The organism is Frankia sp. R82, assembly GCF_023716925.1.
Classification (GTDB): Bacteria; Actinomycetota; Actinomycetes; order Frankiales; family Frankiaceae; genus Frankia.
In genome coordinates this window covers 34,227-78,724 of record NZ_JAMQQG010000046.1, presented here as the reverse complement: position 1 = coordinate 78,724, position 44,498 = coordinate 34,227, and the positions used below count along the sequence as shown (strand labels likewise).

Annotated in this window: 32 protein-coding genes and 1 pseudogene; 13 read left to right on the top strand and 20 right to left on the bottom strand. The window is 70.7% G+C overall.

Going from position 1 to position 44,498, the window contains the following annotated elements:
* The 3 genes from ND747_RS12150 to ND747_RS12140 all read right to left on the bottom strand — a co-directional run.
* The coding region (locus ND747_RS12150) for a hypothetical protein (protein WP_251733627.1) at nucleotides 1–1,134 on the bottom strand (1,134 nt) is incomplete at its 3' end.
* Nucleotides 1,135–1,142: 8 nt separating this feature from the next.
* Nucleotides 1,143–4,322 (bottom strand): tubulin-like doman-containing protein, encoded by a 3,180-nt coding sequence (locus ND747_RS12145; protein ID WP_251733626.1) that lies wholly within the window; start codon nucleotides 4,320–4,322, stop codon nucleotides 1,143–1,145.
* Nucleotides 4,323–4,473: 151 nt separating this feature from the next.
* Nucleotides 4,474–7,242 carry a vWA domain-containing protein gene (locus tag ND747_RS12140; protein WP_251733625.1) on the bottom strand — a complete coding sequence of 923 codons (2,769 nt, stop codon included), beginning with the start codon at nucleotides 7,240–7,242 and terminating at the stop codon, nucleotides 4,474–4,476.
* Between the two features lie 714 nt (nucleotides 7,243–7,956).
* Here ND747_RS12140 and ND747_RS12135 point away from each other — a divergent pair.
* The gene (locus tag ND747_RS12135; RefSeq protein ID WP_251733624.1) at nucleotides 7,957–8,193 is read left to right on the top strand and encodes a DUF6457 domain-containing protein; all 237 of its coding nucleotides are present in this window, start codon (nucleotides 7,957–7,959) and stop codon (nucleotides 8,191–8,193) included.
* A gap of 29 nt (nucleotides 8,194–8,222) precedes the next feature.
* On the opposite strand, the gene ND747_RS12130 is transcribed toward ND747_RS12135, so the two are convergent.
* A complete protein-coding gene (locus ND747_RS12130) occupies nucleotides 8,223–9,053 on the bottom strand; it encodes an alpha/beta fold hydrolase (protein WP_251733623.1) in 831 nt (276 codons plus the stop codon).
* 475 nt (nucleotides 9,054–9,528) lie between these two features.
* Here ND747_RS12130 and ND747_RS12125 point away from each other — a divergent pair, with 475 nt between their 5' ends.
* Nucleotides 9,529–11,973 (top strand): UvrD-helicase domain-containing protein, encoded by a 2,445-nt coding sequence (locus ND747_RS12125; RefSeq protein ID WP_308204609.1) that lies wholly within the window; start codon nucleotides 9,529–9,531, stop codon nucleotides 11,971–11,973.
* Nucleotides 11,974–12,062: 89 nt separating this feature from the next.
* Complete coding sequence (locus tag ND747_RS12120) at nucleotides 12,063–12,467, top strand: PPOX class F420-dependent oxidoreductase (RefSeq protein ID WP_251733622.1); 405 nt, start codon at nucleotides 12,063–12,065, stop codon at nucleotides 12,465–12,467.
* 31 nt (nucleotides 12,468–12,498) lie between these two features.
* On the opposite strand, the gene ND747_RS12115 is transcribed toward ND747_RS12120, so the two are convergent.
* From ND747_RS12115 to ND747_RS12075, 9 genes are all read right to left on the bottom strand, one after another.
* On the bottom strand, nucleotides 12,499–13,527 hold the full coding sequence (locus ND747_RS12115) for an amidohydrolase (RefSeq protein ID WP_251733621.1): 1,029 nt from the start codon (nucleotides 13,525–13,527) through the stop codon (nucleotides 12,499–12,501).
* Nucleotides 13,528–13,653: 126 nt separating this feature from the next.
* On the bottom strand, nucleotides 13,654–14,859 hold the full coding sequence (locus ND747_RS12110) for a cytochrome P450 (protein WP_251733620.1): 1,206 nt from the start codon (nucleotides 14,857–14,859) through the stop codon (nucleotides 13,654–13,656).
* A gap of 152 nt (nucleotides 14,860–15,011) precedes the next feature.
* Complete coding sequence (locus tag ND747_RS12105; RefSeq protein ID WP_251733619.1) at nucleotides 15,012–16,193, bottom strand: transporter substrate-binding domain-containing protein; 1,182 nt, start codon at nucleotides 16,191–16,193, stop codon at nucleotides 15,012–15,014.
* A 592-nt stretch (nucleotides 16,194–16,785) separates the two neighbouring features.
* Nucleotides 16,786–17,733: a YihY/virulence factor BrkB family protein gene (locus tag ND747_RS12100; RefSeq protein ID WP_251733630.1), complete on the bottom strand. Its 948-nt coding sequence runs from the start codon at nucleotides 17,731–17,733 to the stop codon at nucleotides 16,786–16,788.
* 272 nt (nucleotides 17,734–18,005) lie between these two features.
* On the bottom strand, nucleotides 18,006–19,022 hold the full coding sequence (locus ND747_RS12095; protein WP_251733618.1) for an alpha/beta hydrolase: 1,017 nt from the start codon (nucleotides 19,020–19,022) through the stop codon (nucleotides 18,006–18,008).
* Between the two features lie 75 nt (nucleotides 19,023–19,097).
* Nucleotides 19,098–20,816 (bottom strand): TerD family protein, encoded by a 1,719-nt coding sequence (locus ND747_RS12090; RefSeq protein WP_251733617.1) that lies wholly within the window; start codon nucleotides 20,814–20,816, stop codon nucleotides 19,098–19,100.
* Nucleotides 20,816–21,352 carry a hypothetical protein gene (locus tag ND747_RS12085; protein WP_251733616.1) on the bottom strand — a complete coding sequence of 179 codons (537 nt, stop codon included), beginning with the start codon at nucleotides 21,350–21,352 and terminating at the stop codon, nucleotides 20,816–20,818. The genes ND747_RS12090 and ND747_RS12085 overlap by 1 nt, the downstream gene beginning before the upstream one ends.
* Nucleotides 21,353–21,367: 15 nt before the next feature.
* Nucleotides 21,368–22,606, bottom strand: coding sequence for a toxic anion resistance protein (locus ND747_RS12080; RefSeq protein WP_251733615.1), 1,239 nt, complete (start codon nucleotides 22,604–22,606; stop codon nucleotides 21,368–21,370).
* Between the two features lie 301 nt (nucleotides 22,607–22,907).
* Nucleotides 22,908–23,846: an oxidoreductase gene (locus tag ND747_RS12075; RefSeq protein WP_251733614.1), complete on the bottom strand. Its 939-nt coding sequence runs from the start codon at nucleotides 23,844–23,846 to the stop codon at nucleotides 22,908–22,910.
* Between the two features lie 294 nt (nucleotides 23,847–24,140).
* Here ND747_RS12075 and ND747_RS12070 point away from each other — a divergent pair, with 294 nt between their 5' ends.
* The 5 genes from ND747_RS12070 (at nucleotide 24,141) to ND747_RS12050 (ending at nucleotide 29,713) form a co-directional block, all read left to right on the top strand.
* Complete coding sequence (locus tag ND747_RS12070) at nucleotides 24,141–25,718, top strand: CATRA conflict system CASPASE/TPR repeat-associated protein (protein ID WP_251733629.1); 1,578 nt, start codon at nucleotides 24,141–24,143, stop codon at nucleotides 25,716–25,718.
* 111 nt (nucleotides 25,719–25,829) lie between these two features.
* A complete protein-coding gene (locus ND747_RS12065; protein WP_251733613.1) occupies nucleotides 25,830–26,780 on the top strand; it encodes a caspase family protein in 951 nt (316 codons plus the stop codon).
* The gene (locus tag ND747_RS12060) at nucleotides 26,777–27,271 is read left to right on the top strand and encodes a hypothetical protein (protein WP_251733612.1); all 495 of its coding nucleotides are present in this window, start codon (nucleotides 26,777–26,779) and stop codon (nucleotides 27,269–27,271) included. Before ND747_RS12065 ends, ND747_RS12060 begins: the two co-directional genes overlap by 4 nt.
* Nucleotides 27,272–27,320: 49 nt before the next feature.
* Nucleotides 27,321–27,827 carry a CATRA system-associated protein gene (locus tag ND747_RS12055; protein ID WP_251733611.1) on the top strand — a complete coding sequence of 169 codons (507 nt, stop codon included), beginning with the start codon at nucleotides 27,321–27,323 and terminating at the stop codon, nucleotides 27,825–27,827.
* A 335-nt stretch (nucleotides 27,828–28,162) separates the two neighbouring features.
* Complete coding sequence (locus ND747_RS12050; RefSeq protein WP_251733610.1) at nucleotides 28,163–29,713, top strand: MFS transporter; 1,551 nt, start codon at nucleotides 28,163–28,165, stop codon at nucleotides 29,711–29,713.
* Between the two features lie 33 nt (nucleotides 29,714–29,746).
* Here ND747_RS12050 and ND747_RS12045 read toward each other — a convergent pair whose 3' ends face one another.
* Nucleotides 29,747–30,523, bottom strand: coding sequence for an SDR family NAD(P)-dependent oxidoreductase (locus tag ND747_RS12045; RefSeq protein WP_251733609.1), 777 nt, complete (start codon nucleotides 30,521–30,523; stop codon nucleotides 29,747–29,749).
* A gap of 152 nt (nucleotides 30,524–30,675) precedes the next feature.
* Here ND747_RS12045 and ND747_RS12040 point away from each other — a divergent pair, with 152 nt between their 5' ends.
* Entirely contained in the window at nucleotides 30,676–31,113 is a 438-nt protein-coding gene (locus ND747_RS12040; RefSeq protein WP_251733608.1) for a PPOX class F420-dependent oxidoreductase, read from the top strand.
* A 13-nt stretch (nucleotides 31,114–31,126) separates the two neighbouring features.
* On the opposite strand, the gene ND747_RS12035 is transcribed toward ND747_RS12040, so the two are convergent.
* Nucleotides 31,127–32,356, bottom strand: a complete 1,230-nt coding sequence (locus tag ND747_RS12035; protein WP_251733607.1) for an ABC transporter substrate-binding protein — start codon at nucleotides 32,354–32,356, stop codon at nucleotides 31,127–31,129.
* 1,016 nt (nucleotides 32,357–33,372) lie between these two features.
* Between ND747_RS12035 and ND747_RS12030 the strand changes: the two genes are divergently transcribed.
* Complete coding sequence (locus tag ND747_RS12030; protein ID WP_251733606.1) at nucleotides 33,373–35,640, top strand: efflux RND transporter permease subunit; 2,268 nt, start codon at nucleotides 33,373–33,375, stop codon at nucleotides 35,638–35,640.
* Nucleotides 35,641–35,770: 130 nt separating this feature from the next.
* Here the strand turns inward: ND747_RS12030 and ND747_RS12025 are convergent, their stop codons facing one another.
* Entirely contained in the window at nucleotides 35,771–37,276 is a 1,506-nt protein-coding gene (locus ND747_RS12025; protein ID WP_251733605.1) for an aldehyde dehydrogenase family protein, read from the bottom strand.
* A 113-nt stretch (nucleotides 37,277–37,389) separates the two neighbouring features.
* Between ND747_RS12025 and ND747_RS12020 the strand changes: the two genes are divergently transcribed.
* Complete coding sequence (locus ND747_RS12020) at nucleotides 37,390–37,539, top strand: hypothetical protein (RefSeq protein ID WP_251733604.1); 150 nt, start codon at nucleotides 37,390–37,392, stop codon at nucleotides 37,537–37,539.
* 161 nt (nucleotides 37,540–37,700) lie between these two features.
* Here ND747_RS12020 and ctaD read toward each other — a convergent pair whose 3' ends face one another.
* On the bottom strand, nucleotides 37,701–39,416 hold the full coding sequence (gene ctaD, locus ND747_RS12015) for a cytochrome c oxidase subunit I (protein WP_251733603.1): 1,716 nt from the start codon (nucleotides 39,414–39,416) through the stop codon (nucleotides 37,701–37,703).
* Nucleotides 39,417–40,379: 963 nt separating this feature from the next.
* Between ctaD and ND747_RS12010 the strand changes: the two genes are divergently transcribed.
* On the top strand, nucleotides 40,380–41,375 hold the full coding sequence (locus ND747_RS12010) for an SHOCT domain-containing protein (RefSeq protein WP_251733602.1): 996 nt from the start codon (nucleotides 40,380–40,382) through the stop codon (nucleotides 41,373–41,375).
* Between the two features lie 313 nt (nucleotides 41,376–41,688).
* Here ND747_RS12010 and ND747_RS12005 read toward each other — a convergent pair whose 3' ends face one another.
* The gene (locus tag ND747_RS12005; protein WP_251733601.1) at nucleotides 41,689–42,051 is read right to left on the bottom strand and encodes an MmcQ/YjbR family DNA-binding protein; all 363 of its coding nucleotides are present in this window, start codon (nucleotides 42,049–42,051) and stop codon (nucleotides 41,689–41,691) included.
* Between the two features lie 298 nt (nucleotides 42,052–42,349).
* Here ND747_RS12005 and ND747_RS12000 point away from each other — a divergent pair.
* Nucleotides 42,350–42,472: pseudogene (locus ND747_RS12000) on the top strand (SDR family NAD(P)-dependent oxidoreductase); the annotation flags it as partial.
* Between the two features lie 47 nt (nucleotides 42,473–42,519).
* On the opposite strand, the gene ND747_RS11995 reads toward ND747_RS12000, so the two are convergent.
* Nucleotides 42,520–43,272 (bottom strand): MBL fold metallo-hydrolase, encoded by a 753-nt coding sequence (locus ND747_RS11995; RefSeq protein ID WP_251733600.1) that lies wholly within the window; start codon nucleotides 43,270–43,272, stop codon nucleotides 42,520–42,522.
* A gap of 304 nt (nucleotides 43,273–43,576) precedes the next feature.
* Nucleotides 43,577–43,993: a hypothetical protein gene (locus ND747_RS11990; RefSeq protein WP_251733599.1), complete on the bottom strand. Its 417-nt coding sequence runs from the start codon at nucleotides 43,991–43,993 to the stop codon at nucleotides 43,577–43,579.
* Between the last annotated feature and the right edge of the window lie 505 nt (nucleotides 43,994–44,498).

Below are 44,498 nucleotides of genomic sequence, written 5' to 3'. Positions count from 1 at the left end.
GGCCAGCGCCGTGCGCACCTCCGCGGCCGCCGCCGCCGGGACGGGCACCATCTGCACACCGAGCAGCGCCAGGGTGTGTCGCTGCTGCGGGCCGACGCCGTCGTGGCCGCCCAGCTCGCGCAGCGCCGTGTGCAGGCCCTCGGCAAGGGTCCCCAGGTGGGCGCCGGCCTGGGTGAGTTCCGTCCAGACCAGCGACCCGACGGGTACGAGCCCCTCACCGGCCACCGAGCGGCGGGCGGCGAACGGCTCCTCGCGCAGGGCGGCGACCAGCGCGGTGGCCTCGTCAAGGTGCCGGCGGGCGGCGAGGGCGGCCGCCGGCAGCTGGCCGTTCGGGTTGATGATCGAGCCGATGCCGGCGACATCGGTGGTGGCCGAGCCGGTCAGGAGCCGGTCGATCCGGACGGCCTCCTCCGGCACCACCGGCCTCGCCCCACCACCGTGGGCCGCATCCGGGGCGCCGGGCAGGCCGCCGGGCAGGCCGCCGCCGGGCAGACCGGTGCCAGGCAGACCGGTGCCGCCGGGGCCGGGCGGGATGCCGTTGTCCTCCAGGGTGAAATGGCCGAAGGCATGCCCGGCGGCCTGGTCGAGGACGTCCCGGCTCACCCGGCCGAGCAGCAGATGGATCGCCGGCGCGGCGACCTGGTGGGCGCAGCGCAGCACCTCGTCGCGCACCCGGCTGAAGACACTGGGAATGCCCAACGCCTGCAACAGCGCCGCGAGGTTCGGCTGGGCGTCCTCGTCGGGGCCGAGCACCCGCCCGGCCCGGCCGGGACTCCACCGCACTCCGCGCAGGTCGCCAGCCCACAACACGGGCAGTTCGGGGACGGCCGGCAGGTAGAGCCGCTCGGGGTTCGGGCGCGGGCCCAGTCCCAGCACCAACAGCTGCGACGCCGAGGCGGACACCCGCACGAGCAGCTCCCGGTACTCCTCGAGGCAGTCCACCTCGGTGACGACCAGGATCCGGCTGGTGTCCACGTCACGTCGGCCCGACTGGCTGGCGTACTCCCGCTGCAGGGTGCCGATCGGGGTGGACAGCACCCGGCGCGGGTCGTCCCGCAGGTCGATGACGACCACCAGCGCCGCGTCGTCATCCTCGCGCCCGCCGTAGCCGGCGCCGGCTACGGGAGGCATCATGGCGGGCGTCATCGCTCGTCCGCCCACTCGACCTCGGCCGTGTACTCGTAGAGGTCACGCAGGTTCCCGCGGATCGCGCCCTCCTCGGTGAACGGTCGGTCCAGCGCGGCGGGCACGGTGGTCGACCAGAACTCGAGGGTCTGGTCGAGCCGGCTGCGGCTGGCCGGTGGCAGTCCGGTGCGGAACTTCTCGATCCGGGCGACCTCCGACCCGGCCAGGTCGACGAAGATCCGGAACACCGCCGCGGGCGGTACCGGTTCGTGGGTGAGTCCGTCCGGGCGGATCATCCGCAGGCTGCGGGTGAACGCCCGGCGCGCCTCGTCGTCATCCTCGACGATCGCCTGCTCGTAGACCCGCAGCAGCGACCCCCACGACGAGGTCTGCCCGATCCGGTGCAGCGGCAGGTACATCGACTGCGCCTCGTCGTACTCGACCGCGCTGACCTGGATCGACTCCGGCGACTCCAGCGACCCGGTGACCCGCACCCGTCCGTTCCACATCGCGCACAGCAACCGGTGCAGGATCGTGGTGCGGTTGTCCTCGGTCATCGCGAGCCAGCCGTAGTTGTAGCTCAGCCGCTGCCGCCAGCGCAGATAGTCGGCCGGGTCGTTGTGGGTGACCGCCTGCGACCAGAACCGCAGCAGCTCCCGGACCTCCCGCACCTCGTTGACGGCCATCGAACTGCGAAAGAGCACCACGACGATCGAGTCAGGCTGTCCGGGCCGGAAGTCGGGGGTCACGCCCTGCCCGGTGGGCAACGCCAGTTCGTCGCGCAGACAGGCCTCGACCTCGCCGGCGCCGGCGTGCTTGACCGCCGGGTGCGCGATCAGGATCTTCAGGCGGCCGGAGCCGTCGGGGCTGAACCCGCCGGGCAGCAACGCGCGCAGCTGGTCGAGGAACTGGCGCAGGTCCAGCGGGTCGACGTCGGGTGCGGCGCTGCTGGCGGCCCGGGCCAGCAGTCGGCCCATCGACGGCAGCAACGGCACCCCACCGCCCTCCGCCTCGGCGAACAGCGACCGGACCTCCTGCTTGAGCCGGTCGCGCAGGATGGCCACCGCCCGCTGCGGCGCGGCCCGTTCGGTGATCTCCTCGAAGGCCCGCTGCCAGTCGGAGCCGTGCAGCAGCAGCCGCAGCACGTCCGCCTCGGTGGCACCCTCGGGCAGCCCGCCACGCTGCAGGAACGCCCGCAGCACCGTGCGGTAGAACACCTCGAGGTTGCCGCCGGCGGGCAGCAGTTGACGGATGCCGGTCCGGTCCTGGCTGAGTGCGATCGTGCGGCGGTCGAACTCGTCCGGTTCCGCGCGGGCGAACACGGTGAGGGCGTCGGCGAAGTCGTCCACATGGCCGACGGCGACGTTCATCTTCTGCTGCCAGACCCGGGTCTGGCGGCCCCACGCCTCGTGCCACAGCCGCCAGGTGTTCCACCGGTGCCAGTGCTGCAGGGTGGCGATGGCCTGCTGCACCGGCGGGTCACCCCACTTCGCCTTGCCGGGGAACCGGTTGCGGATGTCGGGCAGTACGGGGGCCGCGGCGCTGACCTGCGGCCGGTTCGGTACCTGCGGTGGGGTGTTCTTACGCGCGTCGAGCAGGCCGAGCAGGCCGCTGCGGTCCGGCGGGTCGAGCAGCTCCGGATGCCCGCGGATGATCCGGCGCAGATGGAGGACGTCCACCTCGTCGAGCATCGTCCGGGCGGCCTGCACCGGCTGGAACCGCTGCCCGGCGATCTCCTGGGCCTGCCCGGTGAGCTGCGTGGCCTGGGCCCGCAGGACGGCGCCGATGTTGTCGGAGTAGTCGGTCAGCGAGCGTTTGATCTCCGCGGCGCCGTCGGTGACCCGCGGCGTGCCGACCGGCAGGTCCGGCCGGTCGAGGATCTCGTCGAGGTTCGCCGCCCGCGCCATCTTTCCGATCAGCGGGATGTTGCGCTCCCCGCCCGGCGTCGGGCTCTCCAGCAAGGGAACGGCCCGCGCCAGCAGCCGGCCGGCGACGAGCTCGGCGAGCGCGTCCCCGGGCACGGTCAGCGACGCGACCAGCGCCGTGGACACGCCGCGATGTCCGATGCCGGAGTCGGCGGCGGTGTGCCGTTCGGCCGCACTGTTGATGAACGAGTCGGCGAACGACTGGAACGACTGACCGACCACGGCCGCCTGCTCGGCCTGCTGCTCGGAGGTGATCAGCGACAGCACCAGCGACGAGATCGAACGGTGGATGTCGTCCTTGTCCATCCCCGGGGTGCGGCTGAACAGGAAGCCGGTCTGTACCGTGCCCGACGCGATCTGGATCTTGCGGCCCGGGTAGGCGACGTCGATCGGACGGCCGATGTTGTCCGAATGGCCCAGCACCCGCCTGGCCTTGCGGGCGTTCTGGTCGTCCACCAGGCGGAACAGGTCGAGCAGGGCACGCCCGGCGTTGAGCTGCGCCGAGCGGCCCCCGCCGCGGCCCTCGTCGAAGGCGCTCGGCATGAGCACCAGCGGGTAGATCTGCGCGCCGATGCGGGCCCGGTCGAACGCGTCCGCGATGAGATGCAGGTAGTCGTAGAAGATGCCGGTGCCGGTACCGCCGGCCACCGAGAAGGCGACGAACACGTCGCACGACCGGTTCGACCGCCCGCCGAGCACGCCGAGTTCGGCACCGGCCCGGCTGACGGCGTCGATCGCGTCGCGCAGCGGCTGCTGGCCCGGGCCGATGTCCTCACGCACCGTCTCGAACAGCGCCGCCCGGCCCACCGTCGGCAGCTGCCCCGCTCCCTTGGTGATCGGCGCGACCAGCGGCTCGTCCAGGATCGGCGGCAGCCACGACTGGACGAACTGCCCGGCGGTCATCCGCAGGTTCGCCGCGACCTCCGCGTAGGTCTGGAACTTCGGCACCAGCCCGCGGACCAGCTGGGCGTTGCGGGCCGCCGCCTGGTGGTGCATCGGCGCGGGGACGGTCGCACCGTGGATGCGGTCGAGCTCGGCCTCGTTGAGGTCCGCGTAGACGAACTGCAGGCAGCCGGGCAGCTGGTAGGGCAGATAGCCGGAGTTGCCGTGGGTGCCCATCCGCTCGGCGAACGCCGTACCGTCCGGCCCGCACAGCGACTCGCGCAGCCGCCGCTCGAGTTCGGTGCCGATCGCGCAGCCGGTGCCCCCCAGTCCCACGAAGACCAGTGGCTGGTAGATGTTCAGCCCGAAGGCGGTGTCGCGTGTCGGCATACGTATCCCGATCCGTGTTCTGCGCTGGGTCGTGCCCGGTGTCCGGCGGTCGGTCCTGCCCGGGGTCCTGCCCGGCCCTGCCCGGTGGCGTGGGTCGGGCCGGGTGTGTGCGGTCGCGTTCGGTGGGTCGGTCGTGGATGGGTGCGGGTGCTCAGAACTGCGTGTTGTTCCAGTCGTCGGCCGGCCACGGGTTCGCCGGCGGTTGCCCGGGTGGCTGTGCCGGCCGCTGGCCGGGCTGGCCGGGCTGAAGGGTGGGTGCCTCGGACATCGCCCGGTAGTCGTCCGCCCGCGCACCCGTCCCGGCAGGTGTGCCGGGACCGGCGCCGCCTGGCGGAGCCGACCCGGCCGGGGTGCCGTACGGATCGCCGCCGTACGGACCGTTGCCGTACGGGCTGGCGCTGTACGGGCTGGCGTTGTACTGGCTGGCGTTGTACGGCGGGGTGTCGCCATGGCCGTTGACACGGGCATTGCCGCCGGCGCCGGCGAACGGGTCCTGGCCGGCGATGGTCGCGTACGGATCGGGCTCGCCGCCGCCACCACCGAACGGGTCGGCACTGTTCGCCTCGGTGCCGCCGCCACTCCACGGATCGTCGGACGGCGGCGTGCTCGGAGCGAGACCCTGCAGCCGCCGGTCCTCGATCCACAGCTGGGCACCGGACATGCCGGCCGGGAACCGGGTGCCCGGGAGCAGGGTCCGAACCTCACCGCCCGGGGTGTGCACGGCAAGCTGCCCGTGCTTGGCCCGGCGGACGGTGTAGACGCCGCCGCCGCCCGGGTTCGCCTGGGTGAGGGTGAGCGGGACCCCGGGCGCGTCGTTGAGGGTGAACCGAAACGCGGCCGCCCACTGCCGGGAGGCCGGCAGGTCCGCGCCGGCCCCGTCCCCACGGGTGGCGAAGGCCTGCAGCTGGGAGACGTCGACGGCGCGGCGCCGCCGGGCCCGCAGCAGCAGGGCGGCGAGGATGGCGAGCAGCAGGACGACGGCGGCCAGGAGCAGGTACGGCCAGTTCCGCGCGAGCCACCCGGGCGGCTCGTCCACGTCGAAACTGACCGGCTCCTCGGTGAGGACGACCCCCGCCCCCTCGTTCGCCGCGCTGCCCGCCGAGCCGCCGGTCGTCGAGCCTCCGGTCGTCGAGCCTCCGGGGGCGACGGACACCCGGATGACCCCGTGCCGCGGCCCGTAGGCGGCATCCGACGCGACGGACAGCGTCAGCTTCTGTTCGAAGCCGCTGGCCCCGGCCGGCACGGTCACCGTGACCGGGTCGAGGGACACCCCGGCCAGGCCGGCCGGGCGCAACGAGACCTGACGGGCCGTGCCCGACGGATTGTCCGCCCGCAGCAGGCCACTGACCGAGGCCCCGCGGTGGACGTCGTCGGGCGTACGCATTTCCACGACCGCGCCGCCGTCACGCGGCCCCGGAATCCGGTAGGTCGCGCGCTGCACGGTGCCCCGCAGACCCGCACCGGTGATGCTTCCGGTCAGCGACAGCAGCCCGGTCGCGCCGCTGGGCACACTGACCTGGCCGGTGTAACTGCCGTCGCCGGCCTTCTCGTCGCCGCCCTGACCGTTGTCGGTCAGGGTCACCGGCACGGGGGCGAAGCCGTCCCCGGCCAGCTGCGCGTCGAACACGAGTCCGGCGAGCTCACGGGGGTCGGCGGGCTCCCCGCGGCTGGTCTGCAGTGTGACGTGCACCGTCGCGGACTCGCCCGGCTTCGGGGACGCCGGCGAGAGGCGGACCACCGAGCTCAGCTGGCCGATCCAGGTCAGATCGGCCTGCACGGTCTGCGGCCGGGCGTCCGAGGGCCAGGTGAAGGTCACCTTCCAGGTACCCGGGTAGGGGCTGGCGATGAACAGCGACTCGGAGGTGGGGGCGCTGTTGTTCAGGGTGAAGAACGAGCCGTCGCGGCGGCCGGAGCCCTGCACGACCCGGCCCCGAGGGTCCGTGTAGGTGACCTTGATGCCGGGTTCGCGCTTGAGTGCGTTGATGGTGGCACTGGACGCGGTGGACGGGATGTTCAGCGACAGGGTCACCGGGTCACCGGGCCCGCCCTGGCCGCGTCTGGTGGCGAAGCCCATGCAGCTCGCGTTCGCCAGCGCCCGGTCCAGGGCCTCGGCGATGTCCGCGGCGGTCTCGGCGTACAGGGGGGCCGGCGCGGCCACCGGGACCTTCTGGCAGTTCTGGCTGGTGCCGGCGCCGAAGCCGGGCAGGCGGGCCATCCAGTCCCGGTTGAGCACCTGGCCGAAGCCGACCGGCCAGATCTGCGCGCCCAGGGCCCTGGCCCGCGGCCCGACGTCGTCCGCGGTCACTCCCATCGCGGCGGTCATCCGCGACTGCATCGTCGCGTCGGCGTTGGGCAGCCTCGCCCCGTAACGCTGGACGTTGTCCACCCGCAGACCGCCGTCGGTCAGCAGGAACACCACATTGAAGGAGGACGGGTCCTTCGCCGTCTCGAGGATGTCCAGCGCCTTGGTCAGGGCGGCGGCGTGGTCGGTGCCGTTGCCCTCCTCGATGGTCCGCAGGTGCAGCCGACCCAGGCAGGTCCGGAAGTCGGTGCTGCCGACCTGCGCGAGCGGGCAGACCTCGTCGGTCGCGCCGTGCTGCTGGCGGCTGACCTCGGGAAAGTCATCGGTGCCGAAACCGACCACCGCGACCTTTGAGCCCGTGTCGAGCTGCTGGCTGGTGGCGATCAGGCCCGCGGCCTCGGCCTCCTGTCGGACGGTCTCGGGAGTCTCGCTGTTCGACTCGTCGACGAGCACCACGGCGTGTACCCGTGGCCGGCCGTCGGCGCCCACCGTGGCGGGGCCGCCGACCGGCTCGGCGACGGCGGGCATCCCCAGCGGGGCGACCAGGAGAACGGCACCCGCGGCGGCCATCAGCACACGGGTCATCCCGCGGACGGAGCCGGCGGTTCGGTTCGCCATAAGTGTGGCCTCCCCCAAGGCTCACGCAGCGCCCGACCCCCCGGGTGCCAGGTCACTCATGCGCTCGCGGTTGAGCCGTGAGATACCCGCCGAAACACGCTTTCGTGTAACGCGGCAGGGTATGGCTGCGCACCGTCGCAAGATACACCGTGTTCTGTCGGGTTGCGGGCACAGCGGGGGCAACATGTCGTCATCTTTTGACGATCATGCTGTGCCGCAGCGGATGCCGGGCTGTCGCCGTCCATATCGGCGCTGGTCAGAGGGTATTTTGCGCTGCGTCTGGGATTTGTTGGGGGCTGCCGGGCCACAACGTACGACCATGTACGGCCTTGGCGGAGAGCGTGGACGGTCGGCTCCCGTTGAGAAAGCGCGGGTGGCCTATTTCGGCGTTGACCGGCCAGGGCCCGCCGGGACACGCCAGCCGGTCGGCGAGTCTTTCTTGGCGGTCGGGCCAGCTCCGCCGCCAGTATTCACCCTGAGTCGCCGATGTGGTCAGGTGGTGCGGGCGGGAACGCCAACCGGGTCGCGATGGGGGATGTATGTCCGTTTTGCCCCCGCGGCGACCTGGTCGGACAGATCGTGCTCGGGAGGGCGCTGCAAGGAGTGGCTACCGGGGTGGGGCGGGGCCAGAATGGGGGCGGAGCCGGGCTTGCCTGCGGATCTCGTTCCTGTGACAGGTGGTCCGTCAGCCTGGTGGAGGCGGAGGTGGGCCCGATGAGTGAGCCTGATCTGAGCGCCTGGGTGGCCGCGTTGTGCGGCGCGCTCGGCCTCGACCCGGGTCAGGTCGACACCACGGCGGTGCTCGACCTGGCCCGGGACGCCGCCCATGGCATCGCTCGCCCGGCCGCGCCGGTCTCGGCCTTTCTCGTCGGGCTGGCTGTCGGACGCGGAGCCGATCCCGCCGACGCCTTCGGCACGGCCGCCGCGCTGGCCGTCGCCTGGCCGGGCTGATCGACGCCTGGCCGGGCTGATCCATGTGGTCAGCGCAGGAAGTCCAGCAGGGGGGCGTTGACCTCGTCGGGGTGGGTCCAGGCGATGTTGTGCGGGCCGTTGTGGACGGCGACGGTGGTCAGGTCCTTGATGAGCCCTGGTAGCCGGGCGGCGGTGTTCTCGTAGGGGAGGATGCGGTCGGCATCGCCGTGGATGAGCAGGGTCGGCACGTCGATGTTCGGCAGGTCGTCGCGGAAGTCGGTCAGCCAGGTGTCGACACAGGCATGCGCCGCGTGGGGAGAGGCCCCGAGAGCGACGATGAAGCTGTTCTGCCAGGCCTGGTCGCTGATCCGGGTGCCACCGAGCACGTCGACGTTGTAGAAGTTGTCGAGGAACGTCTTGAAATAGGCCGGCCGGTCGGCCAGTACCGCGGCCTTGATTCCGTCGAACACGGATCCGTCGACGCCGTCCGGATTGTCGTCGGTCTTCAGCAGGAACGGCGGGATGGCACCGAGCAGCGCCGCCTTCGCGATCCGCCGGGAACCGTGACGTCCCAGGTAGCGGGTGACCTCGCCGGTGCCCATCGAGAAGCCGACGAGCGAGACATCGGTCAGGTCGAGCTGTTCGAGCAGGGCGTTCAGGTCGGCCGTGAAGGTGTCGTAGTCATAGCCGACGGTCGGCTGGCTCGACTTCCCGAACCCGCGCCGATCATAGGTGACAACCCGGTAGCCTTCCGCGAGCAGCGCCCGGGTCTGCTTCTCCCAGGACGCCCCGTTGAGGGGATAGCCGTGGATCAGCACGACCGGCCGTCCCGTGCCGTGATCCTCGTAGTAGATCTCGATCGGCGTGCTGTTCTCCTGTCCGACGGTGATGAACCCCATGGATCTCTCCTCCGGTGACGCGAAGTGGCTGCGTACAGCGGATGCGCCCCGGGGGAACGGTCGAGCCGGGGCATCACCCGACCTTGCTACGCCTACCCAGTCGAGCCCGGGGTCCACCGGGATCCACCAAAGGGCTGGTGGCCGCGCGCCTTTTGTGGTTTCTGGCACTGGTATGCGCGGCCCGGCCGACGTCACCGCGCGATCTTCGGTCTCGCCTCGTCGGCCGTGGACGACGTGTACGCCGAGGCCGCCCGCCTGCGCGGCCTGCCCCAGATCCGGGCGGCGGCATGAACTCGTTGACGGCGCCTACTCTGCCGGCCACACCAGCAGATCGAACCGACGTTCGATGCTGTCGGCACGGACTGCGGCCTTGCGGGCACATCCTCTGTTGGCGGAAGGCATGTGATGGCAAACAGGGGTAAACATCGATGATTTGTCGTATGGTCAATGTGACGATCCGTGAGGAGGTTGTGACGTGTATTCGGGCCCGCCGGCCTCCAGGCGCCTGCCCGTCGCATCCGGTCCTGGCCGCGTGCGGCTGGCCGAGCAGGCGGAGCAGGCGGAGCTGGTCGAGCCGTCGGCGTTCGGGCAGGTCGCGCAGCTCGAGCTCGAGATCGACGGGGTGGCGCGGCAGGTGCGCCACTTCGAGGAACTGCTCCGTGAGCTGGTGCGCACCCGGGATCGCTGGGCCGCTGGTGGGCGCGGGGAGCAGAGCGTGGTGCGGGTGTTGGTCGGCATGGTCGACGTCGGTTGGCAGGTGTTGGCGGATCGGCGCTGGCCGGGTACCCGTAAGGCCAACATCGACGTGATCGTCGTCGGCCCCGGCGGGGTGTTCGTGGTGGACGTCAAGAACTGGCGGGAGTTCGGCGTCGAGGGTGGCCGGCTGTGGCGCGGGCAGGCGGACGCCGACGACAGTGTGCGCAAGCTGCTGGAGCAGACCACCGCTGTTGAGGACGTGGTCGCCGAGGCGGGGCTGCCCCCGACCGAGGTCGTGCCACTGCTGGTGATGGCCGGGCGCCGTGGCCTCCACGAGCAGCTCGACCGGGTGGCCGTCCTCGGGCAGCAGGACCTCACCGGCTATCTGTTGCGCCAGGGCGTTCGGCTGGGCCCGGAGCCGGTGGAACGCCTGCTGGAATGCCTTGACCAGGGCTGCCCGCCGATGCCGCGAGACGAGGGCCGGCGGCCGGGTGGATCGACACCCGCGCGGACGCACGGCGTCACGGCATCCCCCCGCGACACCCGGGCGAACAGGGACCGCGGTGCTGCCCGGACGCCGACGACGCCGACGACGCGGACGACGCCGCCGTCGCACCCGGCGCCGGTCACTCCGCCGGTTCCGGCCGTTCCGGCGGTTCCGGCGGTCCAGATGACGGCGGCGGTCCAGAGGACGCCGGCGGCGCTGGAGACGCTGCCGGGGATGGGCGAACTGTGGCAGGACCTGCTGGTCGCGGCGGCGCGCGAGCCGGTCGAGTCCTGGATGACGTGGCTGCACCCGTCCCAGGCGAGGTTGGCGGGGCGGCGCTGGTCGGGGCCGGCGCGGGTGCGGGGCGCGGCGGGCACCGGCAAGACGGTCGTCGCGCTGCACCGGGCCAAGTACCTGGCCGCCCGCGGAGACCGGGTGCTGTTCACCTCGCTGGTGAGCACGCTCGGGCCGGTCAACCGGGCACTGCTGGCCCGGATGGCGCCGGAGCACGTGGCACGGGTCGACTTCGTCACGGTGCACCAGTTCGCCCGGCGTTGCCTGGAGGCGCGGGGGCTGTCCGGCCACGTCGAGAAGGACAGGGTCAGGCTCTGCTTCAGGCGTGCCTGGGCCCAGGTGGGTCGGCACTCGGTGCTGTCGGGACTGGGGCTGCCGCTGTCCTACTGGCAGGAGGAGATCTCCAAGGTCATCAAGGGCCGCGGGCTGCGTGGGTTCGAGCAGTACGCGACCCTGTCCAGGGTCGGGCGCAGCACGGCGCTGCAGCCGGTGCACCGGCGTGCGGTCTGGGACCTGTATGAGCGCTACGAGACCCTGCGCATCGAGTGTGACGTCCTGGACTTCGACGACTTGCTGCTGCTGGCCCGCGACCTCGTACGCGCCTCCGGCCCGTCCGGTGCCGCCGGGGTGCCAGGCCCGTCCGGTGGCACCGGGCGGTACGACGCGGTGATCGTGGACGAGGTGCAGGACCTCACCTGCGTGGGCCTGCAGCTGCTGCACGCCCTGGTCGGAGACCGGCCGGACGGGCTGCTCGTCGTCGGTGACGGGCAGCAGTCGATCTACCCGGGTGGGTTCACGCTGGCCGAGGCCGGTGTCTCCGTCGTCGGACGGTCCACCGTCCTCGGCCGTAACTACCGCAACGGCGCGAACATCCTGCGGTACGCCCAGGCCGTCCTCGCCGACGACGGTTTCGACGACCTGGACGGGGTCGAGGTGCAGGGCCGGCGGCCCGTGGACGTGGAACGTGCCGGCGGGGAGGTCTGCGAGGAGCGGCTGCCCAGCGCCGCCGCGCAGGACGAGCGACTGTGCGACGACCTGCTGCGCCTGCACACCGAGCGCGGTGCCCGTTTCGGCGACATGGCCGTGCTCGTCCCGACGGACCAGGCCGTCGAACGGTGGCTGACGGTGCTGCGCCGCCGTCAGATCCCGGCCATGGCGCTGCGCGCGTATGACGGCAGCCGCCAGGAGAGCGTCAAGGTCGGGACGTACGCGCGGGTGAAGAGCCTCGACTTCGCGCACGTGTGGATCCCCGACCGCGACCTGTTCCCACGCCCGCGGAAAGCCGACGAGTCCGACGACGCACTGCGCGAACGCCTCCGCCTCGAACGCCGCCAGCTCTACGTCGCCATCACCCGCGCCCGCGACCGCATCTGGGCCGGCCTGCGGACCACGAGCTCGGAGATTGTTCACCGACCCGTTTTCGGACCCGGAGAACGGCCCTGACAGGGTTGGCATCATGCCGCGAGCCGCGTATAAGACGTGCGCGGGCGCAGGTGGACGTGTGTGGACGTGCGAACCCGGGAGTCAAGGACATGCCGATCATTTCGCCGAGTCATCGTGACCTGTTGGAGAAGCCGATCACGGTCGTGCTCGCCACCGTCGGCAGGGACGGGCAGCCGCAGGTCACCGCGGTCTGGGCGATCCTCGACTCGGACTCCGACGGCGGCGACGTCGTGCTCATCTCGGTCACGAAGGACCGGCAGAAGTACCGCAACCTCGCCGCGCACCCGCAGGCGACCCTGTTCGTCCTGGACCCGGCCAACCCCCAGCGGACCCTGGAGATCCGGGCCACCGCCGAGATCGGTGACGACCCGGGGCTCGAGGTCATGAAGCGGGTGCTCGCCCACTACGGCGCGGACCTGGCGGGCACGGGTATCCCGACGAACGACCGGGTCGCGGTCACCCTGCGTCCCACCCGGATCGTCGAGCTCGGCTAACGATCCTCGTCGGCCGCGGTCCGGACTCCGGCTATCGACCTGTGTCGCCGGGCTCGGCGTCGGTGGGCTCGGCGTCGAGGCGGTAGACGTGTCGGGCTGTCCCGGCGAACAGGGCGGTGCGTTCCGGCGCGGACATCGAGGCAGTAATGATCTTGAAGGCGTTCCAGGTGGCGTCGTAGCTGCCGCTCTGCTTGTCGATCGGGAAGTTGCTCTCGAACATGCTCCGGTCCGGGCCGAAGGCGTCGATGGCTGTTTCGATGTAGGGCGCCCAGGCGGCGGCGAGGTCCGCCGACGACGGCCGGGTCGCCAGCTCCTCGTGGCCGAGGCCGTGCAGGGGCATGCCCAGGCCGCCGAGTTTGACCACGATGTTCGGTCGGCGCGCGACGTCGCGCAGCAGGGAGCTCCAGCGCGCGAAGATCTCGGACCGGGCCTGCGGGTTCGGCTCGTCGGGGACGGGCCCGCCGAGGTGGTCGAGGACGAACAGCTGGTCGGGCAGAGCGGCGGCGGCGGCGGCGAGCTCGGGGAGCTGCTCGTGGAACAGCCACACGTCGTAGCTGAGGCCACGGCGGCCGACCGCACGGATACCGGCCTGGAACTGGCCGTCGAGCAGGAGGTGTGGCGGGGAGTCCTGACCCTTGACGATCGGTCTGCGATGCCAGATCACGTTGTGCCGGATACCGCGCAGCCGGCCACCGGCCGCCTCGAGGTGCCCGTCGATCGTGCGCGCGGCGTCGGCGGGACGGGTGAGATCCGCCCAGGCGACGAGACCGGCCGCGAGCGCCGGCGTGGCACCGGCCGGACAGACGGCGGTGACCAGCTCGGTCTCCCCGACCGGGCGCAGTGCCTCGTCGCCGTCGGGGCGATAGGCGGCCCGGCATTCCACGAACACGGTCGCGGTGATCCGGTGACCCCGCTCGATGTCACGCAGGTAGGCAGGCCGGTCGTAGGGAATCCAGTAGCCGGACGGCCACAGGTGATGATGGGCGTCGACGATGGGCAGCTCCGGGTCGATCACGTCCTCGCGCGGCGCCGGCTCCGTCGCGGTCTCGTCAAGCTTCATCGGCGGTGCTCCCCACGTGTGCGCTGTCCGCCGCGGACGAGCCGTCCGGGCGGGTCCTCGACGCCTTCGACCAGGTTCCCGTGTTCAGGCCATGGTGTTCGGGTCGCGGTGTTCAGGTCGCGGTGTTCAGGTCATGGTGTAGCGGATCGGCAGGCGCTTGGGTCCGCCGACGAACAGCGTGTCCATGTACTGCGGGGTGCCGGCGAGCTCGATCGAGCGCACCCGTGGCACGAGCTCGGCGAACAGGGCGCGCGCCTCGAGGCGGGCCAGGTGGGTGCCGAGGCAGAAGTGCGCGCCGATGCCGAAGGCGAGGTGCTTGTTCGGGGTGCGGCCGACATCGAAGCGGGAGGGTTCGTCGAAGACGTCCTCGTCCCGGTTGGCGGAGGGATAGGACAACAGCACCGCCTCGCCCTTGGCGACCCGGACGCCGCGGACCTCGGTGTCCTCGGCGGCGGTGCGCATGAACTGCTTGACCGGCGACACCCAGCGGAACATCTCGTCGACCGCGGTCGGGACGAGGTCGAGGTTGTCCGACAACCGCCGCCACTGGTCGGGGTGTTCCACCAGGGCGTGCAGCCCGCCGGAGATCGCGGCGCTGGTCGTGTCGTGCCCGGCGGTGGCGATGAGCACGTAGTAGCCGATCGCCTCCAACTCGCCGATCAGCTGGCCGTCGATCGTGGCGTTGGCAATGGCCGAGCCGAGATCGTCGGACGGGTTCTCGCGGCGACTGGAAACAATACCCTGGAAATACTGAAAGAAATCTGCCAGGGTTTCCAGCAGGTTCTTGTCGGTCATGTCGACGTCCTCGGCGCCGAACATGTCCTGGGTGAGTTTAAGCATCCGCGGGAAATCGTTCTCCGGCAGCCCGAGCAGCGACAGAATGACATACAGCGGGAAGTGGATGGCGACATCGGCGGCGAAGTCGCACTCGCCATCGAGGTCGGCCATGCGGTCGACATAGCGCCGGGCGAGCTGCTGGATTCTTTCGGTGAGCCGGCGCACCCCGCTGGGCTTGAACCAGTCCGCGCTGAGATGCCGATAGACCCCGTGGTCCGGCGCGTCCATCTGTACCAGCGTGCGGACCGGCACCTCCGCGCTGCTCGAGTGGCGGGCGAGTGCCGGTCGGGGCGCGTTGAGCCAGATGTCCGTGGCGCGGCTGATGTGTGCCACGTCCTCATGTCTCGTGATGGCCCAGAAAGGCTCGAAACCCTCGGCCTCGACCCAGTGCACCGGCGATTCCCTGCGAAGCAGCGCGGTCGCAGAATTCAGCCACTTTTCGTCGGCGTAGGCCTGGGGTGTGACGAAAACGCGTCCCGCCTCGTCGATGTTCACGATCAGCCTCCTACGGGACCCGGTTACGATCTAGCGCGATCAGACCGCATTGTGTACATAAAATATCGATGTGGTCGATTGGGTGTCAACTGATGGGCGCCCCGGTCCGGTCGGACCAGGCGCGCCGACCGCCGCCGCGGATCAGGAGAAGATCAGGAGGGAGTGTCGAAATAGCGTTGGCGTAGCTCATCGTAGGTGCCGTCGGCGTGCATCTGGAGCAGGGCTGCGTTGACCTTCTTGCGCAGGGCGCTGCCGGTGGGGAAGGCGATGCCATAGTCCTCGGGTTCGAAGATCGGGCCGGCGAGGGTTTCCCTGCGGTTGTGGGAGGCGTCCAGCTGGTGCTGCAGGACGGGCGAGTCGTACACGACGGCATCCACCTCGCCGCGTTGCAGCAGCGGATAGGCGGCGTCGATGGACGTCACGGTGCGTGGCTTGATGTCGTGGTGGCGCAGATAGCTTTCGGCCGTGGAGCCGCGGACCGTGACGACGCGTTTGCCGGGCAGGTCGGAGACGCCGGTGATGCCCGTGCGGATCGAACGCACCGTGAGCTGGGTCGTGACGGATGCGGTGAACAGGGAGACGAATACCAGGCCGGCGATGAGCCAGGCGAAGGTCATGATCTTGAGAAGCGGTTTCTGGGGGTCGCCGACGTCACCGGCGAGGCCGATGGCGGCGGCCCGGAACATTCCGTTGCTCATCCGCTGGTGCCAGCGGTGTTCGCTGCCGACCCGGGTCACCGCCGAGGTGATGGCCCCGGCCAGCACCAACATGACGAGCAACGCCAGCAGGTAGCGCGCGGTGGCGGGGGAGAGCAGGTTGCGCAGCTGCTGCGAGAGGTTCAGGCCGGCCGGAGTGTCGGTGGCGAGGATCTGCAGGCCGGCATCGAACATCGGGTAGGAGAAGTCCACGCTCTCCTCTCGATCGGCGGTGATCGAGATTCCCGAGATCGCCGCGTCGACGGCGTTGTCCCTGGCCGCGGCGACGAGAGACTGGATGTCCGGATACCAGGCGTACCTGGTCTGCCAGCCGTTGCGCCGCGCGATGTCGTTCCACAGGTCGATGCTGAACCCGGTGTAGGCGCCGGTGTCGTCCCGGTCGACGAACGGGTCCAGCGGTTTGATGCCGACCGTGAGGGCGCTGCCGGCGGCACCGGTGGACATGGCGCGGCTCGGCTGTGCCGGCCGTGCTGGCTGTGTCGGCGCTGGCGGGGCGGCCAGCGCGGCCGGCACCGCGGCCGGCACTGTGGGCAGCGCCGCGGTCAGGAACGCCAGGAGCAGAAGGAGTGCGCCGAGTCGGTGGCAGGCTGTGCGCGCAGGGATGTGGATTTTGGCCATTATCGGGCAGGAACCGCCTCGAGGCGGCGACCGTCGACAGGGTTCAGGAAGGCGAGAACAGGGCCTATTGTGGGCGAGTTGCCGGACATCTGGCAAGTGTGCGGTGCGGTGAATTCTGCTGTCAAACGTGGGTGTGGGCTATCGCCTTATGAAGGGCGAATCGCGCCGGTTGTCAACCGATTCTCCCGTCTCGGGCCCTGTGGGTGGCTCTGGGGCGGGTGGTCGGGCGGTGGACGGGTGAGCTTCGCCGGCCGGCTGGGTGTCCTTTCGGCTCACCGGTCATTGCTAGCAGTTACGTCACACGGTTCGATGAACTCTCCCGGGAAACCTGCCTGGCCGACTGTCACCAATTGGCAGGTATTCACAGTGGGTTGTCTGGCCCGGATATCCGCCGAGGGTGCCCCATTGCGATCTGTAGGTGAGCGTGCTCTTAACGTACTTTTTCTGCCGTACGCAAGAAATTCTCTGACGCTGGAGGTGGTGTTTGTCCACGGACAGTGCGCGGGTGCGGGTGGCTTGATTACCTGCGAGGCGAGCCGAAGGGTGCGTTACAACCGGAGCGGTTCGGCTGGAGCTGGGTGGTCGGGAGGGCTCACTGGGCGGTGGTACGGGGACGGCGACGCTTCCAGGCGCGGGTGTCGCGGGGCTCGGCGTACGGTTCGGCATCCGAGGGCAGGCCACCGAGCAGGGCGCGTTCGCGGGCGATCTCCGCGTCGAACTCGAGGCCGAGCAGGATCGACAGGTTCGACAGCCACAGCCAGACCAGGAACACGATGACGCCGGCCAGGGTGCCATAGGTCTTGTTGTACGAGCCGAAGTTCGCCACGTACCCGGCGAACCCGGCGGACGCGGCGAGCCAGAGCAGCACGGCGAGCACGCTGCCCGGGGTCAGCCAGCGAAACCCGGGCACCCGCACGTTCGGCGTCGACCAGTACAACAGCGCGATCGTGACACCCATCAGCGCCACGAGCACCGGCCATTTGGCATAGGACCAGGCGTGCAGTGAGCCGACGTCCACCCCGAGAATCGCGCCGATCCGGTCGGCTGCGCCACCGGAGAGCACGACGATGGCCGCGCTCGCCGCGAGCAGCACGACCAGCGCGATGGTCACCGCCAGGCGCAGCGGCACGACCTTCCAGACGGGACGTCCCTCGGTCATGTCGTAGACGACGTTCGCTGCCCGGATGAACGCCGCGATGTAGCTCGACGCCGACCACAGCGCACCGACCAGACCGACGATCGCGAGCACGCTGCCGGTTCCGGGACTGTTGCGCAGGTTGGTGACGGCGTCGCGCAGGACGTCACGGGCGGAACCCGGGGCGAGCTGCTGCACGTTGGTCAGGATGCGGTCCGCCTCGGCATCGCCGACGAGCCCGACCATCGACACCAGCACCAGCAGCGCCGGGAAGATCGCAAGTACCCCGTAGTAGGTGAGTGCGGCGGCCCGGTCGGGCAGTTCGTCGTGCCGGAACTCCCGCACGGTGCGCGGCAGTACCGCGAACCACGAGCGAAACCGCAGCTGCGACGGCCGGTCCGGCATCGCCCCGCCGGCCGGCACCGCCCCGCCGGCCGGCACCGGCTGGCCGGGGACGGGGACGGGGACGGCATCGGTGATGATCATGGAAGCGACGGGGGTGGCGCGAGTGGCCTCGGGCGGGGGCGGGGCCTTCGGCGCGGACGCGGTGTCGACGGTCGTGGGGGAGCCGGGGTTGCGTCGGCGCTGTCGCCAGGTCGCGGGCATGAGGGGAATTTGACCATGGCGTCGACCGGTGAAACGTTGCGCCCACCACGGACGGCCAACGTGCGGGGAGGTTACGGAGTGGGCGCGGTGCGCACGGCGTTGGCGACCACGCCGAGCGCCTCCTCACTACGGGGCAGGAACAGCGGGTCGACGGTGAGGAAGCCGTGGATCTGGCCGGTGTAAAGGTGCAGATCGACGGACACCCCGGCGGTCAGCAGGTGCTCGGCATAGGCGAGACCCTCGCCGGCCAGCGGGTCGCAGCCGGCGAGCAGGATCGTCGTCGGGGGCAGCCCCTGCGCCGGGGCGAGCAGCGGCGCCGCCGCGGGGTTCGTGCGGTCGGCCGCGTTGGGCAGGTACTGCTCGAGGCACCAGGCCCGCTCGGCATCGGTGAGGGGCCAGTCGTTGCCGTAGGGGCTGGCCGATGGTTCGCGGCCGACCCGCGTGCCGGGGTAGGCGAGGATCTGGCGGGCCACCACCGGGCGGCCCGCGTCGACGAGGCGGCGCACCGCGGCCGTGCCGAGGTTCGCCCCGGCCGAGTCGCCGACCACGACGATCCGCTCGGCGTCGCCGTCCCACCCGGACGCGTGCTCGGCCGTCCACAAGATCGCTTCCTGCGCGTCCTCGATGCCGGCCGGAAACGGATGCTCGGGTGCGAGCCGATACTCGACGCTGACGACCACGCACGGCGCCGCGGTGGCCAGGCGTCGGCAGAACGCGTCGGAGGTGGCAATCGTGCCGAAGACCCAACCGCCGCCGTGGAGGTAGACGACCACCGGCAGGGTCTCGGTGCCCGCCGGGCGGTAGATCCGCACGGAGATCGACCGTCCAGCGGTGTCGATCGTCTCGTCCCAGACGTCGTCGACCTCGGGGCCCGGCGGGAGCTGGCGGCACTTGTCGGCCACCTCGGCGCGGGCGGCCTGCACTCCCAGCTCCACCAACGACGGCACTCCGAGCGCGTGGACCTGCTCCACCAGGGTCTCCGCATCAGGATCTCGGCGCGCGTGGGCCAGGGACAACGGGAGCGGGGCCGCGCCCCCGGACTGCTGCGGAATCCGGGCGGCGGCAGGTGAGCCAGGCGTTGTAGTCACGATGCGAACATAGATGCTCGACTCTTGGTTACCGGTTAGGTGGCGTCGTCGCGTGTGCCGGGACGGGGCGAGCGGTCAGCGGCCGGTGCGCAGGGTCGTGCCGCCCGGTGCCCAGTCGAGGGCCCAGCCGTAGCGGGCGGCGGCATCGGCCTGGGTGCGGGGGAGGAAGTCGTTCTCCCGCCGGATCACCAGATCGTCCTCGACGACGTGGAAGGACGCGACCACGCACAGGGGCGCATCGCTGGGTGCCGCACCGAGACGCACCGTCAGCTGCTCGCCGGAGGCGGCGCGGACATCCAGTTCGGCGCGCAGCTCCGCCCACGGCGGCACCCCGCGCAGACCGTAGGCGTACACGAAGAACCGCCGGAACGTCGGCAAGGACGCAAGATCGACGAAGAGCGTCTGCCCGTCGCGTTCGTCGCGCCGGCCCAACCGCAGCACCTGTCGGCGTGCTCCCCGTCCCGGCGCGCTGACCAGCCCGTCCAGTTCCTGCAGCACCCCGGACGCCGCGGGCGCCGGGCCAGCCTGCCAGAGGCAACCCAGGTGGATGTTGCTGGGGCGCGGCAGGCCCGTGCGGGTGGTCAGGGTGGACCAGCGAAGCGTGATGGTCATGGCGCCGGTGCCCCGGTTGGCCGCCGTCCAGATCGTGGCCGGATGGTCGTCGTCGAGCGTGTCGACCTGTTCGGTGCGCTGGCGGTGCCGGGACGAGTGCGCCCCGACCCGCACCGTGGACGCGACCGGCCCGCCTTCCCTGTCCACCCGGCGCTCTCCGCCCGGACGACCCGGTTCCGCGCAGCCGCGCGCGAGTGCGCCGGCCGGTTGCGGCCCGGCGGCGGCCTGCTGGGCTGAGGACTGCTGGTCGGCTGAGGACTGCTGGTGGGTCGGGTGCGTCGCGGCGGGTCCGCCCAGGTCCAGGGCGGACCGCACCTCGCTCGGTGCCGGCTGCGCCGGTGTCGGCCGGTCGTCCCCACCCAGGTCGAGGGTGCTGCGCCGGGTCGGCGTGGGTGCCGGTGCCGCGTGGGACGGTGCCGGACCCGCGGGTCGTGGGGCTGGACGGGGGGCCGACGGGGCTGGCGGTGACTCGGGCCGGACCGGCGGCTGCGAGCGCGGCTGGGGGTGCAGGTGGGGGTGCAGGTGGGTGGCGATGGTGCGGCGGCTGCGGGCTGGCGACGTTCTGGTCAGGAAGGCGGTGACGTCCATGGGATGGGCGGCGGTGGTGCCGGTGGCAAGCGTCGTGAGGCCGCCGGTGTAACCCTGCGCGACGCAGCGGAGCTTCCAGCCGTGGGCGTGGCGATAGAGCTCACCGAAGATCATCGTTGTTTCCAGGCCGGTCTCGGCCGCCACGCGGCAGCGGACGAGCTCGGTGCCGTCCGCCGCGAGCAGCCGCAGGTAGGCGCCGTGCACCGAGCGGAAGGTCGGCGGCCGCGTCGGCGCGTCGTACACCGCGACGCCGAAATGCAGCCGCTCGATGTCCGACGGAACGGCCCCGAGCCGGACCAGCAGGCGCTCGGCGTCGCCGGTGAGTGGCCTCGGCGGCGGGGTCGCGGTGGGCCGCTCGTCCGGGTTGGGTACCTGCTGGGCCAGCAGCAGTTCGTGGCCACCGTTGTCGTCGTGGATGTTGCCGTCGTGGGTGGGCGCGGGCGGGTTCGTCCTGGTGACGATGATGACGGCGTCGAGTTCGAGATCGGCGAGTTCCGGCCGGTCGTCCCAGCCCAGCGCCACGGTCACCTGGCCGGCGGGCAGGAGGTCGGCCAGGGCGATGTTGCCGCCCTTGGGCAGGATGCGGGTGGCCATCAGTCGAGGTCGGAGCGTCGGAACTTGGCGTCCAGGAACCGGGCCTGGATCGCGAGCTGGGCGGCGTCGCCGGTATAGACGAGATCCTGCAGGTCGTTCGCGCCCTCGTCGAGGAGTTGCAGCTGACGGACCAGGTCATCGGCCGGGGTGGTGCCGGTGACACCGGGGCGCTCGGCGTACTGCGGGGGCAGCGCCGTGAAGTCGTCGAGGGCCTGCGGGAGGTACTCGTGGATGATCGCGGTCAGGCCGTGCATCTCCTCGTCGGTGGCCGACTGGCGCTCGACGTAGTGCAACAGCGGCCGCAGGATGTCATCAAGATCGCGTACGGCGGGCACCGCCCCCGGGGGCAGCCGTCCACCGTCGGCGTTGACGCGGGTGACGAGCGCGGCGAGTTCCGCGCGCAGCCGCTGGATCTGGGCGGGAACATCCCCGTGCGGCCACGGCTCGGCCGCGGCGCTATGGGAGCCGCCGGTGTCGCCGGGGTCGGAGCGCCGCGTGCCGTCCTGCGCGGGGCCCGAACGCCGACGGAAGATCACCCTGCCCCCCTTCGTTCAGCGTTCGTCCGCGCGGGCCCGCTCCAGATATGCGCGGGAGCGGCCGACCTGGGTTTCAAGCGCGGCGACCGTCGTCGCCATACTCTCCACCGCCCTGGCCTTGTACCCGTCAATGGCATCCATCGTCGCGAAGATGTTGTCGAAGGCGGTCTGCAGCGCTTCGACGCTGACGCCGCTGGTGGCGGCCTGGTCGTGCAGCTGCCCGGTCTGCTGGCGCAGCAGCTCGCTGGTGGAGGTAATCATGCTGTTGGTGGTGGCGTTCAGCGCGTTGATCTGGTCGAGCACGAGCTTCTGGTTCGCCAGCGCCTGGGCGACGATGACCGCGGTGCGCAGCGCCGCCACCGTCGTCGACTGCGCACGGTCGACCCCCTTGATCAGCTCGAGGTTGTTCTTGCGGACCAGGTCCAGCGCGAGATAGCCCTGCACGCTGACCGCCAGCTGGGTGATCAGGTCCTGCTGGCGCTGGCGGATGGGGAACAGGGCGTCGGCGGTGAGCGCATCGGCGGCGGCGGAGTTCGCCGGGCGCAGCTGGTCGATCTTGGTGCTGACCGCGCCGTCCAGCGCCTTGGCGAGGGTGGCGTACTCGGTGAGCTTGCCCATCGCCGCCCACAGGTTCGCCTTCTCCTGCTCGATGGCGGCGTTGTCCTTGCGCAGCTCGTCCTGGCCGGAGTCCAACGCCCGGATGATGCCGTCGAGCTGCTTCTGCGCCGACTGGTAGCGCTGGAAATAGGCCGAGATCCGACTGCCGAACGGGACGACGCCGAGCAGCTTGCGTGGACCCTTCAGGTCGGCCTTGCCCGGATCGAGGTCGGTGACCGTCTCGCGCAGCTCGACCAGGGTCTTCGCGACCCGGGTCTGCGCGTCGCCGCCTGCGCCACCATTGCCGCCTCGGCCACGGGAACTGGCCAGGGCCGCCGCCGGCCGCTCGAGCATCCGGTTCGACACCCGGGCGCTGGCAACGATCTCCCGCTGGCCCATCGAGGCGATATCGTTGATCTTTTCCTGGAACGCGGGACTGCGCGGATCCTGCGCGGCGAGCTCCTCGGCGAAGCCGGCGGCTCGGGCGCGCAACTGCGCCCGGGTCGCCTCGTCGATCGGCACCATGCTGTCAACCTGGTCGTCCGGGATCACCGGCACCGGCTCCGGTGGGGACAGCTGCAGCGCCCCACCGACACCGGCTGCCGCGGGGGCGACCGTGGGCGGGGCCAGCGGCTTACCCAGGTCCAGCTCCGACATGGACGTCCTCCCCACCTCGCCCTGCCCCGGCCCGCGGACGGCGTCGGCCGCGGGCGGACCGGGTCGTTTTGACCCTACGCGAGATGCCCGCCGGATCACCAAGCCAACCGGAACACCGACAGTCGCGAACCCGACCACCTGGGCGGACCCGGCCCGAACGGCGGACGCCGGCCGTCCGGATCGCCAGGCTCAGGGCGTCAGGTTCAGGCGTCAGGTTCGAATGGTCGGGGCGCAGGTGGTCGGGGCGCAGGTGGTCGGGGTGCAGGTGGTCGGGGTGCAGGTGGTCGGGGCGGATCCGGCGTCAGAGCGGGAAGGTGACGCCGGTGAGGTCCTCGGAGACCTCCCACAGCCGGCGGGCGCTGTCGGTGTCGCGGGAGCGGGCGTTGGACTTCACGACGACGGGCGGGCCGGTCATCGTCAGCAGCCCGCGCGGGCCGTAGTAGTCCCCGCCCTTCGCCGCCGGGTCGACCGCGGCCCGCAGCAGCGGCAGGGCGCCCTTGTGCGCCGAGTGGACGATCGGGTTGGGGATGTGGTCCATGAGCGCCGACCACCGCTTCATACTGTCACCGCCGAAGCCGCCGGCGTCGGTGTTCGCGCCCCCCGGATGCGCGGCGAGGGAGATCGCCGAGGCCCCCGCCGCCGCCAGCCGCCGGTGCAGTTCATAAGCGAACATCAGGTTTGCCAGCTTCGAACGCCCGTAGCCGCGCAGTGGCTTGTAGCCCTGCTCGAAGGGAAGATCGTCGAAGTCCAGTCGGCCCATCCGATGGCCGTTGCTGCCGACCGTGACGATTCGGCCCGCGCTGGAGGCAAGCACCGCGGGCAGGATGAGCCCGGTGAACGCGAAGTGCGCCAGATGATTGACCCCGAAATGCTGCTCGAAGCCGTCCTCGGTCTGGCCGTGGGGCAGCATGATCACGCCGGCGTTGTTGATCGCGATGTCGATGGTGGGACGTTCGGTGACGAGTGCGTCGGCGGCCTTACGGGCACTGGCCAGGGAGTTCAGGTCCAGCTCGAGTAGATGGACGTCGGCCTCCGGCGATTCGGCGAGGACACGCGTGCGGGCCGCCTCCGCTTTCACCGGGTTGCGGCAGGCCATGATGACAGTGGCGCCGCGATCGGCCAGCACCCGCGTCGTCTCGAAGCCGATTCCGCTGTTCGCCCCGGTGACGACCGCCGTCTTTCCTCGCAGGTCAGGAACCTCAGCCGCGGTCCACCGCCGCCGCCCAGACGATCCCGCCACGTGCGACCTCCAAGATCCAGCCGGGGCGTGGCCCCGATCACGCTGATGCCACAGATGTGACCTACGAGATAGTACGGTCCGGCTACCGCACAGGCGCGAAGTTGGCCGGGCCTACCCGGGTCCAGGCGGCTTGGCGCGGTCTCGCCCGTTCGGTTCCGGTACCGGGGAAAAGCAAAATTCGTCAGAGGGGGAGCGGAATATCGATGGTGGCCGGGGTCGGGCTCACCGGGTTCTGTGCCCTGCGTCACCTCGCGCTGGCAGGTTGTCGATCTCGCTACGGTTGGTGACCCCGTGATGGATCATTCCGGCGCCGGCGGACGGGCCGGCCTGCGGTCGGCCGAACTGGTCGTGCACGTGTACGCACCCTTTGACGGCGGGCCGCTGGGGGAACGCGGTTACGGGCTGCTGCGTGGGCTCTGGTATGCGTGCCGGACCGAGTTCGGCCTGACCTCCCCGGCCACGGCCGTCCACGTCCTCACCGAGCTGCCCACGTCCTGGCGGGAGCTGCCCGGACGGTCTCTGGTCGCGGTCCAGCAGGCACCCGGTGACGGCGGTGGGGTGTTCCAGACGGTGCTGCGCCGCGACCATGGTCTGCTTGGCCTGTCAGCGGTGCTCGCGCCGACCGCGGCAGCAGCCGGGACGGACGTCGGGACGGGGCAGCGGCCGAGCGGTTCGGACTGGTCGCCGCTGGACGCCAGGTGGGAGCGGGCGAGCGCGCCGTGGCGCTCGGAGCTGCTCGACGAGGCGCGGATCTACCAGGGCCTCCTGCCCGCCTTCGACGCCCTCGCTCACTATCCGCACGCCGCGAGCGGCGCGCTGGCCCGGGCCATCGCACCGGCGCTGCCGGCGTTCCCGCGGGCCGTGGACTGGGAGTCGCGCGGGGTCAGCACCCTGTCGGGGTTCGCCGTCTGGGAACCGGGCGCCGGCGAGGACCGCCGGACCCAGCGTCGCCTGGTCATCCTCGCCGCCGCCGCCCGCGAGGCCGGCCTCGGCGCCTGGACCTGGTCGGCCGGCGATACCGCGGCACCGCCGCTTGCGCGTTACCTCGCGCAGGCCGCCAAACTGCGCCTGCAGGACCGGCTGTGGTCCCGCGGAACCGTCGCGCAGTCGCTGCGCCGTCGCCTGGACGACGCGTCCACGCAGCTGGGCGGCTACCTGACCGAAACCGCCCTACCGGCCGCGGTTGCCTCCTCGCCGGCGCACGACGGTGGAGCGCGGGTCGCGAGCCTGCGGGTGGACCTGCTGCGCGCGGTGACAGTGCGAACCACCGTCGCGGACCTGCGGCGCAACGTCGAGGTTGCCACCGCCAACATGCGTGCGCTGACCCGGCGCGAGGTCATTCCCACCGGGTATGCCGATCCGTTCTCCGACGATCTGCAGTACGCGGAGCACCTGGCCGGGCTGCTCGCCGACGGTGAGGCGTATCTGCGGACCGCGAGCCGGCGGGCGCGCGAGCTGCTGCGCGTCTGTGCGGACCTCGGTCTCCTCCCAGCGGCCGTACCTGCAGCCGAAACGGCGCTCGGTCTGCCAGCGTCGCCGCCCAGCGTCCGGTTCGACCTGGCGCTGTCCGACGAGGACCGGCTGATTCTGCTGGACGAGCTTGCCATGGTGTTCGCCGAGCCGACCGCGGCCCGCCAGTTCGTGGCGGATGTCGGTGCCCCACGGCCCAGCCTGCCGGCCTTCGAGGGGCTCAGCCCGCGGGTCTGGTGGGGTGAGGTGTTCCATCTGCTGGACCATGGGATCGTGGCAGCCCCGTACCGCGACCTGCTGCGGGCCGCACTGCGGCGTTATCCACACAACACGGCCTTTCTGGCGGTCGCCGCGCGTTATCGTGTTCCTCCATCGGCTCCCGGGGCGGCGCGTGCCGGCTAGGTCGGACGGCGCCGGTCGTCGGTATACTTCCGGGCAACACACGAAGAATCCATCGGGGGAGAACATCGTGCTGTTCGTTTTTCGTGTCGGATACCTGCTGGGCGGGCGCCGGTGAAGCGCGCCCTGCTGGTGGGCATCGACGAGTACGACTATTTCGACGACCTGGCCGGGTGCGGCAATGACGTGCGCGCGCTCGAGCCGCTGCTGCACTGGAATGACGACGAGAAGCTCAACTTCGACTGCGTGTCGCTGACCAGCAGCCAGGCCCGGGTGACCCGGGATCGGCTGGTGAAGGACCTGGAGAAGCTGCTCGCCCCGGCGGCCACCGTCGCACTGTTGTATTTCGCCGGTCATGGTGTCCAGCGGGGTGGCGACCTCGTGCTGGCCGCCACCGACGGCTCGCACGTCACGCCGGGGGTGCCGCTGGCCGAGGTCCTCACCATGGTGCGGCACTCGAAGATCGGCGAAGTGATCATCATTCTCGACTGCTGCTTCAGCGGGGCGGCCGGTCGTGTGCCCCAGCTGGACGGTGCGAACACGTATCTGCCTCAGGGGGTCTCCCTGCTGACCGCGACCCGCGGCGATCAGAAGGCGCTCGAGGCCGGCGGCCGTGGCGTGTTCAGCACCTACCTGGCGGACGCGCTCGACGGCGGCGCGGCCGACATCCTCGGCCAGATCACCCTCGCCGGGCTGTACGCGTACCTGTCGGAGATGTTCGGTGCCTGGGAGCAGCGGCCCACCTTCAAGGCGAACATCGACCGGCTGCACGAGCTGCGCAGCAGCCGCCCCGACATCACCGTCCCCCAGCTGCGCAGGCTGGCGAACCTTTTCCCGACGGCCAGTCACCACCTGCCGCTTGACCCGTCCTACGAGCCCACCGAACAGCCGGCGGATCCGGCCCACGAGGCCGACTTCGCGCTGCTCCAGCAGGCCCGGGCGGTAAAGCTGGTGGAACCCGTCGACGAAGAGCATCTGTACTATGCCGCGGTGAATTCGACGGCCTGCCGGCTCACCCGCACGGGTCAGCACTACTGGGCGCTCGTCCGGAGAGGAAGACTGTGACCGCGCGGGGGACCGTGACCGCCGTCGGATTTTCCGGCCATCAGAACCTGCCACTCGAGGGCGTTGCCCAGATCACCCAGGAGATCGCCGCCTATCTGGGCGCGGTGGCGCGGCCCCTGGTCGGTCTGAGCTCCCTGGCCGCCGGCGCCGACCAGTTGTTCGCCCGCACCGTCCTGGCCGCCGGTGGTGGCCTCGTGGCGATCGTCCCCTGCCGGGACTACCTCACCACCTTCAGCACCCCGTCCGATCTGGCCAGCTATCACGAGCTGCTCGGACTGGCCGAGCGGACCCGTGAGCTCGATTTCCCCGCCCCCACCGAGGAGGCGTTCTTCGCCGCCGGTCGCGCCGTCGCCGAGGAGGCCGACCAGCTGCTCGCGGTCTGGGACGGCCTGCCGGCCCGCGGCCTCGGTGGTACCGCCGACGTCGTCGCCTACGCCGACAGCCTCGGTAAACCCGTTACCGTCATCTGGCCCGCGGGTCTACGCCGCTGACCCGCCGATCAGCTACCCCGCCGACGCATCGACCCGTGCGGACGGCCAGATGACCGGGCCGGGCCCCGCCACACCCGCGCCGGCCGGTGGCGCCCACGCCGGCAGCGGCCCGGACCGGGAGGCGCGGGCAGAGGCGGTGCGGGTGCTGCGTGACGTGGCCCACCGCACGATGCCCACCGATGCCTGGCAGGACGTCCGCCCCGGGCACCCCGCGGTAGCTGCCCTGCTCACCCGTCTGGACCAGGCCCGGCTGGGTGGCGATGCCCGCGGCTTCGCTGCCGCCGTGCGCGACCTGCGACGTCTGATCAGCAGCCGAGGCGTGGAGCCGGATTCCGCCAGCGACCGGGCCGCCCTCGTCGGCAGCACCACCGGCCCCGCCGATCTGGCCGCTGCCGGCGCCACCGCCGATGCGGCCGGCCCGGTACCGGGTGACGTCCGCCTTCGCATTGACGCACTCATCACGTCCCTGACGTCCCTGGGACTGCCGGGCGTCGCCGCACCGCCGCCGGACGCCCACCCACCCGACATCGCACCGCCCTGGCCCGGATCGCGGTGACAACGGCGTCGGCAGACCCGGACGGCCCGGCGGCGAGGCCGGTGCAGGTCGAGACGCAGCGCACCCGGCCTTCCGGTCTCGCCACGATCTCGGCGCTGGTCCGCCGGCGGCCGCCTGCGTCGGAGCTGAGGTTCGTCGCTGTTCTCGGACGACGCACGGCGCCCCGGCATGCGACATAGTCCCTGATAGATGGATTGATGTCCCTGACAGGTGGAGGGATCGTCGCTCGGGTCGGGTGGAGGCCATCGGATGCGGGCCGGCCGGCCGCTGGGCAACCGCCGCGGGAGGAGAACCATGATGGGCGATGGGGTGGCCGACGACCGGGGTGACCGATCATGACGGCCGTCAGGGAGCCGTCCGGTTCGGCGGTCGCGGGGCTGCCGGCGCGGCGGGAGCGGGCACTGCTGCCCGTCCTGGTCCTGGTGGGGCTGCTGATCTCGCTGGTCGGCAGCGTCGGGGCGCCGCTGGTTCCGACGATCGCGCGAGCGTACGACCTCGCCGAGGGCACGGCGCAGTGGTCGCTGACGATCACCCTGATGTGCGGCGCGGTCAGCACGCCGCTGCTGACCCGCCTCGGTGACGGGCCGCACCGGCGGCGGGTGCTGCTCGGCGGGCTGCTGGCCGCGGTGCTCGGGTCGGTACTGGCGGCGATCCCGGGGAGCTTTCCGCTGCTGCTCGTCGGCCGTGGGCTGCAGGGCGCGGCGAACGGTCTGCTGCCGATCGCCATGTCGATCGTGCGCGACCATCTGCCGGCCGAACGGGCCCGGCGCGCCGTGGCGGTCCTGTCGGTGACCGCGGCCGCTGGCGTCGGCCTGGGCTACCCGGTCACCGGGTTGATCGCCAAGTATCTCGACTTCCATGCCGGTTATGCGGTCGTCGCCGGGTTCGGCCTGGTCGCCGTGGCGTTGGCCGCCGCTGTCGTACCGTCCGACCTGGGCCGGCCGCGTCGGCGCATCGACCCGCGGGGGGCGGTGCTGCTCGTCCTCGGTTTCGGCGCGGTCATGCTGGCGCTGAGCGAAGGCGTCCAGTGGGGCTGGGCGTCACCGCGGATCCTGGGTCTGTTCGTGGCCGGCGTGGTGCTGCTGGCCGGGTGGGTGTGGCAGGAAAGCCGTTCGGCGCATCCCGTGGTGGACCTGCGCATCATGGGTGACCGCACGGTGCTCGCCGGGAACCTCACCGCGGTACTGGCCGGTGTCGGCATGTATCTGCTGTTGTCACTGGTCGTCCGGTTCGTGCAGACCCCGGTGTCCACCGGCTACGGGCTGGGGGAGACGGTGCTCGTCGCCGGGTTCGTCCTGATTCCCTTCTCGGTGTTCAGCGTCATCTCCAGCCGGGTCGCGGCCCGGCTGGAGAACTGGCTGGGATTCCGGCCGGTCATTCCCATCGGCTGCGCGGTGTTTGTCGCCGCCATGCTCGAGTTTCGGTTCGCCCACGGCTCCCTGTGGGAGATCTGCCTGGTCATGGGGGCGGCGGGCCTCGGCGTCGGCTGCGTGTTCGCCGCGATGCCACGGCTGATCCTGCGTTCCGTCCCGGCGACGCAGAGCAGCAGCGCACTCGGCGTCAACCAGGTCATGCGCTTCATCGGCTTTTCCGTCGGCAGTGCACTGAGCGCCACCGTTCTGGAGGGATACTCCACCGGTGACGGCGGGCTGCCGAGAGTCGGCGGCTACGACACGGCGGCCGTGATCGGCGCCGGTGTGTGGCTCACCGCCGGCATCGTTGCCTACCTCGTCCCTGGCAGCACACGCGCCGAGCCGGCCTTCGACCAGCCCCCGGCACCGCGCACTACCGACTCTCTACCGGCTACTGACTCCCTGCCGGCTACTGACTCCCTGCCGGCTACCGACCCCCTGGTGCCGGCCGAGCCCCGGGCGTCCGCAGAGTAATCCCTGGCGCCCGCCGAGGACTCGTCGCCCTGATTATTTGGGACGCAGCCGGGCGCCGCCGTCGAGGCGCAGGACCTCGGCGTTGAGGTAGGTGTTGGTGAGCGCCTCGACGGCGAGCGAGGCGAACTCCTCGGCCCTGCCGAGGCGGGTCGGAAACAGCACGTCGCGCGCCAGTTTCTCCTTGAACGGCGCTGCCTCCGGGCCGGTTCCGTAGATCGGCGTGTCGATCAGTCCCGGGGCGATCGTGTTCACCCGGATACCGGCGACGGACAGATCGCGGGCCAAGGGCAGGGTCAGCCCGACGATGCCGCCCTTGGACGCCGAGTAGGCGGCCTGGCCGATCTGCCCGTCGAACGCGGCGATCGACGCCGTGTTGACGATCGCGCCGCGTTCTCCGTCGGCCAGCGGTTCGGTGAGCGCCATCGCGGACGCGGCGATCCGGGTGACATTGAACGTGCCGATCAGGTTCACCTCGACGACCCGACGGAAGGCGTCGAGGTCGTGCGCGGCGTCATATCCCCCCGCACGGCCGATCGTGCGGGCGGCCCAGGCGATGCCGGCGCAGTTGACCAGCGCCCGCAGCGGGCCGAGCGCGCTCGCCTGCTCGGTGGCGGCGATGGCCTCCTCGGCGGAGGTGACGTCCACCCGGACGAACACGCCGCCAACCTCGTCGGCAACCGCGCTGCCGCGCGCGTCGTCCAGATCCGCGATGACGACCCGGGCGCCGCGGGCGGCCAGGCGCCGCACGGTCGCCGCGCCGAGCCCGGAGGCCCCGCCGGTCACGATCGCCGAAACCGCGTTCAGATCCATCCGGCCCTCACGTGATCCATCCGTCTGCCGCGACACGCATTGTCACCGCACAGTACCGAAGTCACCTCTGCTGGCGGGACGCCTCGCCGCCACCGTGGCCGCGATCGTCGGGTTGCGTGGCAGCGAGGCCCGTCCGGGACAAAGATGGCGGCATGGCCGGATCACTGTTCAACCCGCATGCGCTGCTCGAGCGGAGCCGACTCGGCGTTCTCGCCACCATCAGGTCGGACGGGCGCCCGCAGCTTTCGCCCGTGCTGCCGTTCTACGACGAGCCGGCCGGCGTCATCCTCATCTCCACCCGTCATGGGTTGGCCAAGACCGCGAACCTGCGCCGTGAACCCTGGGCCGCACTGGAGGTCACCAGCCCCGACGGCAGATCGTGGGCCACGGCCGAAGGGACGGTGACGCTCACCGACCCGAGCGGCGATCCGCTCGGGCCCGAGGTGGAGGCGCTGGTGGACTACTACCGCCGGGCCGCCGGTGAGCACCCCGACTGGGACGACTACCGGGCCGCGATGATCGCTGATCGGCGTGTCCTCATCACCCTGGCCGTCGATCGCGTCTATGGCCAGTCGCTCACCGGCACCTGATCCCACGTCGTCGTCAGATGGTGATGCGTTCTCCGCAGAAGCTGGGCGAGACAACGGTCAGTCCGGTGCCGGTGGCGTTGACCGCGGTGAACGGATAGCAGACGGGCACCCTGCCGAAGTCCCGCTCGAAGTCGACGCCTGGGATGAGGCCACCAGCCGTGTAGTTCTTCACGGCGCGCAGACCGGTGATGAAGCTCTGCCGGGTGGGGCAGGGGCCGGCGGCCTCGAGCCCGCGGATGACCATGTCGCCCAGGATGTAGCCGATCTCGGCGAGGGCGTCCTGCTTGTCCCCGAGTTCGGGAGCGAAGCGGGTGATGGCAGCCGTGTAGGCGGCGGCGCTCGGCGAGCCCGGGTCCGGCGGCTGGATGATGTAGGTGGTCAGCCCGGCCAGCAGCGGGCCGTACTGCTGCAGCAGTACGGCGTTGGGCGGCTGGTTGTCACTGAGGATGACCTTGGGTCGTGCACCGCTCTGCCGGACGGCGGCGACGATCCGCGCGAAACTGGCGATCGTCAGCGGGCTGGTCAGAACATCGACCTGGTTGGTGTTGACCAGCCGAACGATGTCGGCGACCTGGCGGTCGCTGGGTGATTCGTCCGCCGGCGCGGACAGGACCGAAATACCGGCCGACTCGAGGCTGCCGCGCATCTGCCTGGCGATGCCGTCCGAGATGCCGAGGCCGGCGGGATCCGAGACGAGGAGTGCGCGGGTGCCGCCCTGTGCGCGTGCATATTTGCCGAAGGTGGTGACGGCATCGGTGACGGGGGCGGCATTCTGCGCGAGCTGATAGGTGAACATGTTCCGGTACTGGGTCCACGCGGGTTCCGCGGCGATGCCGACCACCGGGATGTTGTTTTCGGCGAGATAGGCGGCTCCGCCGGCCGATACCGCGGTCGCCTCGATGGCGGCGAAGTTCTGGCCCTTTTCCACAAGTTCCCGGCTGACCACGGCATTGGAGTCCGGCCGTCCCCGGTCATCCGACCAGGTGTAGTGGATCTGCCGGCCGTTCACACCGCCGGACTCGTTTACGGCGCCGAGCCTGGCGTTCAGCCCCGAGCGCACCGGAAGGAAGGTCCTGGCGAGTGCCCCGGTGTCCGGATAGATGAGACCGACCCGGACCTCGTTCTTCGACACCCCGGGGCCGTCGCAGCCCGAGGCCGAGGTGGCCGCACCACTGTGGCAGGCCGCCAGGGGGACAAGGCACAGTAACGCAACGGGAAGCGCCGACAGTGAGCGAACCTTCACGGCAGGACCCTTTCGAATTTCGATTTTCAGTGCGGGTCACGGTATCCGTCGGCACACAATTGTATGACTATATATTCACAATATGTCACTTGGTACTGACCGAAAAAGCACCTTCTGGATAATTTGGGGCTTTTGTTAATGTACGCTGTGTGAGAATTTGGTCGGCTGCCGGATTGGCGGCCGCTGCCTTGCCGGCCTGGATGGTGCTGGCCGGACGGCCCCGGAAACGGTCGCGCCCCCGCACCCCGGAGAGGGAAAGGGACCAGGCGATCGCAGTGCCCCGCGGGAGACCCGATGGTCGAGCCGGGCAGCAGGCGATGCTGGCATCCGCCTCTGCGGTTTCTCCTGGCCGACCCCTCGACTGTGGACCGATGGACCCACCGACGCACGGAGTCGGGGCGCGACTGCACGTACCACCTGTCGCTGTTCTCTCCCGGCAGGTTTCCGCCGTGCGGGCGCGGCCGTCGCCGCCCCGTGGCGATCGCGTGTGCCCGCGGGAGTGGGTGCCCGGTGACCGGTTGGCGGCGAGCCGTCCGACGGGATCCGCGCGGTGACCGTCCTGGTTCGGTGTGAACGCCGGATGTCTGCTGGTTGTCGGCCGGGAACCCACTGGCCTGGCGGCCGGATATTGCGTCGGCAAGATGACAGATTCGAGGTATGACTGTGCGGTGGCCGGGCGCACCGGTTCCCACCGGGCACGCTATGTTCGCATTGGCCGGCCACCGGGACCCGGCCTGGCGTTGACGCGTTGACGCCCACATCCATGGAGGTGACCAGGCTCAGAGGTGACCAGGCCCGATGGTCGGTGCCAGAGGGGTGCACAGCCCAGGAGGTGCACAGCCTCACAGGGTGCGCAGCCCAGGAAGTGCACACCGGACGGGTTCCCCCGGCCGGCGGCTCTTTCGGCAGCCCGGAACATCACCGTAGCACCGTGAGCATATCGGCGCGGAGCATCCGCTGCCGGTCGTCCGCCCTCCCAGACGCCGCGTACCGTGCGGCCCTGAGCAGGAGAACTGATGAAGACCATTGCCGAGTTCGCCATCCGCCGCCGATGGCTTGTCATCGTGGGCTGGATCACGGTGATCGTCGCGGCCCAGATCATCGCTGCGGCGATGGGTGGGGCGGCCTACAAGGACACGTTCAGCCTCCCGCACACCGAGACCGCGTCCGTCGCCGACCTGTTGGAGAATGCCGGCCTCGACAACCAGAGCGGCGCGACGGGCACCGTCGTCCTGAAGAACGCTGGCGGCGCCTTCACCGGCGCGCCGGCACAGCTGGCGCCGGCCCTGGCGAAGCTGTGCACCTCGGGTGACCATGTCGCGCTGATCTCCACCCCCTGGCAGTCGATCGACTGTGCCAAGGGCGGGGCCACCGCGGCGGGCAACCGCCAGCTGCTGAACACCGCGCGCGGGTCGACCACCGCGCTGGTCTCGATCACGTGGGAGAACAACCACTTCGAGCCGGAGAACTTCAAGCACGTCTACGACGCGCTGAAGCGGCTGGACAGCAAGGCCCTGCAGGTGGAGTTCACCGGCAACGCGTTCCAGGGCATCGGGCAGAGCCAGGGCTCGGGCGGATCGGTGTTCATCGGCTTCGCGGCCGCGCTGATCATCCTTGCCATCGTGTTCCGGACGGTGGCCGCGACCGTGCTGCCGCTGGCCAGTGCCGTCGCCGCGCTTGTCAGCGGTCTCGGCTTCATCGAGATCCTCAGCCACGTGATCAACGCTTCCAACATCACGCCGTACCTGGCCGAGCTGATGGTGATCGGTGTCGGCGTTGACTACGCGCTGTTCATCGTGACCCGGCATCGGCGTAACCTGCGCCGCGGCATGCCGCTCGGCGAGTCGATCGTGTCGGCGATCAACACCTCGGGCCGGGCGGTGCTGTTCGCCGGGAGCACGGTGTGCGTCGCCCTGCTCGGCATGATCGCGCTCGGGGTGAGTTTCTTCAACGGCATGGCGGTCGCGACGGCCCTCGCCGTCGGCTTCACCATGATTGCCTCGCTGACCCTGCTGCCCGCGCTGCTGAGCCTGTTCGGGCTGAAGGTCCTGACCCGCAAGCACCGGGCGGCCGTGCGTGCCGGGGAGTTCATCGGCGAGAGCCAGATCGGCTTCTGGGCTCGTTGGTCGCAGTTCGTCGGCAAGAACCGGGCCGTCATCGCCGTCATCTCGGGCGCCGTCATGATCGTGCTCGCGCTGCCGTTCTTCTCACTGCAGCTGGGCAGCAGCGACCAGGGCAGCGACCCGAAGAGCTCCACCACCCGAACGGGCTACGACCTGATCGCCTCGGACTTCGGCGTCGGGTACAACTCCGCGCTTGAGGCGGTCGTCAGCGGGCCTGGCGCCGCCGACCAGGCCTATCTGCAGCGCGTGTCGCGGGCGCTGTCCACCCAGCCCGGTATCGACCCGGGCAGCGTCAGCTCGAAGCCGCTGACTCGCGACATCGCGTTCGTGTCGTTCAAGACGACCACGTCGCCGCAGTCGGAGAAGACCTACTCGCTGGTGCGTCACCTGCGCTCGGACGTGCTGCCACCGCTGTACAAGGGCACCGAGAACCGCATCTACACCTACGGCGAGACGGCGGTCAACGTCGACTTCGCCAAGGTGCTTGCCCGTAAGCTGCCGCTGTTCATCGGGGTCGTGGTCGGCCTGTCGTTCCTGCTGCTGCTGCTCGCCTTCCGCAGCCTGGTCGTCCCGTTGACGGCGGCGGTGATGAACCTGCTCGCCGCGGCCGGCTCGTTCGGCCTGACTGTGGCGATCTTCCAGTACGGCTGGGCGTCGGAGGCACTCGGTGGCGGCCCCGGTGGGCCGATCGACGCCTGGGCCCCGGTGATGCTGTTCGCGATTCTGTTCGGCCTGTCGATGGACTACCAGGTGTTCCTCGTCAGCCGGATGCACGAGGAGTGGATCCACACCCGGGACAACCGGCGGGCGATCACCATCGGCCAGGCCGAGACCGGTGGCATCATCACTGCCGCGGCGATCATCATGATCGCGGTCTTCCTGGGCTTCCTGGTCTCGCCGGGTCGGCCGATCAAGATCTTCGGTCTGGGTCTGGCGTCCGCGGTGTTCCTGGACGCGTTCATCCTGCGGACCATGCTGGTGCCCTCGCTCATGCACCTGCTCGGGAAGAACAACTGGTTCTTCCCCCGCTGGCTGGACCGGATCACCCCGCACGTCTCGGTCGAACCGCCCGAGGAGCGCCCGGCCCGGGTCTCCGACGGCACCGCCGCCCACACGCCGCCCCAGACCCCGCCGCACGACTCGAGCAATGTCAACGTGTGACGGTGGGACGCCGTCACACGACGGCGGCATGGCACTGAGCTGACACTGAACTGAACAGCAGTACCGACGCACCGGCCCCGGAGGGTTCCTGCCTCCGGGGCCGGTGCGCGTTCGAGCCCGATGACGCCTGTCAGCCGGCCGCCTCGTCGGTGCGGCGGGCGGTGATGTCGGCGCGGGTCCGGGCGATCAGGGCGTGCAGGGCATCGATGCGGGCGGTGCTGGCCGGGGGCAGCAGGTTCTGGCCGGAGCCGGTCGGCTTCAGGGACGTGGCCACGGTGCGGCGGTGACTGAACGTGTCGAAGCCGATCTTGCCGGAGTAGGCGCCCATCCCGCTGCGGCCGATGCCACCCGAGGGGGCGCCGTCGACCCCCCAGTGGGTCAGCAGGTCACCCCGGGTCACCCCGCCGGAGGTCGTGCGGGTCAGGAACTCGTGGAACTCGGCCTCGTCGTCGCCGAACCAGTAGGCGGCCAGCGGGCTCGGCGCGGCCGTGATGTGGTCGAGGGCCTCGGCGAGCCGGTCGTAGCCGTAGACGACGAGGACCGGGCCGAAGATCTCCTCGTGCGCGACCCGCATCGCCGCGGTGACGTCGAGCAGCACCGTCGGCGCGATCATCCGTGCCGCCGGGTCCGGAAGGGCCGTCTCCTCGCCCGGTGGGGTGATCGTGACAGCCCTGGCGCCGTGGGCGACCGCATCGTCGATCAGGGCCCGTACCCGGTTGTAGTTACGGTCGTTGACGAGGGCGACGGCCTGCCGGTTGGCGGCATAGGTGGGGAAATGGGCCCGGATGGCGGTGGCCATGGCCGCGACGAACGCGTCCCGCTGCGCCCGCGGGACGAAGACGTAGTCCGGGCACAGGCACACCTGGCCGCCGTTGACCAGACGGGCGGCGGCCGTGCGGGCGGCGGCCAGGTCCACGTCCGCGTCGGAGCCGAGCACGACCGGGTTCTTGCCGCCCAGTTCCAGGGTGACGGGCACCAGGTTACGACCCGCGGCCTCGGCGACCAGCGCGCCGACCTCGGGGGAGCCGGTGAAGATCAGATGGTCGAACGGCAGCGCGGCGAACGCGGCGGCCGTGTGGGCGCTCCCGCGGATGACCGCCACCTCGTCGGGACGCATCCGGGTGGCGAGCGCCTCGGCGAGTACGTCCGCGGTCCGGGACGGGATCTCCGAGGTTTTGATCATCACCCGGTTGCCGGCGGCGAGCGCCTCGAGCGCGGGGATCGCGACCAGGGTGACCGGGAAGTTCCACGGGCCGATCACGCCGACGACACCCTTCGGCCGGACCTGGATGAACGTCGGAACGCCCTGTTCGGCCGATCCGGGCACCTGTTCGTCGCGCATCCAGTCGGCCAGCCGGGCGCGGATCAGGTGCAGTTCGCCGACGATCGAGACGATGTCGGCGCTCAGACTGGTCGCGGGCGAGCGGGTGCCGAAGTCGGCTTCGAGCGCTGCCACCAGGTCGTCGGCCCGGTCCAGTACGGCGTCGACGAACCGGTCGAGGCGGTCGAGGCGTACCTCGATGCTCGGCGGCCCCTCGGCCAGGAACGCGGCCCGCTGGCGACGCAGCACCTCGTGCTGCCGTTCGGCGGATGGGTCGACCGGCAGAACATCCTTGGTCCGCACTGTCGTGGTCATGTCCTGTCCTCTGCCTCGCTCGTGATCCTCAGCCGTCGGGGTGTCCGGTCGTTAGTTTGCTACCTATGACACGGCGGAGTCCCGGGACGGACGCGCGGGATCCCCGAACCCCCGTGATCGTGGGTGCCGGACAGTTCTCGGAGCGCATCGGCGAGCCCGACCACCCGGGACGATCGGTCGACGACCTGCTCACCAGCGACGACTCCGACGAGGGCACCCGCGCGTTCCCGAAGAAGCGCACACCGCACTGGCGTGACCGCTGAGCGTAGCCGCAACGGACCGTCGGCTCGCCGGCATCGGTTTCCCGCCCGCCGGCGGTGGTCGGCGACCCTCGTCGGCGGGCGGAAAACGCGAACCGCCCCGGTCCCACCAGGAGACCGGGGCGGTTCACCGGCGCGTGCCGGGTGTCGTGCGGAAACAGTGGTCAGGAACTGAGGCCCCTTTTGTTGGGGGCCGGAGTGAACTCGGGGGTGGCGTGGAAGTCCACGTCGCCGGCGAGTTCGGGGTAGTGGAGGTCGAACGCGGGGCGCTCGGAGCGGATCCGCGGCAGCGTGGTGAAGTTGTGCCGCGGCGGCGGGCAGGAGGTCGCCCACTCCAGCGAGTTCCCGAAACCCCACGGGTCGTCGACCCGCACGATCGGGCCCTTGCGGTACGAGATGTAGAGATTCAGCAGGAACGGCAGGGTGGACAGCGCCAGAATCACGCTGCCCAGCGAGGAGATCATGTTCAGGGTGGAGAACCCGTCCTGCGCCGAGTAGTCGGCGTAGCGGCGCGGCATGCCCTTGACCCCGAGCCAGTGGTCGACCAGGAACGTCGAATGGAAACCGACCAGCATCGTCCAGAAGTGAATCTTGGCGAGCCGGGTGTTGATCATGCGGCCGGTGACCTTCGGGAACCAGAAGTAGATTCCGGCGAACCCGGCGAACAGCAGGCCGGCGACGACGTAGTGGAAGTGGCCGACCACGAAGTAGCTGTCACTGACGTGGAAGTCGACCGGCGGGCTGGACAGCAGAACGCCGGTGAGACCGCCGAACAGGAACGTCACCAGGAAGCCGATGGCGAACATCATCGGCGGCTCGAAGGTGAGCTGGCCCCGCCACAGCGTGCCGATCCAGTTGAAGAACTTCACGCCGGTCGGCACCGCGATCAGGAACGTCAGGATCGAGAAGAACGGCAGCAGCGCCGCCCCGGTGACGTACATGTGGTGCGCCCACACCGCGATCGACAGGCCGCCGATGCCGATGGTCGCGTACACCAGGCCCTTGTAGCCGAACAGCGGCTTGCGGGAGAACACCGGGAGAATCTCGGTGATGATCCCGAAGAACGGTAGGGCGATGATGTAGACCTCGGGATGCCCGAAGAACCAGAACAGGTGCTGCCACAGGATCGACCCGCCGTTGGCCGCGTCGAAGATGTGCGAGCCGAACCGGCGGTCACATTCCAGCGCGATGAGCGCCGCGGCCAGTACCGGGAAGGCGATCAGTACCAGGATCGACGTCACCAGCACGTTCCAGGTGAAGATCGGCAGCCGGAACATCGTCATACCCGGCGCCCGCAGGCACAGGATCGTCGTGATGAAGTTGACCGCGCCCAGGATGGTCCCCAGACCCGAGACGGTCAGTCCCACCAGCCACAGGTCGCTGCCGAGCCCCGGCGAGTAGGCCTCGTTCGACAGCGGTGCGTAGGCGAACCAGCCGAACGACGCGGCGCCGCTGGGGGTGAGAAAGCCCGTGATGACCGTCAGGCTGCCGAAGAAGAAGAACCAGAACGACAGCGCGTTGAGTCGCGGGAACGCCACGTCCGGCGCGCCGATCTGCAGCGGAATCAGGTAGTTCGCGAACGCGAAGGCGATCGGTGTCGCGAACATCAGCAGCATCAGCGTGCCGTGCATGGTGAAGATCTGGTTGTACTGCTCGTTTGACACGAACTGCAGTCCGGGCTGAGCGAGCTCGGCCCGGATGATCATGGCCAGCACACCCGCGAACGCGTAGTAGACAAGCGACGTCAGGGTGTACATCACCGCGATGTCCTTGTGCGACGTCGTCCGCAGGTAGTGCAGCAGCGACCCCAGGGCCTTGGGTGGGGCGTCGTTTGCCGGCGGGTCGGCGTGCCCGGCCGGCGTATCGTGCACAAGTGTCACATTCCGCTCCCGATGGTGATGCCGCTGCCGGCATTGGCGTACGCGGCCCCGGCTTCGGGTGTCACGACCGCCGCCGGGCAGCCACAATCAATGTGTCGTTATCGCCAGCGGGGACGGGCCCGGCGGTCAGACGGCCCCGCGCCGCCCGGCTCGGCGCACCGGCCGAGAAACCTGCCGGCGCACGTCACGCTATCCACGGGCCTGTTTCCTCGGCCTTGTCGGACGTCCCACGCCCGAAGGAAATCCGGCACACCGATTCAGCGTAGAAGGTCCCGGCCGGCCGCCCCCACCATCGGGTCCCGCACCTTCCGGCCGGCCGATGCTTTGTGGTTGTCCCCACACCGGCATTCGTTTCTTTCCGGTCGGCGCCTGGAAACCCTGCCGGGTCGGTTTGTTTTCCGGCCTGGTGACCAGGGGTTTCGCCGTCCGGCTGGCCGCCGGCAGCTGTGCGTCTCGGGCATCGCGGTCCGAGGTCACGTGAGGTCATGCCGCCCGGATGGGCGTCGAGGCCGCCTGACCCGGCAGTCCTGGCCAGCCTGGCATCTCCGCTGTCCCGGTGAAGCGCCTGTTGCCGCTCGAGGCCGCGCGCCAGCTGGTCGTCAGGGGCTTCCTGCTGCGGGTCGTGAACGGCGGCGGCTATGTCGGTCGTGAGTACGGCGTCGGTCGTGGCTGGATCGATCTGCTCGTCCGCTGGCCCTGGACGTCGCCGGACGGAAAACGTCACTGGCAGCGCGAGGCATTGGCACTGCAGGTAGCGCCGGACGGGCCAGGCCGGTCCCCTGCCGGCCGGGCTGCGCCAGCTCGACGGATACCTGGAGCGCCTCGGCCTCGACCATGGCATCCTCGTCGTGTTCGACAGCCGCCCCGACGCACCGCCGATCACCGATCGCACCACGATCACGGCCATCACGAGCCCCGCCGGCCGTCCCGTCACCCTCCTGCGGGCCTGATGAGGAGACGACCATGCGCAGGCTGAGCGCTCAGGGCGAGCAGGCCGTCGCCGATCTCGCCGACCGATACGGCGTGAGTACCGACGCGGTACGCACGCTGCTGGCGGCGGTGCTGCTGGGCAACGGCAGCCAGGCCCAGTTCACCCATCCCGAGCTCGGCGGCAGCGGCCAGTGGATGGCCGGTGGCATGACGATGATCGGCGACATGTTCAACACCGGCCTGCAGGCCAAGGTGAGTGGTCTCGCCGCGCAGCTGTCGGCACTGCTGGCCTCGACCGAGCTGTTCGAGTCCGCGAACCCGGCGCCGCCGACCGGTGCCACATCATCCGATGCCGGCTTTGCGGGTCCTGCCGGCTCCGCGGACTCCGCCGGTTTCGGTGGCTCCGCGGGCTCCGCGGGCTCCGCCGGTTTCGGTGGCTCCGTGGGCTTCGCCGGTTTCGGTGGCTCCGCTGGTTTCAGCGCGGGGCAGCCCGGCGGGGTCCGTCCGACGAACCTGGGCGGCTGGTGGCCTGGTGAGCTGGGGCAACCCAGCTCCAGTGGCAGCCAGAACGACTCCCGGTACGCGGTCTTCCCGGGCGCGCGGCGGCTGGTCGTCCAACGCGACGGTGGTCCGGTCAGGATCTACGACACGGGCGACTGCCGTGTGGGCGGCGTGCAACAGCAACAGGGTGGACGCCCAGGCACCTTGGTGTTCACCAGCCAACACGGCACCTTCGCCGTGGACAGCCTCCCACTGGCAGGCCCCGCTGCCCCCGACCCGTCCGCACCCCCGCCTCCGGCTCCGGCTCCGGCTCCGGCTCCACAGTCCGCCCCGGACCTGGCCGACCCTGCCCGCCCGGTGGTCGTGAGCCCGCCCGGGTCTGCGGCTGCGACCGGCGTCGCTGGCGCGGACGTGGCTGCGGAGGCGATTCTGGCGACGATCGAGCGGCTCGGTGACCTGCACCAACGTGGTCTGCTCACGGACGCCGAATTCGCCGCCAAGAAGGCCGAGCTCCTCGCCCGCCTGTAACCGGCAAGGGCAGGGCCGCGATGCGGTCTCGGCGGTGCGCAGCGCCACGTGGTCTCAGTGGTGCGCAGCGCCACGCCGTCTCGGCGGTGAGCGCCAGGCCGTTTTTCGTGGACCGGGGGCCGTTGCGATCGGGGGAGTGGGGGGTCGGGGGGTGATGTGTGGTTGCTGGGCACGGTGATAGCCGGGCTGAGCGACCACGGTTCGGGGGATGACTCCGGGTACGGCGGCAACAGCGCTGCCAGGGGCGCGTCTGGTGGTTCCGCGGTGGCCACGTGTGGATGGCGGGGGTGATCGAAGATCCACGGGATGCACCCTAGGTGAGTTCGGCGGTGAGCTCGTCCGGGGCGCGCATCCGCCAGGCATCCATGACGAGTTCGGTCAGCCGGTCGACGTCCACCGCGGCCAGGCGGCACATCACCAGCGGGAGGCCGTCGTAGCCGGGGGTGGTGAAGAACAGATCGGGTTCGCCGCGCAGCAGAGCCTGCTTCTCGGCCTCGTCACCGACGTAGAGCACGGCGACATCGGTCCGGATCCGCCGCGGCTGTCCTGGCAGGCGCTCCGGATACGACCAGACGAACCCCTTGCCGCCCACCCGGAAGTCGAAGCCCTCGCTGTGGATCTCCTCGACCCCCGGCAATGCCAGCGCCAGTCGGCACACATCCTCGACGTCAGCCACCGCACGTCCCTCCCCGCATGAACACCTGGTGTGCGACGAGGCTACGGCCTGATCCCTTTCGGATGGCCGGAAACCGAATCGGGAACCGAACCGGAAACCGCATGGGGACCCGCAGTGGGAGTGGGAGCAGGGTCGGGGGTCGAGCTGAGGTCGGGATCTCGTCGCAGGATGTCCCAGCAGCCGCGGAGGCGGCCTTGAGCTCGCGGACCAGGTCCGGGCGGGCCTCGGGTGTTGCCGCCGCACGGACGCGTGCACGGCGCTGGTAGACCACATCGCCGACCGGGCGGGCCGGCTGGACGTGATGGTCGACAACGCCGGCGTCGCCAGCAACCGCCCCATCCTCGACGAGGACCGGGCGATGTGCGAGGTCAACGTACTCGGCCTGCTCACCGGCTGCCGGGCCGCCGTCGCGACCGTGCACCGCACCGGCAGCGGTGGTCGCATCATCAACATCATCCGGAAGGCAAGTCAGTGCAGGTGGCGGGCGAGGGCGTGGCGGAGGGCGGTGCCGGCGTCGGCGGTGACGGGGTCGCCGTGGCCGAAGCAGGCGATTTCGGGGTTGAGGTCGGCCTGGCGGCGCAGGGAGTCGAGGGCGGTGGCGTGGTCGATGTTGAAGGCGCCGAGGATGACCTGGCCGTCGGGGGCGCGGGCGACGGTGTCGCCGGTGAACAGGACACCGTGGTCGGGCAGGTGCAGGGCGACGCTGCCGGGGGTGTGGCCGGGGACGGCGACGGCCTGGGCATACTGGCCGCCGAGATCGAGGGTGTCTCCGTCGTCCAGTTCGCGGTCGACGCGCACCGGTGCCGCGGAGCCGATGGTGCCGCCGGTGGCGGCGGTGACCTGGGCGAAGATCGGACGCTCCCAGTCGAGCAGGACCGGTGGGGCGCCGGGTACCTCGCCGCGGATCACGGGCGCGTCCTCTCGATGGGCGCAGATGGTGATGTCGCCCCAGGCGGCGATCTCGTTGGCCGCACCCACATGGTCGTGGTGGAAGTGGGTGAGGACGAGCTGGCGCACGTCCGCCGGATCGCGGCCGAGGCTGCGGATCCCGGCGGCGATCCGGGCACCGGAGCCGGCGACGCCGCAGTCGACGAGCGTCAGGCCGTCGTCGTCGAGCCAGAGGTAGACGTGCCCGACCGGGAACCGCAGAAAACACAGACTCGGCAGCAGCCTCGTCATGCCCACCGGGCTCGTCGCGTTGCTGCGAGGGACGGCGCTCATGTGGCGAACGGTAGGAGGCTCCCACCGGCGCCGCCAGGCGGTTGCGCCGTCCGCGGATCTGCCAACGGCAGACACTCCGCGGCGTCTCATCCGCCCATCGACCACAACCCCGAGGAACCCGCCTGCCGCTGTGACACGTGGAGGGGTAATCGAGGAGTTCAGGCCCAAATCCCGTATCAGCCCTCCACCTGTGCTCCGATAACCCGCCGACGCGGCCCGTCAGGCCGTTGTGGGTTGTCCGGGCTGCGCCGGGGACTGTCCGAGCGATGGCGGTGGGCGGTTCGGGCCGAGGTGGTGGGAGCGGTCAGACGATAGTGGGTGTGCTGGTGGCAGCACGGTGTCGCAGCCAGCGGATCGCTACGGGCGCGAACATCACGGCGAGGATGACCAGGACGCCGACCTCGGCGAGAATGCTGTTCAGAGCATCCGGCGACGGGTTCAGGCCGCGCTCGGTGAAACCGAAGACGCCCACCGTTCGCGACAGCCAGAATCCGACCAGCGCTCCGCCCGCGAGGCCGGCCGCCCCCAGCCGCAGCACGAACGATCCGCTGATGAGCAGCAGGAACGCCACCGCGAACGAGGCGCTTTCCTGAACCAGAAACATCGTGCCGACCTTGGGAATGACCCGGTATCCCGTCCGGTAGAGATCCAGATGGATGTAGCCACTGAAGGCCAGCAGCGCGGCCACCGCCAGCCGTCCGGCCAGATCTGCCCAGTGCATCTGCCGGACCTGCCTGTTCGGTCGGATGTGCCGGTGCATCCGGCCGGGATGCGCTGGTACATCGCCGTGTTGGCCGCCGCTGCGGACGCCCGCGCCGACGGAATCCTGACCATTCCCGAAATCGAGTTTCACCCGTACACCGTTCCGGCCCTGGCCGGGCCTGGATCGGGCCCGCACCGCCGCGGGCTCCTCCCCATCAGATAGCAACCGGGGTTACCGGCCCGGCGGGGACCGCAGCCGGCGGACGCTGGTGGACGCGGATGGGCCTGGAAGATCACCTGCCATGGCTCCGCACCCTGAGCGCTCACGGGCGCTGACGCGGCATCGGAGCCACTCGTCTAGTGTGGGTCCTATGACGATACCAACCGATGCGGCGGGGGCAGGAGCGATGGCGAAACCGGTGACTCCCGCGGGGGGGGGGGGGGCGGGGGGGGGGGCGGGCGGGGGGGGGGGGGGGGGGGCGGGGGGGGGGGGGCGGGCGGGGGGGCGCGCGGCGGCCGCCCGG

What these genes read in the sequence shown, in the direction of transcription:
- ND747_RS12105 (WP_251733619.1), bottom strand. Translation starts at nt 16,193, where the DNA reads ATGGCCAAAATCCACATCCCTGCGCGCACAGCCTGCCACCGACTCGGC.
- ND747_RS11990 (WP_251733599.1), bottom strand. Translation starts at nt 43,993, where the DNA reads ATGCACTGGGCAGATCTGGCCGGACGGCTGGCGGTGGCCGCGCTGCTG.
- ND747_RS12070 (WP_251733629.1), top strand. Translation starts at nt 24,141, where the DNA reads ATGGATCATTCCGGCGCCGGCGGACGGGCCGGCCTGCGGTCGGCCGAA.
- ND747_RS11995 (WP_251733600.1), bottom strand. Translation starts at nt 43,272, where the DNA reads ATGAGCGCCGTCCCTCGCAGCAACGCGACGAGCCCGGTGGGCATGACG.
- ND747_RS12025 (WP_251733605.1), bottom strand. Translation starts at nt 37,276, where the DNA reads ATGACCACGACAGTGCGGACCAAGGATGTTCTGCCGGTCGACCCATCC.
- ND747_RS12115 (WP_251733621.1), bottom strand. Translation starts at nt 13,527, where the DNA reads ATGAAGCTTGACGAGACCGCGACGGAGCCGGCGCCGCGCGAGGACGTG.
- ND747_RS12050 (WP_251733610.1), top strand. Translation starts at nt 28,163, where the DNA reads ATGACGGCCGTCAGGGAGCCGTCCGGTTCGGCGGTCGCGGGGCTGCCG.
- ND747_RS12030 (WP_251733606.1), top strand. Translation starts at nt 33,373, where the DNA reads ATGAAGACCATTGCCGAGTTCGCCATCCGCCGCCGATGGCTTGTCATC.
- ND747_RS12010 (WP_251733602.1), top strand. Translation starts at nt 40,380, where the DNA reads ATGCGCAGGCTGAGCGCTCAGGGCGAGCAGGCCGTCGCCGATCTCGCC.
- ND747_RS12135 (WP_251733624.1), top strand. Translation starts at nt 7,957, where the DNA reads ATGAGTGAGCCTGATCTGAGCGCCTGGGTGGCCGCGTTGTGCGGCGCG.
- ND747_RS12080 (WP_251733615.1), bottom strand. Translation starts at nt 22,606, where the DNA reads ATGTCGGAGCTGGACCTGGGTAAGCCGCTGGCCCCGCCCACGGTCGCC.
- ND747_RS12055 (WP_251733611.1), top strand. Translation starts at nt 27,321, where the DNA reads ATGACCGGGCCGGGCCCCGCCACACCCGCGCCGGCCGGTGGCGCCCAC.
- ND747_RS12145 (WP_251733626.1), bottom strand. Translation starts at nt 4,322, where the DNA reads ATGCCGACACGCGACACCGCCTTCGGGCTGAACATCTACCAGCCACTG.
- ND747_RS12120 (WP_251733622.1), top strand. Translation starts at nt 12,063, where the DNA reads ATGCCGATCATTTCGCCGAGTCATCGTGACCTGTTGGAGAAGCCGATC.
- ND747_RS12100 (WP_251733630.1), bottom strand. Translation starts at nt 17,733, where the DNA reads ATGCCGGACCGGCCGTCGCAGCTGCGGTTTCGCTCGTGGTTCGCGGTA.
- ND747_RS12090 (WP_251733617.1), bottom strand. Translation starts at nt 20,816, where the DNA reads ATGGCCACCCGCATCCTGCCCAAGGGCGGCAACATCGCCCTGGCCGAC.
- ND747_RS12130 (WP_251733623.1), bottom strand. Translation starts at nt 9,053, where the DNA reads ATGGGGTTCATCACCGTCGGACAGGAGAACAGCACGCCGATCGAGATC.
- ND747_RS12045 (WP_251733609.1), bottom strand. Translation starts at nt 30,523, where the DNA reads ATGGATCTGAACGCGGTTTCGGCGATCGTGACCGGCGGGGCCTCCGGG.
- ND747_RS12140 (WP_251733625.1), bottom strand. Translation starts at nt 7,242, where the DNA reads ATGGCGAACCGAACCGCCGGCTCCGTCCGCGGGATGACCCGTGTGCTG.
- ND747_RS12040 (WP_251733608.1), top strand. Translation starts at nt 30,676, where the DNA reads ATGGCCGGATCACTGTTCAACCCGCATGCGCTGCTCGAGCGGAGCCGA.